The 57,356-nt window shown below is 72.9% G+C and carries 46 protein-coding genes and 6 tRNA genes (2 of these 52 only partly in view); 15 read left to right on the forward strand and 37 right to left on the reverse strand.

The genetic code is table 11. From position 1 onward, the window contains the following. Positions 1-278, reverse strand: the 5' portion of a protein-coding gene (gene rraA, locus Vau01_RS12120; protein ID WP_203990824.1) for a ribonuclease E activity regulator RraA. 202 nt of this gene lie to the left of the window's left edge; the window shows 278 of its 480 coding nt (coding positions 1-278); the start codon lies at positions 276-278; its stop codon lies off the left edge, out of view. Between the two features lie 41 nt (positions 279-319). Between rraA and Vau01_RS12125 the strand changes: the two genes are divergently transcribed. Next, the gene (locus tag Vau01_RS12125) at positions 320-1,285 is read left to right on the forward strand and encodes a helix-turn-helix domain-containing protein (RefSeq protein ID WP_203990827.1); all 966 of its coding nucleotides are present in this window, start codon (positions 320-322) and stop codon (positions 1,283-1,285) included. Here Vau01_RS12125 and Vau01_RS12130 read toward each other — a convergent pair. The 3 genes from Vau01_RS12130 to Vau01_RS12140 form a co-directional block, all read right to left on the reverse strand. Continuing rightward, on the reverse strand, positions 1,282-2,238 hold the full coding sequence (locus Vau01_RS12130; protein ID WP_203990829.1) for a hypothetical protein: 957 nt from the start codon (positions 2,236-2,238) through the stop codon (positions 1,282-1,284). The two genes, Vau01_RS12125 and Vau01_RS12130, sit on opposite strands and share 4 nt — an antisense overlap. 167 nt (positions 2,239-2,405) lie before the next feature. Then, positions 2,406-7,220: a ricin-type beta-trefoil lectin domain protein gene (locus tag Vau01_RS12135; protein ID WP_203990832.1), complete on the reverse strand. Its 4,815-nt coding sequence runs from the start codon at positions 7,218-7,220 to the stop codon at positions 2,406-2,408. 7 nt (positions 7,221-7,227) lie between these two features. After that, on the reverse strand, positions 7,228-16,236 hold the full coding sequence (locus tag Vau01_RS12140) for an RHS repeat-associated core domain-containing protein (RefSeq protein WP_203990835.1): 9,009 nt from the start codon (positions 16,234-16,236) through the stop codon (positions 7,228-7,230). A 165-nt stretch (positions 16,237-16,401) separates the two neighbouring features. Between Vau01_RS12140 and Vau01_RS12145 the strand changes: the two genes are divergently transcribed. Next, positions 16,402-17,058: a DUF6882 domain-containing protein gene (locus tag Vau01_RS12145; RefSeq protein WP_239151513.1), complete on the forward strand. Its 657-nt coding sequence runs from the start codon at positions 16,402-16,404 to the stop codon at positions 17,056-17,058. Positions 17,059-17,079: 21 nt separating this feature from the next. Here the strand turns inward: Vau01_RS12145 and Vau01_RS12150 are convergent, their stop codons facing one another. Next, a complete protein-coding gene (locus Vau01_RS12150; RefSeq protein ID WP_239151514.1) occupies positions 17,080-17,547 on the reverse strand; it encodes a sugar O-acetyltransferase in 468 nt (155 codons plus the stop codon). 158 nt (positions 17,548-17,705) lie between these two features. Between Vau01_RS12150 and Vau01_RS12155 the strand changes: the two genes are divergently transcribed. Then, entirely contained in the window at positions 17,706-18,449 is a 744-nt protein-coding gene (locus tag Vau01_RS12155) for a class I SAM-dependent methyltransferase (protein WP_203990844.1), read from the forward strand. On the opposite strand, the gene Vau01_RS12160 is transcribed toward Vau01_RS12155, so the two are convergent. Beyond that, on the reverse strand, positions 18,405-21,230 hold the full coding sequence (locus tag Vau01_RS12160) for a penicillin acylase family protein (protein WP_203990847.1): 2,826 nt from the start codon (positions 21,228-21,230) through the stop codon (positions 18,405-18,407). The two genes, Vau01_RS12155 and Vau01_RS12160, sit on opposite strands and share 45 nt — an antisense overlap. A gap of 120 nt (positions 21,231-21,350) precedes the next feature. On the opposite strand from Vau01_RS12160, the gene Vau01_RS12165 reads away from it, so the two are divergent. Further along, positions 21,351-21,839: a hypothetical protein gene (locus Vau01_RS12165; RefSeq protein ID WP_203990850.1), complete on the forward strand. Its 489-nt coding sequence runs from the start codon at positions 21,351-21,353 to the stop codon at positions 21,837-21,839. 9 nt (positions 21,840-21,848) lie between these two features. Here Vau01_RS12165 and Vau01_RS12170 read toward each other — a convergent pair whose 3' ends face one another. The 4 genes from Vau01_RS12170 to Vau01_RS12185 all read right to left on the reverse strand — a co-directional run bounded on the left by Vau01_RS12170 (position 21,849) and on the right by Vau01_RS12185 (position 26,729). Beyond that, positions 21,849-23,390 (reverse strand): S8 family serine peptidase, encoded by a 1,542-nt coding sequence (locus Vau01_RS12170; protein WP_203990853.1) that lies wholly within the window; start codon positions 23,388-23,390, stop codon positions 21,849-21,851. Positions 23,391-23,408: 18 nt separating this feature from the next. Continuing rightward, entirely contained in the window at positions 23,409-23,846 is a 438-nt protein-coding gene (locus Vau01_RS12175) for a hypothetical protein (protein ID WP_203990856.1), read from the reverse strand. Positions 23,847-23,880: 34 nt separating this feature from the next. Continuing rightward, positions 23,881-26,487: a CHAT domain-containing protein gene (locus tag Vau01_RS12180; protein WP_203990859.1), complete on the reverse strand. Its 2,607-nt coding sequence runs from the start codon at positions 26,485-26,487 to the stop codon at positions 23,881-23,883. Positions 26,488-26,558: 71 nt separating this feature from the next. Then, entirely contained in the window at positions 26,559-26,729 is a 171-nt protein-coding gene (locus Vau01_RS12185; protein ID WP_203990862.1) for a hypothetical protein, read from the reverse strand. Between the two features lie 82 nt (positions 26,730-26,811). On the opposite strand from Vau01_RS12185, the gene Vau01_RS12190 reads away from it, so the two are divergent. Then, positions 26,812-27,168 (forward strand): VOC family protein, encoded by a 357-nt coding sequence (locus Vau01_RS12190; protein WP_203990865.1) that lies wholly within the window; start codon positions 26,812-26,814, stop codon positions 27,166-27,168. Positions 27,169-27,174: 6 nt separating this feature from the next. Here the strand turns inward: Vau01_RS12190 and Vau01_RS12195 are convergent, their stop codons facing one another. Together Vau01_RS12195 and Vau01_RS12200 are read right to left on the reverse strand one after the other, a co-directional pair. After that, complete coding sequence (locus Vau01_RS12195) at positions 27,175-28,155, reverse strand: NAD(P)-dependent alcohol dehydrogenase (RefSeq protein ID WP_203990868.1); 981 nt, start codon at positions 28,153-28,155, stop codon at positions 27,175-27,177. Positions 28,156-28,187: 32 nt separating this feature from the next. Beyond that, positions 28,188-29,027, reverse strand: coding sequence for an NmrA family NAD(P)-binding protein (locus Vau01_RS12200; protein ID WP_203990871.1), 840 nt, complete (start codon positions 29,025-29,027; stop codon positions 28,188-28,190). Positions 29,028-29,114: 87 nt separating this feature from the next. Here Vau01_RS12200 and Vau01_RS12205 point away from each other — a divergent pair, with 87 nt between their 5' ends. Together Vau01_RS12205 and argG are read left to right on the forward strand one after the other, a co-directional pair. Next, positions 29,115-29,468 carry a winged helix-turn-helix transcriptional regulator gene (locus Vau01_RS12205; RefSeq protein WP_203990873.1) on the forward strand — a complete coding sequence of 118 codons (354 nt, stop codon included), beginning with the start codon at positions 29,115-29,117 and terminating at the stop codon, positions 29,466-29,468. A 30-nt stretch (positions 29,469-29,498) separates the two neighbouring features. Beyond that, on the forward strand, positions 29,499-30,950 hold the full coding sequence (gene argG / locus Vau01_RS12210) for an argininosuccinate synthase (protein ID WP_203990876.1): 1,452 nt from the start codon (positions 29,499-29,501) through the stop codon (positions 30,948-30,950). A 35-nt stretch (positions 30,951-30,985) separates the two neighbouring features. On the opposite strand, the gene Vau01_RS12215 is transcribed toward argG, so the two are convergent. From Vau01_RS12215 to Vau01_RS12225, 3 genes are read right to left on the reverse strand one after another with little or no spacing between them, the layout of a single operon-like run. Continuing rightward, positions 30,986-31,675, reverse strand: coding sequence for a hypothetical protein (locus Vau01_RS12215; RefSeq protein ID WP_203990879.1), 690 nt, complete (start codon positions 31,673-31,675; stop codon positions 30,986-30,988). 31 nt (positions 31,676-31,706) lie between these two features. Next, positions 31,707-32,543 carry an alpha/beta fold hydrolase gene (locus Vau01_RS12220; RefSeq protein ID WP_203990882.1) on the reverse strand — a complete coding sequence of 279 codons (837 nt, stop codon included), beginning with the start codon at positions 32,541-32,543 and terminating at the stop codon, positions 31,707-31,709. 28 nt (positions 32,544-32,571) lie between these two features. Then, positions 32,572-33,993, reverse strand: a complete 1,422-nt coding sequence (locus tag Vau01_RS12225) for an FAD-dependent monooxygenase (RefSeq protein ID WP_203990885.1) — start codon at positions 33,991-33,993, stop codon at positions 32,572-32,574. Between the two features lie 99 nt (positions 33,994-34,092). On the opposite strand from Vau01_RS12225, the gene Vau01_RS12230 reads away from it, so the two are divergent. After that, positions 34,093-34,662, forward strand: coding sequence for a TetR/AcrR family transcriptional regulator (locus Vau01_RS12230; RefSeq protein WP_203990888.1), 570 nt, complete (start codon positions 34,093-34,095; stop codon positions 34,660-34,662). 25 nt (positions 34,663-34,687) lie between these two features. Here the strand turns inward: Vau01_RS12230 and Vau01_RS12235 are convergent. The 6 genes from Vau01_RS12235 to Vau01_RS12260 all read right to left on the reverse strand — a co-directional run bounded on the left by Vau01_RS12235 (position 34,688) and on the right by Vau01_RS12260 (position 35,216). Further along, positions 34,688-34,772, reverse strand: a tRNA-Tyr gene (locus Vau01_RS12235). Between the two features lie 14 nt (positions 34,773-34,786). Next, positions 34,787-34,858: transfer RNA gene (locus Vau01_RS12240), tRNA-His, on the reverse strand. A 2-nt stretch (positions 34,859-34,860) separates the two neighbouring features. After that, positions 34,861-34,933, reverse strand: a tRNA-Val gene (locus tag Vau01_RS12245). Between the two features lie 20 nt (positions 34,934-34,953). After that, positions 34,954-35,037 (reverse strand) — tRNA-Ser (locus Vau01_RS12250). Positions 35,038-35,061: 24 nt separating this feature from the next. Continuing rightward, positions 35,062-35,136, reverse strand: a tRNA-Leu gene (locus Vau01_RS12255). Positions 35,137-35,143: 7 nt separating this feature from the next. Then, positions 35,144-35,216, reverse strand: a tRNA-Thr gene (locus Vau01_RS12260). Positions 35,217-35,442: 226 nt separating this feature from the next. Here Vau01_RS12260 and Vau01_RS12265 point away from each other — a divergent pair. Next, positions 35,443-35,907 carry a hypothetical protein gene (locus Vau01_RS12265; protein WP_203990889.1) on the forward strand — a complete coding sequence of 155 codons (465 nt, stop codon included), beginning with the start codon at positions 35,443-35,445 and terminating at the stop codon, positions 35,905-35,907. An 8-nt stretch (positions 35,908-35,915) separates the two neighbouring features. Here Vau01_RS12265 and Vau01_RS12270 read toward each other — a convergent pair whose 3' ends face one another. Genes Vau01_RS12270 through Vau01_RS12280 form a run of 3 tightly spaced genes read right to left on the reverse strand, consistent with a single transcriptional unit; the run spans position 35,916 to position 38,707 of the window. Next, positions 35,916-37,013, reverse strand: coding sequence for a M24 family metallopeptidase (locus tag Vau01_RS12270; RefSeq protein ID WP_203990892.1), 1,098 nt, complete (start codon positions 37,011-37,013; stop codon positions 35,916-35,918). A 9-nt stretch (positions 37,014-37,022) separates the two neighbouring features. Beyond that, on the reverse strand, positions 37,023-37,982 hold the full coding sequence (locus tag Vau01_RS12275) for an asparaginase (RefSeq protein ID WP_203990895.1): 960 nt from the start codon (positions 37,980-37,982) through the stop codon (positions 37,023-37,025). After that, positions 37,982-38,707: a Clp protease N-terminal domain-containing protein gene (locus Vau01_RS12280; protein ID WP_203990898.1), complete on the reverse strand. Its 726-nt coding sequence runs from the start codon at positions 38,705-38,707 to the stop codon at positions 37,982-37,984. Before Vau01_RS12280 ends, Vau01_RS12275 begins: the two co-directional genes overlap by 1 nt. 74 nt (positions 38,708-38,781) lie before the next feature. On the opposite strand from Vau01_RS12280, the gene Vau01_RS12285 reads away from it, so the two are divergent. Beyond that, positions 38,782-39,690 (forward strand): 5'-3' exonuclease, encoded by a 909-nt coding sequence (locus Vau01_RS12285; protein WP_203990901.1) that lies wholly within the window; start codon positions 38,782-38,784, stop codon positions 39,688-39,690. Here the strand turns inward: Vau01_RS12285 and Vau01_RS12290 are convergent. From Vau01_RS12290 to Vau01_RS12315, 6 genes are all read right to left on the reverse strand, one after another. Continuing rightward, positions 39,673-39,987 carry an STAS domain-containing protein gene (locus Vau01_RS12290; protein WP_203990903.1) on the reverse strand — a complete coding sequence of 105 codons (315 nt, stop codon included), beginning with the start codon at positions 39,985-39,987 and terminating at the stop codon, positions 39,673-39,675. The genes Vau01_RS12285 and Vau01_RS12290 overlap by 18 nt on opposite strands. Before the next feature lie 61 nt (positions 39,988-40,048). Continuing rightward, positions 40,049-41,017, reverse strand: a complete 969-nt coding sequence (locus Vau01_RS12295; RefSeq protein ID WP_203990907.1) for a helix-turn-helix transcriptional regulator — start codon at positions 41,015-41,017, stop codon at positions 40,049-40,051. Positions 41,018-41,022: 5 nt separating this feature from the next. Further along, positions 41,023-41,991 (reverse strand): AraC family transcriptional regulator, encoded by a 969-nt coding sequence (locus Vau01_RS12300; protein ID WP_203990910.1) that lies wholly within the window; start codon positions 41,989-41,991, stop codon positions 41,023-41,025. Positions 41,992-42,049: 58 nt separating this feature from the next. Then, positions 42,050-42,991, reverse strand: coding sequence for a DUF3500 domain-containing protein (locus tag Vau01_RS12305; protein WP_239151515.1), 942 nt, complete (start codon positions 42,989-42,991; stop codon positions 42,050-42,052). A 9-nt stretch (positions 42,992-43,000) separates the two neighbouring features. Beyond that, a complete protein-coding gene (locus Vau01_RS12310; RefSeq protein ID WP_203990913.1) occupies positions 43,001-43,480 on the reverse strand; it encodes a DUF1203 domain-containing protein in 480 nt (159 codons plus the stop codon). A 58-nt stretch (positions 43,481-43,538) separates the two neighbouring features. Further along, positions 43,539-46,331 carry a DEAD/DEAH box helicase gene (locus tag Vau01_RS12315; RefSeq protein WP_203990916.1) on the reverse strand — a complete coding sequence of 931 codons (2,793 nt, stop codon included), beginning with the start codon at positions 46,329-46,331 and terminating at the stop codon, positions 43,539-43,541. 52 nt (positions 46,332-46,383) lie between these two features. Here Vau01_RS12315 and Vau01_RS12320 point away from each other — a divergent pair, with 52 nt between their 5' ends. Beyond that, positions 46,384-47,391 (forward strand): methyltransferase domain-containing protein, encoded by a 1,008-nt coding sequence (locus Vau01_RS12320; protein WP_203990919.1) that lies wholly within the window; start codon positions 46,384-46,386, stop codon positions 47,389-47,391. After that, a complete protein-coding gene (locus tag Vau01_RS12325) occupies positions 47,388-48,086 on the forward strand; it encodes an HAD family hydrolase (RefSeq protein ID WP_203990922.1) in 699 nt (232 codons plus the stop codon). The genes Vau01_RS12320 and Vau01_RS12325 overlap by 4 nt, the downstream gene beginning before the upstream one ends. Here Vau01_RS12325 and Vau01_RS12330 read toward each other — a convergent pair. Next, the gene (locus Vau01_RS12330) at positions 48,074-48,640 is read right to left on the reverse strand and encodes a TetR/AcrR family transcriptional regulator (RefSeq protein ID WP_203990925.1); all 567 of its coding nucleotides are present in this window, start codon (positions 48,638-48,640) and stop codon (positions 48,074-48,076) included. The genes Vau01_RS12325 and Vau01_RS12330 overlap by 13 nt on opposite strands. A 78-nt stretch (positions 48,641-48,718) precedes the next feature. Here Vau01_RS12330 and Vau01_RS12335 point away from each other — a divergent pair, with 78 nt between their 5' ends. Together Vau01_RS12335 and Vau01_RS12340 are read left to right on the forward strand one after the other, a co-directional pair. Next, a complete protein-coding gene (locus tag Vau01_RS12335; protein WP_203990928.1) occupies positions 48,719-49,930 on the forward strand; it encodes an MFS transporter in 1,212 nt (403 codons plus the stop codon). A gap of 261 nt (positions 49,931-50,191) precedes the next feature. Continuing rightward, entirely contained in the window at positions 50,192-51,784 is a 1,593-nt protein-coding gene (locus tag Vau01_RS12340; RefSeq protein WP_203990930.1) for a methyl-accepting chemotaxis protein, read from the forward strand. A gap of 5 nt (positions 51,785-51,789) precedes the next feature. Here Vau01_RS12340 and Vau01_RS12345 read toward each other — a convergent pair whose 3' ends face one another. From Vau01_RS12345 to Vau01_RS12370, 6 genes are all read right to left on the reverse strand, one after another. Beyond that, positions 51,790-52,728 (reverse strand): YegS/Rv2252/BmrU family lipid kinase, encoded by a 939-nt coding sequence (locus Vau01_RS12345; protein ID WP_373320225.1) that lies wholly within the window; start codon positions 52,726-52,728, stop codon positions 51,790-51,792. Between the two features lie 60 nt (positions 52,729-52,788). Further along, positions 52,789-53,775 carry a twin-arginine translocase subunit TatC gene (gene tatC / locus Vau01_RS12350; RefSeq protein ID WP_203991103.1) on the reverse strand — a complete coding sequence of 329 codons (987 nt, stop codon included), beginning with the start codon at positions 53,773-53,775 and terminating at the stop codon, positions 52,789-52,791. A gap of 66 nt (positions 53,776-53,841) precedes the next feature. After that, complete coding sequence (gene tatA, locus Vau01_RS12355) at positions 53,842-54,108, reverse strand: Sec-independent protein translocase subunit TatA (protein WP_203990932.1); 267 nt, start codon at positions 54,106-54,108, stop codon at positions 53,842-53,844. 100 nt (positions 54,109-54,208) lie between these two features. Beyond that, complete coding sequence (locus Vau01_RS12360; protein ID WP_203990934.1) at positions 54,209-54,469, reverse strand: hypothetical protein; 261 nt, start codon at positions 54,467-54,469, stop codon at positions 54,209-54,211. A 69-nt stretch (positions 54,470-54,538) separates the two neighbouring features. Further along, positions 54,539-55,576, reverse strand: coding sequence for a helix-turn-helix transcriptional regulator (locus tag Vau01_RS12365; protein WP_203991106.1), 1,038 nt, complete (start codon positions 55,574-55,576; stop codon positions 54,539-54,541). A 37-nt stretch (positions 55,577-55,613) separates the two neighbouring features. Continuing rightward, positions 55,614-56,636 carry a helix-turn-helix transcriptional regulator gene (locus Vau01_RS12370; RefSeq protein WP_203990936.1) on the reverse strand — a complete coding sequence of 341 codons (1,023 nt, stop codon included), beginning with the start codon at positions 56,634-56,636 and terminating at the stop codon, positions 55,614-55,616. A gap of 64 nt (positions 56,637-56,700) precedes the next feature. Here Vau01_RS12370 and Vau01_RS12375 point away from each other — a divergent pair, with 64 nt between their 5' ends. Next, positions 56,701-57,356, forward strand: partial view of a DUF3866 family protein gene (locus Vau01_RS12375; RefSeq protein WP_203990938.1) — the 5' portion only. It continues 400 nt past the right edge of the window; 656 of the gene's 1,056 nt are visible here — the first part of the coding sequence; it begins with the start codon at positions 56,701-56,703; the stop codon falls past the right edge of the window.

Here is a 57,356-nt window from a genome sequence, read left to right on the forward strand (position 1 = left end):
CCGTTGATGACGACGCCGGCCCATCCGTTGCCGTGCGCGAGCGAGGCGATGACGTCGCCCATGAGCGCGGTGTGCAGCGAGCCACCGCCGTCGACCACCAGCACCCGCCCCTGCCCGGGCTCCGAGAGGACGCTCTTGAGCAACGCATTGTCCTGGTGGCAACGCACGGTGACGAGCCGGCCGTGAAAGGCCGGCCGCTTGCCGTACTGCCGGAACTGCGTGTCGCACGACCCCAGCGCCGCGCCGTGCTCGTCGTAGAGATCCGCGGTGGCCGTCATGCAGCGCAACGCTACCCTGATGGCCGGTTCGAAGGAGGCACATGCGTAAAGGTCTGACCAGCGTGCTATCGGAGTCGGCGGCGAGACTGTACGAGCAGTTGATCGTCAGCGGTGGATTGTCACTCGAGGATCATCCGGACCTCGGCACGACGGCCGAGTGTCGCGAGCTGATCGACAAGGGCTTCGCCCGCGAGCGCCACGTCGGCACGCCGAAACTGATCCCGGTGGAGCCGATCCGCGCGATCGACAACGCGATCCTGGTGCGCCAGCGGGCACTCCTGGACCAGTACCAGTACCTGCTCCGGCTCCGCGACGAGATGCAGGTCCTGCAGCAGACGTACGAGGCGTCGGCGAATCCGTCCGCCGACATCAACGAACTGGTGCGCATCGTCAGCGAGCCCGCCGAGGTGAGCGCGCTGTCGGTGGAGCTGGCCCTGTCGGCGCACAGCGACGTCGCCAGCCTGGAGACCGAGCATTCGAGCCGGCCGCGGAAGCCCGAGAACGCACGGGTGCTGCCGGCCGAACTGGTCGAGCGGGGCGTGCGGTTCCGGAACATCTACAGCCGCGCCGCCCTCGAACTCGACGGCGCGGGCGAGATGCTCCAGGCCTCGATCAGGTCCGGGTGGATCTGCCGGGTCTACCCGGACCTGCCGATGAAGATGGTTCTCGTCGACAAGCGGGCCGCGCTGGTTCCGCTCGGCCCGACCGGCATGGAAGGCGCCCTGCTCGTCCGGGCACCGGTGATCGTCGCCACGCTCAGCCGGTACTTCGAGTTGCTGTGGGCCGGCGCCGTGCCGGTCGACAACGAGTCCGCGAAGATCCCGCCGGAGCAGGATCAGGTGCTGCGGCTCGTCATGACCGGGATGACCGACGGGGCGATCGCCCGGCATCTCGGCGTCAGCGAACGCACGGTGCGGCGTCACGTCAGCGCGTTGCAGGAGGCGCTCAACGTCAACAACCGGGTGACGCTCGCGGTCGCCGCGGTACGCCAGGGCTGGGTCGACTAGACGTCGTACGAGAGCCACTCCCACGGACACACCCCCGTCTTGTGGCAGAGGTTGGTCGGCGGTGCGGACCGCAGCGTCGGTGTCGGAGACCCGGTGTGGTCGACGGGCACCACGACCCGGCTGAACGGGCCGTCGGCGAACGCGGCGGTCGTGGCGGCGAGCTGCCAGGGCGTGATGTAACAGTTCTCGCAGCCGCCAGCGGCTCCGGTGGGCGACTGCCGCAGCAGCACGATCGCGCCGTCTGCGTCGAGGCCGAACAACCACGGGTCGGCACCCGCGATGAACCGTACCGAGGCCGGCAGCCGCCCGCCGCCGATCCCCCGGGCACCGGCGAACACCCGCACGACGGTGGGGGCCTGCGCCGGGCCGACCTTCACCACGGCGTGCGAGCCCCAGCGCACGGCCGCCAACGGCGGCAACATCGTCGAGCCGACGGGCAGCGGCTGTACCTCGACCAGATCCGGGCCGCCGGTGGTCCAGTCGGTGTGCCGGAAGGTGCGCACGGATGCGCCGGTCTGCGTGTGCAGATAACCCGGTTGCGGTACGACCAGCGACCCGATTCCGGCCGGATCGACGTCCGGCAGGGTCAGCGGCGACGGTGGGCCGAACGGCTGGCCGGCCGCCTCCTGCCGACGCCACTCCAGGTGACCGTCGGACGAGACCGAGTACAGCACCGCCGCCTGACCGTCCACTGTGGACGCCATCGGCCGGAGCCTGTGCCAGTCGCCCCCGTCGACCTCGACACCCGACGTGAAGGCCGGCGCGCTCAGGCACACGCCCAGCTCGATCAGGTGCCCGTCGGCCGGCCGGACCCCGAAGACCCGCGTCGACTCCGCGCAGTCCGACGGCTCGGCCGCGACCGCCGACCGGACCGGCACCGGGCCGAACACGGCCGCGAGCACTCCCACCAGGACCGCGACGAACCAGCCGCGCACCACCAACCGCCCCCGCATACATCCACCCCCGTCGACGTCCGGAAAGAACCGCCTACAACCTACGTCCGGCACCGGCGTCGACAACACGACGCCGATGGCCGGATCCGGCCATTGCCCGCTTCCGGCCACACGGGCGCCGCCGGGTACGACCCCGGCGGCGCCCGCGCCCCCTCGGAAACTGGCTGCTATCCGGCCGCCCGGGCGAGGGCGAGGATGTCGGCGTCGGGCAGCACACCCTCGAAGGCGCGCACATCATCGAGCTGGCCGGGGAAGAAGTTCGCCGGGTTGCTCGCCCACATCGTCCGTCCGACCGTCATCGGACCGGTCGCCTGCGGCAACTGCGGCGCCGTCACCGTGGCCTGCAGATGCCCGTCGACGTAGAGCCGCATCTGCTCGTTCGGTTGGTCGTACACCGCGGTGAGATGGACCCACTGGTTGGCGACCACCGGCGACGTCGACTGCGCGACGACGGCGGCGTCGGTGGTGCGGTCGGGCCACGCGATGAACTCCCAGCAACCGGTGCCCGGGCTGGTCTCCAGCGCGAAACCGCTGTGCCGGGTGTCGTCCTGCGCGACCGCGCCGAACCAGCTGTCGGTGCGCGACGGGCGGGCCCACACCGACACCGTGAACGACCGGGTGGTCTGCACGACCGGCGAACCGGTGGCGGCGGACGCGGTCGTCCCGTTCAACGACAGCGCATTGCCGACCCTGCCGGGGCCCCAGGTGGCGCCACCGGTCAGCGTGGCCGGGTGACCCGTTCCCGAGGCGTCGACCGCCGTGTCTCCCGTCGTCTCGTTCATCGGCAACCACGCCACCTGCCGCGCCGGCGCGTTGCCGCGCAGTGCGCCGTCCGGCGCGATCGACGGCAGGCTGAACCGCTGGTTCGCCCCACCGTTGCAGGCGTGCAGGTACAGCTTCGCGCCGAGATCCCCCGACGGTGCGTCCAGGCACCGGTTGGTGAGCGGGTAGTAGAGCGTGCCGTCGGCACGCGCGACGAACTGTTGGAACGGCTCGCCGTTGCAGTCCCACAGCTTCACCCGACGGTCGCCGGGGTCACCCGCGGCGGCTCCGTCACCGTCGAGGCATTTGCCGCCGACGCGCAGCGTGCCGTCGCCGGGGACGGTCAGCGCCTGGTTCCACTCGTCGTGGCAGTCCCACAGTTGAACCGCGGTTCCGTTCGCCCGCCCGTAGCCGTCGAGGTCGATGCAGCGGGCGTTGATGCCGAGGACCGGGCCCCAGGCGGCCTGCGCCGTCGGCAGGCTCCACTGCTGGTTCACGGCACCGTGGCAGTCGTAGACGTGCAGCCGCGCCGCAGCGTCGGTCTGCGCGTCGAGGCAGCGTTTGGTCGCCGGGTTGAGCAGCAGCCCGCCGGGCTGGACGACCCACTGCTGGGCGGCCAGACCGTGACACGTCCACAGGTGCGCGTCGTGGACACCGAAGCTGTTGATGGGTCCGAGCGCGTCGACGCACTTGCCCAGGACGCGGATCGTCCCGTCGCCCGGCAGCGTCACCGTCTGGTTGGCGTTGCCGTGGCAGGCGTACAGCACGAGCCGGGCGCCGTCGGCGGTGTCGGACCGTTCGACGTCGAGGCAGCGCTTGTCGCCGTTGGTGAGCAGGCCCGTGCGCACCGCGGGACGGTCGACCCGCACCCGGACGTTGCGGAACGTCACGGCGCCGCCCGCCGGAGCGCCCTGCACGCCGATGTGGCCCGGGCCCACCAGCCGACCCTCCGGAACGACGCTGTCGTTGACCAGCACTCCGTTGAGCCGCACCGTGACCCGCTTGCCGGCGACGGTGATCTCGTAGGCGTTCCACTCCCCGACCGGCCGTTCGGCGAACGCGGTGGCCGGGGAGATCTCGATCAGCGACCCGGTCGCGCCGCCGCCGGCACCGCTCGGCCGGATCTGCACCTCGACGCCGCGCACGCCCGGCCGGGACGGGTCGGTGCCGGGGTTGGGGAACCCGAGGAACACGCCGGAGTCGGCGGACTGGCCGGTGGCCCGGAAGTCCAGCCGCAGCGTGTAGTCCGCCGGCAGGTGTTCGGCCGCGTACCAACGCACCGCCGGCTGGCCGGTTGTGGTGAACTCGCAGCCGGCATCGTCCACTGTGGCCGTTCCGGTGGTCTGCCAGGACCGGCTCTGCCGGGAGCGGCCGTCGTAGAGCGGGGTGAACCCGGCCTCGGCGTCGACGGCGCAGGACCCGGTGCCGTCGGCCAGTTCCGGACCGCCGGTGAAGTAGCCGGCCACCGTCGCCGCCACCTGGGTGGTTCCGGCGTCGTTGCGGACGCGCAGTTGGCCGGTGCGGCCGAGGCGGACCACGGCCGTGCCGGTCTGGGTCGCGCCGCTGCGCAGACCGTCGACGGTGGGCAGGCCGGACCAGCCGAGTTCGGCCGGCCCGGCCGACAGCGAGGTCCAGCCGTCGCCGGTGCCGGTGAGCGAGACGACGACGGCGCCGGCGCCGCGCGGAATCCCGGCGACATCGGTCACCTGGGTTCGTACGGCACCGCCCGATCCGAGCGGCTGCTGCGGCACGCCCGTGCCGGTGCCGGTGTCGAGAACCTTGACGGCGCGGGGAAGCGGCACGTACCTCGCCCCGCTGCCGGGCGCGAACCAGCCGACCAGGTCCACCGCGACCTGCACGGTGCCGCGGTCGTTGCGGATCCGCACGGCGCCGTCCTCACCGATCGCCGTGACCACGAGGTTGTTGCGGACCCGGTACGGCGCCGACTCCACGGTGGTGTACGGAACCGGCCGGTCCTGTGCGTACACGGCGACGCCGCTCGCGTCGGTGCCGTCCCGGGTGGTGACGTTGAGCTGGACGGCCGTCGCGTTCGCCGGTATCCCGGCGACGCCGCGCACGGGCAGCGTGTGGACGTCACCGGCGCCGAGCCCCGTGGTGCGTCCACCGAGACCCGACCGGGTGTCCATGATCGGTCGCGGCTGGTCGGTCGGCGTGTAGAGGCCGGCAGCCGCCGGGCTGAACTGGCCCAGCAGGTCCACGGTGGCGTTCGCGGTGCCGCCGGTGTTGCGCAACCGGACGGCGCGGTCGGAGCCGAGGGCCACCACGGCCGTCACCGACCGCTTCTCACCGGGCATGAGGTCCACAGTGGACAGACCGGCGAGACCGTCGGAGTCACGGGCGAGCGCGAGGCGCGTACGGCTGTCCGACCACGCGGTCACCGTGACCACCACGGCGGTGGTGTCACCGCGGACGCCGTCGACGGGCAGGGTGAACGTCTCGCCGTCGGTGAACGCCCGGTTGTGGCCGCCGACGGCGGTGGTGGAGTCGAGCAGCCGGCTCGGCATCACGAACGGCTGGTAGCCGCTGCCGGACTCCGGTTGCGGTACGGTCGGCGCTCCGAGGGCGAGGGTCCCGTGCCCCCATACGTTGTCCGATGTGGACGGTGCGGTGCGGCTCTCCAGCAGCGTCTGTACGGCCGCGGCGTCCAGCGCCGGGTTCGCGCCCTTGAACAGCGCGGCGGCGCCCGCGACGTGTGCGGCGGCGAACGACGTTCCCACGCCCGCGGGGGCCGGACCGTAGGTGGACGTGCTGATCGCGTCGAACCCGGTGATGTCGGGCTTGCGCCGGCCGTCGACGGTCGGACCCTGCGAGCTGTACGCGGCGACCCGGCCGCTACCGGGTGCGGTGGCACCGACGGCGACCGCGTACGGGGAGGTGGCCGGCTCGAGCACGCTGCCGCCCGGCGCGGGGAACTGGATGCTGTCGGCGTCACCCTGCACGAACAGATCGGCCCGGGTGCCGGGGTACGAGGCGAGGGCCGGTACGAACGTCCAGAACTGCTGCACCGACCCGCTGGAGTTGACCACCGTCACCGACTCGGTCGGCGACAGGCCCGCCGGGTTACCGGCCTGGGCACGGGTGGACAGCGCGGCGATCAGGGGGTCGCCCGGCCCGGTGGGCCGCTGCGGCCGGCTCATGACGATCAGGTCGAGGTCCTGACGGGTGGTGGGCCAGCCGTCCCACCGCAGGGACACCTCCGCGACGCCGCCCGGCGGCAACGAGAACCCGTTCGACTCGGCGGTTCCGCTCATCTCGATGAATCCGTCGGTGTCCGCGTCGACCGCGGGGCCGGTCCAGTGCTGCTGTGCGGCGTTGCCGGCGGCGTTCACCCACAGCACGCCGGCCTGCCGGGCGGCCCGCACGACGTCGGCGGGGGTGCCGGCGTCGCCGGTGCCGTCCCCGCGGCCGGTCACCGGGAAGCCGATCGCCGACAGGATGATCGCCACGCCCTGCTGCCGCAGCCACTCCGCCGCGGCGGCGAACGTCATCGAGTCCGGCGCGCAGGCCAGGTAGAGGACCGCACCGGGTGCGACGTCGTGGACGGTCTCGGCCACGGCGGTTCCGTGCGAACTCTGGTCCGCCGGGCAGTCGGTGTCGTGGAGGGTCAGGGCGGCGCCCGCCGGCAGTTCTCCGGCGGCCTGAGCGCCGGCCAGATCGGCGAACCCGACGTCGACGATGCCGACCTTCACGCCGGCGCCGGTCTTTCCGTCGCGGATCCACCTGTCCGCGCCGGAGGCGGCGACACCCTCCGACGTCACCGCCAGCGGGACGGCGCGGTCGGGCCGCCGGACCTCGGTGACCGCCGGGTCCCGTGCCAGCCCGATCAGCGCGGTCGCCGGTACGGCGGCGCGCACCGTCGATCCACGCACGGCGGCGACGGCGCCGCCGGCACGCACGACCGCCGCCCGGACGGCCGCCGGATCCGGACCGTCCACATAGGACCAGATCCGCCCGGTCCGGTCGGCGGCCGGTGGCGCGGTACGGGACGCCGCCGGGCCGCGTCCCGCGACCGGCAACAGGCCGGCGTCGAGCCCCCGCGGCACTCCCGGCACGACGTAGGCGGCCGGACCGTCCGGCTGCGGCCGCGGTTCGGCACCGGCGACGGACGGAAGCAGTACGCCGCCGACCAGCGCGCCGGCCGACGCGGCGACGACGGATGCGGCAACCGCCGCGACGACGGCGCGCCAGGAGATTCTCACAGGGTCCTCATTTCTTGTTCTCGATGATGAAGACGAGCGTTCCCTCGTTGGTGGCGACGACGATCTTCAGCAGCCGGGGGAACGGGTTCGGGCCGTCGTAGACGGGCTCGACCCGGTAGTAGACCGTCTCGCCGCTGACGACCTTGTCGTGGACCTGCTTCTCCACACCGTGGTACATCGAGCTGGAGTTGACCTGGTTCTGCCAGAGCGGAACGAGGTTCCGCGGATCCGACCCATTCCCCCCGAGTTCCCTGCCGATGAGGTGACCACGGGCTATGCCTTTACTGCCGACGAAGCCGGGCGGGTCGTACGAACCCGCCTTCGTCCCGGTGGGCGGGATCGCTCCCTGGTAGCAGGCCTCGGCACCGGTGGCGCGTCCCGGTCCACCGGCGATCGACCTCTCCAGCGGCATGTAGCGGATCGGATCCCCCGACCAGGTGCCGTTCAGGCACCCCGACCGCCGGCCGGCGTAGACGCTCTGTTCCGGGTCGGACGAGCCGTCGTAGACGCTCAGCCGCCAGTTCCTCCCCGCCTTGCCGGCCTCGACGATCCACAGCACGCCCAGCATCGACAGCGTCCCCACCGGGGTGGTGGCCGTGTCCTCGTCGTCGTCCGCCGGGGCGACGGTGGTGTTGAGGGCGTCGATGGTCTGCTGCGGGCCGGGATCGACCACGTTCGTCGAGCCGGTCAGGATCCGGACGGCGGGTTCCCGCGGCGTGATGGTGTCGGCCGGCGCCGGCGGGAGTACCGGCTTGACCAGAGGCGGGAGCCAGCCGGGCAGCGGCCGGGCTTCCGGACGCGTCTCGAACCGGTTCCGCGAACCGGCCCCGCCGCCCTGGTTCAGGCTGTCGCCGCCGCCGACGCCGCTGAAGCTGTTCCCGCCGCCCTCACCGGAGAAGCTGTTGGACGCGGACGGCCCGATCCGGCGCGCGTAGCCGCTGTCCGCGTCGACGTCGGTGTCGCGGGACGGACCGATCCACGGCCACCACCCCCACCTGCTCGCCTCCCTCCCGGCGTTGCCGGCGCGGTTGGAGGTGCCCGGCTTGGATCCACTGCCGCCGCTTTGCGGACCGGCAGGCTTGCCGCCCGGCATGGGCTGGCGGGGGCCGCCCTTCGGCTTGACCACGCAGGGCCGGCGAACGCCGCACGGGCGGTGCCCGTCGGGATCGGTGGCACCGACCGGATCGCCGGCACCGTAGGCGTACCGGTTGCCGTCGCCCGTCGGCGCCGGCTCCAGGGTCCACGTGTCCCGGCTCAGGAACCCGCCGGTGGCCGGGCTGTACCACCGGGCGGCCATGTTGACCGAGCCGGTGTCGGGATCGGTCCAGCCGCTCTGGTACCCGAGGGAGCTGGTCTCCCCCGACGAGCCGGTGGGTGTGCCGAACGGGTCGAAGGTGCGCGTGCCGGTGACCGACGCGGACAGGTAGCGACCGGTGACGTCGCCGTGCTCGTCGGCGTAGAGCAGGTGACCGCTCGCGGCACCCGTGGCGCGGTCGGCGAACGGGGCGCCGTCGACGTCACGGCTGATGACCCGGCGGCCGTCGCTGACGACGCTGTTGCCCTGGCCGTCGTAGCGGAACGCGTCGCCGCCGCGGGTGGCCTGCCGGTCGAGGCCGTCATAGGTGTATTCGGTCGGCCCGTCGGCCACGAGCCGCTCGAACGCGTCGAACCGGGTCACGCGGCTGTCGGCACCCACGGCCGGACCCGTGCCCGCCGGCCCGACGCGGCCGAGCGTCCCGCGCGCCGAGTAGGTGTACCGGTTGACGCCGTCGCCCAGCAGCCGGTCGCGCTCGTCGTAGGTGAACGTCGTCGGCCCGGCCCGCGTCCGGTTGCCGGCGTCGTCCCACCCGTACGCCGTCACCCGCGCGTCCGGGGCGGTCCACGAGGTCAGCCGGCCGGCGCCGTCGTAGCCGTACGCCTGTGTCGCGCTCGTCCCCTGCTGGGTCTGCGTACGGGTCGTGACGTGACCGTCGAGGTCGTAGCCGTAGGTGGTGCCGTGCAGCACGCGGGCCGGCACGCCGGAGTCGATGCGCTGTTCGACCGTGTCGCTGCTGACCCGGCCGAGATCGTCGTGCCCGATCACGCGGCGCACCCTGGTCGAGGACCGGTCGGTGACCGTGCCGAGCAGGCCGCCGGTCGTGTACCCGTAGTCGACCGTGCGGCCGGTCACCGGGTCGCTCATCGACGCGGGACGGCCGACGGGGTCGTACGTGAAGGTGGTCGTTCCGGCCGCGTCGCGGCGCCACTCCAGGTTGCCCTCGCCGGTGTACCCGTAGGTGGCGGCCCCGCCCGCGCCGGTCGACTCGACGAGCTGGCCCCGGTCGTCGAAGCGGTAGGTGGTGTCGCCGGCGGGTCCACCGACCGTGGTGAGCCGCCCGTCCGGGTCGTAGCCGAGCCGGCGGTCGGCGGTGCCGGCCTCCGCACCGGTGCCACGTTCGAGGGTCGGCCGCCCCTGCGCGTCGAACTGACGGGTCCGGCGCACACCGCCGGGCAGCAGCTCCTCCACCGCCTGGCCGGCGGCGTCGTAGCCGGTGGTCCACGTCCGCTCGGCGGCCCCCGGATGCGCGGCCGTCGCGGGCTCCACAGTGGACTCCGGTAGGCCCCAGGCGGTGTACGTGTAGTCGGTGGCGTGACCGTTGCCGTCGACGTACCGGGTCCGGTTGCCGGCCGCGTCGTAGCCGAGCCCGATCGTGATCGTGTGCGACGCGTCGACGGTCGCGGTGCGGCTCGTCATCCGCCCGGCGGCGTCGTAACCGGAGGTGGTCCGGCGGCCCTGCGGGCTCGTCTCCGCGATCGGCCGGCCGCCGGCGTCGTACTCGACGGTTGACGACCGCAGCAGGGTGTCGCCCTTGCGGTCGGCGATCTCGACGGGCCGGCCGAGCGGGTCGTACGCGATGACGGTCTCCAGGCCGCCGGGGTCACGCATCGATCTCGTCCGGCCGGCGATGTCGTACCCGAAGGTCGCGGTCCGGCCGGTCGCGTCGGTGACGCCGGTCTGTTCGCCGAGGCCGTTGTAGGTGGACGCGGTGACGTTGCCCAGCGGGCTGATGACCCGGACGGGCTGCCCGCCGTCCTCGTACTCGATCCGGGTGATGTAGTAGGCGAGCACGGGCACCCGCTCGACCTGCGTACGGGTCACCTCCCGACCCAACTGGTCGTACGTCGATCGGACCTGTGCGCCGCCCGGTGTGGTGGTCGACAGCGGCTCGCCGGTGCGCGTCCAGGTGAAACGCGTCGTCGACGGTGCGCCGTCGACGGCCGGCAGCGTGCGGGTCAGCAGGTTGCCGTGCGGGTCGTAGGTCGACGTCGTGACCCGGCCCAGCGGGTCGGTGACCCGTTCGGGCCGGCCGAGCGCGTCGTACCCGATCCGGGTGGTGGCCGTCAGCGGCGCGCCGCCCGGCGGGGTGTACGTGGGCGGGGTGAACGTCTCCGGCCGGCCCATGGTGTCGAAGCCGTTGACGGTGACGCCGCCGTTCGGGTCCCGTTCGTGCGTCGGTTCGCCGAACGTGTTGCGTCCGGTGACCGCCGTGGGCCGCACACCGGTCGTGCGGACGCCGCCCTGCCACACGTCGACGGCGGGCCCGGTGGCCGAGACCACCGCGCCGGTCGGGTCGTAGGCGAACGTCGTCGTCTGCCCGCTCCGGTCGCGGACGCCGACCGGCAGGCCGCGTTCGTCGTACGTCGTCACGGTCGACACCTGCACGCCCGCGCCCAGGACGGCGTCCTCGCGGGTCCGCTGATCGTCCGGGCCGTACCCGAGGTAGGTGATCTCCTCACGGTCCGGTTGCGCCGCACCGGTCCGCCGGATCCGGGTCGGGTTGCCGTCGGCGTCGCGCAGGAACCCGGTGACGCGGTTGACGCCGCTCGGATCGAGCGTTTCGGTCAGCGGCAGGCCGGCCGGGTCGTAGGTGTAGGTCGCGGTGCGGCCACCGGCCTCCACCACCTCGGTGGGGTTGCCGGCGGGGTCGTACGAGACCCGGCGCAGCGGCACGGCGCGCACCGTGCCGTCGGGTGCCTGGTAGTTCTCCCGGGTGACGGTCGCCGGCAACCCGTCGTCGTAGTAGGTGTACCGGGTGAGCCGGCCCATGGCGTCGGTGACCGTGGCGAGCTGCCCGGCCGGGTCGTAGCTGCGGTACTCCAGCGCCAGGATCGTGGCGGCCGGGTTCAGCGGATCGACACCGGCTCCCTCGACGGTGCGCGTCAGCAACCGTCGCCCGTCGTCGTACCGGTCGTGCCAGACGATGCCCGCCGGATCCGTGGTGTCGACCTGCAGACCGTCGGCGCTGTAGGCACGGGTCTCGCTCCGGCCGTCCGGATAGGTCGTACGGGCGAGCCGGTCGTGCGCGTCGTACCCGAACGTCGTGGTGCGCGGCGGGTCGCCGCCGTCGGCCGCCGGCGTGGTGTCGGAGACCGTGACGCCGGTGCTGTTGCCGTTGCCGTCGTAGCTGTAGCGGGTGACCCGCTGGTGACGCGTGCCGGTCACCGGGTTGGTCACCGCCGGTTCGGTCACACTGTCCACCTGGGACCGTTCGGTCCAGGTGGTGACGGTGCTGCCGAACACCGCTCCGCCGCTGTTCGCGGTGGTGACCTCGCGGACCCTGCCGAGCCCGTCGTAGGCGTAGCGGGTCCGTAGCCCGGTCGGTGACACGGAGCCGGCCAGGTCGCCGGTGCGCGTGTAGGTGTGCTCGGTGGTCTGGCCGCGCCGGCCGGTCGCGGTCAGCAGCAGCCCGGCCGGCACCGTGCCGCCGCCCTCGGCCGCCTCCGTACCGGTGGCGTACCGCCACGTCTCCGTCGGCGGGGCGGCCACCCCGGCCGGAACGGGGTACGTGGTCCGCGCCGGCCGGCCGGCCGGATCGTAGTCGTAGCCGATGCGGTACCGGGTGTCGTCGGGTCCGCTGGAGCGGGCGTCGGACCGGCTGGTGACCCTGTCGTTGCGGGGATCGAGCGGGTCCGCCGCGTTGTGGAAGTAGGTGGCGTACGCGGTGTTGCAGGAGCCTGCCGTGCGACACGTCGTCGTCGACAGCGTATTGCCGCGCTCGTCGGTGGTGAACCGGGCCTCGCGACCGTTGGCGTCCACGACGGACGACAGGTAGCCGGCGGCGTTGTATCCGTACCGCTGCACCGCGCCGTCGTGCGCCTGGCTCACGATCCGGCCGCCCCGGTCGGCGTCGAAGGTGTACGTCCAGTCGGGATACGGGCCGTGCATCACGACGGTCCGGGTCGCCTGGTCCCGGGTCGGCGGGTCGAGGCGCCAGGTCCGGTTCCAGTTGTCGGTCAGGGAACGGACGCGGTCCAGGCCGTCGTCGTAGGTGAGCGTGGCGTACCTGCGATCGTCCTGGGGAAGCGTGATGCCGGTGAGGCGGTCGATGGAGCGCGCGGCGTCGAAGTGCTGGCGCACGGCGAGCGGCCCGAGGCCGTGCTCGTACAGCGCCAGCTCGTCGATGCTGCCGGCGAAGTGGAACCGGTCGCCGTCGGTGGCCGGCCAGTCCTTCGCATGTCCGGCGCCGACGGTGACGTGGAGCTGGCCGCGGTGGTCGATCAGGCCGGACGCCGTCACCCGCTGCGGCTCGCCGTCGACGTAGAGGGTCTGCGTGTCGACCGCGGCGGACAGGACGGCGTGGTGCCAGGCGCCGTCGTCGACCGTCCCGTTGCTGACCGCCTGGCGCGGGCCGGTCGGGTTCGGCACCGGGAAGCCGCCGTAGAGATAGCCGTCGGTGCCGACGTAGAGCACGGGGCTCCACGCCGTGGCCGCCGCCGGGAACGGCCCCCCGTTCTGCGTGCTGATCAGCACACCGGCGCCCGTCGTCTTGAACCACAGCTCGGCCGTCAGCGACATCGACTGTGTGGTGAGCTTGTCGGGCAGGCTGACCCGGCTGCTCACGCCGTCGAACACGGCGGCCCTGTCGGTGGTGCCGGCGATCGCCCCGTCGCCGCCGAGCACGACGCCGTCGTAGCGTCCGGCGTCGGCACCCGCGGCACGGGCGACGACGCTGGCGGCGGTCGTGCCGGACGTCTCCCCGAACCGCCAGTACGCCCGCGGACCGTCGTCGACGACCGAGCTGCGGTAGTGCGACCCGGTGCCGTACGTGTACCTGGTGCAGTTGGGAGCGGGGCCGGGGGCGCAGACGGAGGTCAGCCGCGAGCCCTCGTACCCGTACGTCCACAGTGGACCATCGTTGGCCTGCACCGTGGCGACGCGTCCGCCGTCCCACGTCAGGGTGAGCCGGCGACCGCTGGTGTCGTTGCGGATCTCCACGACGTGGTCGTCGGCGTCGTGGCGCAGCGTCTCGGTCAGCCCGTACGGATCGACGACCGTGACGAGCCGGCCGAGGACGTCGAAGACCCAGCGACTGCCGCTGGCGTCGCGCTGGGTCCACCGGCCGGTCGCCGAGTCGTAGGTGAGCGTGAGCGCCTGCCCCGGCGGCGCGGCGTACGTGCCGTCGGGGTTACGGCCGTAGCGCACCTGCCGTCCGGTCGCGAGCGTCACCACGACGCTGCCGGACGTGTCGATGTCACGCGACAGGCGCGTGTCCACCCGCGACGCCCAGCCGATGCCGAACGCGCTGTCCCGGCGCGGGTCGAGGCTGTTGTACGTACGCACGATCGTGAGATCCGGGCCCACCGTCGGCACCGACGCGTCGGTCACCGTGGTGGAGTAGTTGCCGATGTTCGGGTCGAGTCCGGGCGCCTGCACGGAGTCGGGGCTGCCGGCCAGGCGGGCGGTGATCTCCGGCTGCGGCACCTGGGTGCGCAACTGCAGCGGCCCTGTGTAGGGACCCGGATCGCCGCCGTCGTGCGCCCGCACCCACCAGTGGTACGTCGTCGACCAGCGCAGTGACCCGGCCGGCGGCGTCCAGGTCTGCCCGGTCCAACCGGACTCGTGGCAGTCGACCGGCGCCTCGGCGCTGCCCGCACAGAGCTTGAAGTCGTACTTGAGCGTGGCGTTCGCCGGCCAGTTGTCGGGGTTGACGCCCTCGGCGTAGAGCGTCGGTGCGATCGACGCCACCGCGGCTCCGGTGCCGGGCTGCTCGTAGTTCACCGCCGGTGCGACGTTCGTGACCTTCATGGGCGCGGTGCCCTTGGGCACGCCGTACGTGGTGTTGAAGTCGCGGCCCTGCGGGTCGACCATCGTCAGTTCGAGGCTGTACTCGTCGGGCGGCAGCGGCGGGATCGGCACGTCGATGGTGCCGGTGCCCATCGGTGCGATGGCGGTCGGCGGGGCGATCCACGCGGACGTGGCCACCACCTGGCCGGCGCGCTTGACGGTGAGGCCGAGCCGGTATCCCCCGCCGGCCGGCCACGGCGACGACCCGAGGTTGGTGGTGCGGACCCGGACGCGCCCCGGTGTGTTGTTCGTCGGTTGCAGCAACTCGTCGGCCTCGTACGACGCGCCCTCCGGCGCGTACGTCACGTCGAGGTGCGGCGGGTTGGCCGATCCGGCGGCGGCGAACCGCTTGTAGCCGGCCGCGTCCCGCTCGTTCGACGCGCGAAGGCTCAGCCCGTGGAACGGCGCGCCGTGCGTCCACCGGGTCGCGTCGTCGGCGTTGACGCTGAACGGCTCCCAGCCGGCCGGGCACGACCCGCCGCTGCCGCGGTGCGCGAAGGACCGGGTGTCGTACGCCTTGTTCACCGGCGCGCCGGGCCACAGCATCGACCTGCCGGCCCAGGGCGCCGCGACCTCGAACAGCGTTGCGGGCGCCGGCACGCACGACGCCGCCCACGAGTTGAACACCACCAGCGAGGCACCGTTGACGTACTGGTTCTGCAGCCGGGTGGCCAACTGTCCGAAGTGGAAGTAGGCCCGCCCGGCGGCCCCGCTGCCGTCGAGCGACCCGACCTGCAGGTCCAGCGCACTGGACTGTTCGCCGTATCCGGGCATGACGAACGTGTCGTCGCTGTCGACGCCGATCGTGGTGGCGCCGGCCTGGATCACCATCTCGGCCGCCACCGGGAAGGCCCGGGCCGGGTCCTGGAGCCACGCCGGGTCGGCCACGACGCGCAGCACCACCGCCCCGGTCGGGCCGACGTCGATCCGTTGCCCCGCCCCGGGTGCGACGGCGCCGGCGGCGTCCACAATGGACAGTGGTGGGACGACCATCCGCACCGTGCCGTCGGCGCCGACCAGGTTGATGCCGCCGTCCGGCGTCGCCTCGGCCGCCACCCCGCGCAACGAGAGCGGCAGCGCCAGAGCGCCACCGGCCGACGCCGACCGCAGGAGTACCTGCTGCCGGGCACCGGACCGGGTCGCCGTCACCCGCAGGTCGGTTCCCGGCCGGATGCCGGCGAACGTCGCCGTGTCACCGTCCACAGTGGACCGGACAGCGGCACCACCGTCGACACCGATGCCGACGGACTGGTCGGCACCGGTGCCCATCTCGACCAGCGGGGCACCCGCCGACCCGCGGGCGATCGCGAGCCGGTACGGCACGCGGACCGGTCGCAGCACGTCCCCGTCCGGCTCCAGGCGCGTCTCGATCGGTTGCCAGGTGCCGTCGGGCAGTTCGACGTTGACGGGGTCGGTGTACATCCGCAGCGTGCGGGTGCCGTCGGGGTTGGCGAACACCGTGGTCCGCGCGTCGCGTTGATCCGCCAGTTCCCGGCTGTGCCGTTCGTCGAAGCTCGCGGGCATGGGCTGGCGCGTGACCGCGGTCGGAACCGTCCGTGCCGCCTGCGGGTCGCCGACGACGCGGGCCGGCACCGCCACCTCGTCGGCGACGGCGCCCGCGGGCCGCGCGGTGCGGCGCGCCGATGCCGCGACCGGTGCCCGGGTGTCCGCCGCCCCGGTACGGTGGCCGGATCCGGTCGCCGAACCGGTGGCCTGCCGCGGCGCCTGGTCGGCGGCTCCCGCCGGCCGGCTCCGCGGGTTCCCCGGCGGCAGCAGGGCGAGCGGCTCGCCGGTAAGGACGAGCAGCAGGGCGAACAGAACGATCAGACCGCGGTGACGTGCACGCGATGAGCGTCCCCGATGTCGTCGTTGCGGTGCCGGCACGCCGTCGTGCACCGTTTGCCCACGCATTGCTTGTCTCCGATCGGTCGATACCGGAGACCGACGCTAAGGGCCGCCGGAGCGCCGTGGCCGGTTCGCGGGCGGCCTGAATCGGCCAACGGCCGGATCCGGCCAACGGGACCGCTTCCGCGGATGGCGTAGCCTGCGAGAGGTCGTCGAGTGGAAGGTGCTTACGTGCAAGGGTTTCAGGATGTGTTCGCCCGACACGTCGCCACCGCGTTGGCCCGCCAGCTCGCACTCGGCGACCTGCTCGGCGACCGGGGCTGGTCGCTCGACATCGGTACGGGCACAGCGACGTTCGGCACCGACCTCAGGTTCCGGGTCCAGTTGCTGGGCACCGAGAGCGAGGACGACGGCACCTGGTTGTGGGCCTGGGCGAACACCGGGAGCGCTCTGCCGCCGGCGCTGCTCCATGCCGCCGACGGGCTCCGGGAACACGGACGGCAAACCGGTCCGGCGGAGCTGACGGAGCCGACGTTCCGGCTCGACCGGGCCGACGGCCACCAACTCTCACTGCTGGCCTCCGGCCTGACCGGACGCTGCTACTACCGCGGGCCGTATCCCGGTGGCGCGTTGTTCTTCCAGCTCGAGGACGTCCCGGCACAGGTGCTCGCGCCGGCGCGGCCGGAACGGGTGCTGTCGGTGCTGGGGCAGGTCATCCAGGCGTACGACGTCGACCATCGCACGGTCGTCGAGAGCTTTCTCGCGCAGCAGGGATGGCAGGTCGACGCCGCAGCCGGATCCGTGACCGGCCGGCACCCCGACGGGTCGACCGTGCTGGTGAACCTCGACGGTTACGGACGGATCCGCGACATCGGCGGCCAACTATGACGGAGACCCCGCAACTGCTCGTCAGCCGGGCACCGGGATCTCGCGCACGACGCGGGCCGGGTTCCCGACCGCGACCACGTTCGCGGGCAGGTCCCGGGTGACCACGGCGCCCGCGCCGACCACCGTGTTCGCGCCGATCGTCACGCCGGCCAGCACGATCGCGCCGCTGCCCAGCCACACGTTGTCGCCGATGACGATGGGCCGGGCGGCCTCCCACTTCGCCCGCCGGAGCTCGGGATCCACCGGGTGGGTCGGCGTGAGCAGCTGGACGTTCGTGCCGATCTGCACGTCGTCGCCGATGGTGATCGGGGCGACGTCGAGCGCGACCAGGCCGTAGTTCGCGAACGTGCGGGCGCCGACGCGGAGGTGGCCGCCGTAGTCGACGTACAGCGGCGGGCGGATGACCGTGTCCGGGCCCCCGCGCCCAGCAGCTCGGCCAGCACCCGGTTCCGCTCGTCGTGCTGCCGCGGCGGCCCCGGCAGCGTGCACACCACCACGATGCGCACCGCGCAACCGGTGCCCCCGTGGGACACGGTGCCGGTGACGCTGATGGGCGACGCCATCCACACCGGCCGTCGTTCTCCATGCGTACGAGCGTACATATAAATTGGATCGACGCGCGGCCGCCGCTCGGGAAGGCTGCCCCGATGAGACAGGACGAGATCTGGGACGAGCGCGCGGCGCGGCGGTACGACACCCCCGGCACCGGGATGTTCGCGCCGGAGGTGCTCGGCCCCGCCGTCGACCGGCTCGCCGCGCTCGCCGAGGGCGGGCGGGCACTGGAGTTCGCGATCGGAACCGGGCGGGTCGCGGTTCCGCTCGCCGAGCGGGGCGTGCCGGTCACCGGCATCGAGCTGTCGGAGGCGATGCTCGCCCAGCTCCGCACCAAGGCCGACGAGAGCACGATCCCGGTGGTAGCCGGCGACATGGCCACCGCCACCGCACCCGGGCGGTACACGCTGGTGTACCTCGTCTTCAACACGATCTCCAACCTGCTCACCCAGCGCGAGCAGGTCGCGTGCTTCCGCAACGCGGCCCGGCACCTCCTCCCCGGCGGCAGGTTCGTCGTCGAGTTGGAGGTGCCGGAACTCCGGAAGCTCACGCCCGGGCAGAGCGCCGTGGTGGTCGGGTCGCGGCCCGGCTACATCGGGCTCGACACCTACGACGTGCTGCGCCAGCACCTCGTGTCGCACCACTTCCGGTTCGACGACACGGGGACTGCCGAACTGTTCCGCTCGCCGCACCGCTACGTCTGGCCGGCCGAACTGGACCTGATGGGCCAACTGGCCGGGTTCGACCTGGAGACCCGGCACGCCGACTGGTCCGGGTCCGAGTTCGGGGCAGAGTCACCGTCGCACGTCTCGGTGTACCGGCTCCCACGTGAGAACTGACGTCGGCGGCAGCCGCACGGGATAGGTGTCGTTGGTCAGGTAGCGGCCCAGCAGGTTGCCGGACCACCGGTCACCGATTTCCTCGCTGACGCCGCCCGGCAGCGACGACTCCGCCCGCATGCCGACCGCCGCCGGCTGGGCCACGAACCGGCGGGCCGGTGCGAACCGCATGACGAACCCGTCGGCGTTGTCGGCGCGCGAGTTGAAGTTCGCGACGTCGACCGTGTACAGGCCGCCGTCGACCGGCAGCCCGGCCAACCCGGGCAGCGGTGACCGCACCGGGTTGCCGACCGAGGGCACCGAGTACGGGGCACCGAGCGGCGACGCGAACGTCACGCGGTGCAGCCGGCCCCACCGGTACGCGTCCTGGTCGGTCGCGCGGCCGAACGCGGTGGCGAACCGGTCTCCGGCGAGCAGGTCGAGCGACTCCGCCATGCCGCGCAGCAGCAGCACGTCGCGGCGGTCGGCGGGGTCCGCGACGCCGGGGAGCGCGAAGAAGTCGATGCCCGAGGCGCCGACGCCCTGGCGCTTGTCGAAGTCGGCCAGGAGCTTCTTCAGGGTCTTGAACGAGTCCCGGTCGTTGGGGACGGGCAGGTCCGGCGAGATCCGGTTCAGCGGCGCGTCGATGACGGTCCGGAACGTCCGGCCCCGCCACAGGGTGTAGAGCGTGGCGGCGATGCTCTCGTCGACCTCCTGCCGCGTCGGCGGGTCGAGCCGGCCGTCCCGGTCGGCGGCGTCGTACCCCTCCGGGATGCCGGTCGGCGTCGTGTACCGCCACCGGGCCAGCCGGCCGACCGCCTCGATGACGCGCCGGTCGGCCGCGAGCGCGGCGAGTTCCGGCGTCCTGCTGGCGCGGGCAGGGTCGCGGGCACCGTCGAGGGCCGCGGTGAGGTACGGCGTGAAGAACTGCGCGTCGAGCAGGGTCGTGTCGGCCTGCTGGTTCTTCACGTCCTCGACGGTGACCCGGCCGGCGCCGTGCGCGGTGGCCGTCCGGAGCAGGTCGGTGACCCGGCCGGCCCGCTGGCCGTCGTAGACGACACCGAGGTAGAAGATGCCGCCGCCGGGCCGGAACTGGTTCAGCAGGTCGTTGTCCAGCGTGTTGCCGGCCGGATCGTTGTTCGCGGTCACGATGACGCCGGTGGGCGGGTCGACCACCTGCGGCATCTCGGTGAACGGCAGCACCTGGAACGGCACCGCCTGGTCCGCCGGCCGCCGGTTGGTGAGCGGCAGCCATTCGTTGCCGCCGGTGCCGTCGCGCAGCTGGAACGGCGGGTTTCCGCGCACGGCGCCGGCCTGCAGGTCCTCCCGCAACGGCTGCTCGCCGCTGGTGAAATGGGCGATGTGGCCGCGCGCGTCGGCGTAGGTGAAGTTCTGCGAGCCGACGTCGAAGAAGCGCAACGCGTTACGGAAGTCGTCGACGTCGCGGGCGGTGTCGATGAGCCGGAACGCGTCCAGTTCGCGGGTGGCCGAGAACCCGGTGTACTGCACCGACAACGCGGTTCCGGCCGCCGGGTCCATCGTCAGCAGCGGGCCGTTGTTGCGGCGGGGCACCACGAGCGTCCGCGCGGGGATCGCGCCGCCCGGCGGAACGACGGCGACCGCGCCGGTGCGGGTGTTGACGCGGAACGTCTCGTCGATCGCCTGCACGTGCTCCAGCCGCCCCTGGTACACGGTGGACAGTCCGCTGGGCGACGCGGGATCGGTGCGGAGCTGCTCGACGAACGTGTCCGTGACGTCCATCGGGTTCATCGTGGCGCCCCAGACGACGTCGCGGTTGTGGCCGAGGACGACGAACGGGCTGCCCGGGAACCCGTCGCCCGCGGTCTCGAAACCGGCGCCGTGCAACCCGATCGGGTACGCGACCGACGGCGCCTCCGCCGCCAGGTGCGGGTCGCTGGCCAGGATCGGCCGTCCGGTCGCCGTGTGCCGGCCGCCGACGACCCACGAGTTCGAACCGTGGTGGACCTCGCGGTCGAGCGCGTCGGCGATCACCGGCACCTGCTCGACGCGGCGCTGGTAGTCGGCCGCGAGCGCCAACGCCGACGCGGGAATCTCCGTGGGAGCGGCAGCGGCGGCGGTTCCGGCGGACGTGGCGTTCCGGGGGTGCCGGCCGATGGCGTCGGGAACGGTGGCCGCCGGGGTGAACGGCTCGACGCGGAACAGGTCCTCGCGCACCGCTGCCGCGCCGTCGAATCCGGCCTTCGCGCCCGCCGTCCGGTAGGCCTGTGCGATGAGCGTGCGGTCGATGTCGAGGTCGAACGACAGCCCGAACGCGATCAGCTTGATGACCGCCAGGCTGTCGACCGGCGTCCACGGGTCCACTGTGGACAGTTTCAGCGACCGGTACTGCCCGGGCAGGTCGTGCCGGGCGACGAACGCGTTCACCCCGTCGGCGTACGCCCGCAGCGCGCCCTGCGTCTCGGGCGACTGGGCCGGCAGGCCGCGTTCGGCGGCGCGGCGCAGGCCGATCGTGCGCATCTGGACGTCACCGGGCAGGGCCGACTCGCCGAGCAGTTCGGCCAGCGTGCCGGACGCGGTGCGGCGACTCACGTCCATCTGGAACAGCCGGTCGTCGGCGTGCACCCAGCCCTGGAGGTAGAACAGGTCGTACGGGTCGGTCGCCCGGAGGTGCGGCACCCCGTCGACGTCCCGGACGATCGACCCGGCCCCGCGCAGGCCGGGAACCTCGACCGTATCCTCGGCGGACGCCCTGTCGGGAACAGCCGCCACAGCCGCCGCCAGCAGGCCGACCGAGAACAACGCGACGCGCGATCTGCGCATCAGACACTCCTCACCTCGAAGTCGTATGAGGTTCGGTCGGCTGGGAGCGCCGGATCGTTGCGTAGGCAAAATTATTTCGCTGACACGATCTGTCAGGGGTCCGGCCGTAGCGTCCGGCCCATGCTCACGAACGCCACGGTCAACAACAACTTCGACTTCTTCGTCGGCACCTGGACCTCGACCCAGCGCCGCCGGCGGAAGATCCTCGCCGGCAGCCCCGCCGGCCCGGACGAGTGGTACGAGTTCCCCGGCCACACGAGGTGCTGGAGCCTGCTCGACCGCGCCGGAAACATCGACGAGGTCACCTTTCCGACACAGGGCTTCAGCGGCGTGACGCTGCGGCTGTACGACGCGACGAGCGACACCTGGTCGCTGTACTGGGTCAACAGCCGCACCGGAATCTCGCTGCCGCCGGTGGTCGGCCGGTTCGGCGACGACGGCCGCGGCGTCTTCGGGTGCGACGACGTCCACGAGGGCACGCCGATCCGGGTCCACTACATCTGGTCGGGGATCACCGACTCGTCGTGCCGCTGGGAGCAGGAGTTCTCCGCCGACAGCGGCACGACGTGGGAGACCAACTGGGTCGCCGACTTCACCCGGGTGGAGTGAGACCGGACCTCAGCACATCGGCGGCAGCCCGGGATCCGGTGGGGTGTTCGGTTTCGCGTCGAGGGTCGTCAGCGTGACCGCCACACCCCCGCCGACCGCCGACGAGCATTTCGCGCCGGCGGCGGCGATGTCGGGCCAGGCCCGGTAGGCGGGCGTTCCCGGGTTCGCCGCCAGGTACTGGGCGAACAGGGCGGCGACGTACGGGCCCGCGTACGACGTGCCGTCGACCAGGGCCTGGCCCATCACGGGATCGGTGTCCACCGCGAAACTGACGCCGATCAGGTGCCGGGTCGACAGGTCGACGCCCGGCGCCCAGGCCTCGACCCAGGTGCCGAAGTTCGAGAAGTCGGCCCGCCGACCGGAGCGCGACCGCGACGTCCAGCCGCCGTTCTCGGCCCCCTCGGTGGTGTCGAGCGCGCCGACCGACAGCACCGACTCGTGGCCGAACGCGGCCGGGTAGTAGCGGCGGGACGTGTTGCGGTTGCCGGCCGACGCCACGATCAGCGTCTCCCGGTAGTGGTCCACCGCGTCGGCGACCATCTGCAGGCCCAGCGGCACCAGGTCGCCCCGCGTCGGGTTCAGCGGGTCGATGGCGCAGCCCGGGGTGCCGAACGCGGCCACGGCCAGGTCCGGCGACCGGGTGAGGTCGTGGGCGCGGCTCAGCGTCGACGCCATCCGGCGGGTCGCGGACTCCTCGGTCGGCACGCCGCTGGGCTCGGTGATCCGGACCGCCTCGACCGACGCGCCCGGCGCCACGGTGTTGAGGACGTCGGCGATCGCCACGCTGTGCCCGTTCCAGATCCGGTCGGCCACCAGCGCCGGCGCCTCGGCGTCGACGATCTCCACGTCGGAGCCGTCGAGGCGGGTGACGTTGGGCGGCCAGTTGCCGCGCTCGCGCACCGGCATGCCCATGTCGTAGACGGCGATCGTGGTCCCCGCGCCGATCGCGTCCGCGCGGTCCGGCGGCAGCACGGTCGTGGGCTCGGGCGGACCGTTCGGCCAGCTTTCCAGCGGGCCGCCGTCGGTGTCGCCGCCGTTGGGCGCCATCAGGTAGACGGGCGCGGCCGTCATGAGCGGCGGGGTCCACAGGGCGCGCGCGGTCCTGATGAGCGCCGCCGGCGCGGCGTGTTCCAGTTCGGCGTACCAGACCGGCTGCACCGTGTGGTCCGCGGTGAGGTCCGGGAACTCGACCTTCCCGATCGTGTCGATGCCGATGCCCGCGCCACCGTTGGCGTCGAGCGCCGACCGCAGCCGGGTGCGGACGTCGGGTTCGTCGAGCCAGGTGCGGATCGCGATCCGGTCCAGCCGGTACGCGACCGCCTGCGGCGGCTCCCCGCTGACGGGATCGGTGACCGCGCACGCCGTCACCGCGCTCTTGTCGACGTAGGCCGGCCCCTCGGCGAAGTGCGCGACCAGCGACTCCGCGGTGTCGGTTCCGCGTACCGGCGGCGGGTCGGCGTGCGCGGCCGTCGGGGTCAGCGGGTCTGCGGTCAGCAGGCCCGCGGTCAGCACAATGACACTGGCGAGTGTCTGTCTTCTTCGAAGCTTCATGTGGTGTCGTCCATGTCGTCAGAGGAGAAGAAACCAGTCGGTGGTGACGGGTCCGAGGCGGAGCCGGGCGGGGCCGGAGCCCGGCCGGGCGAACGTGAACCGGCCGAGGTCGTCGACCGGTCGGGCCCGCGCCGGCCCGCGCACCCGCTCCAGGACGACCTCGACCGGGCCGCCCACCAGCACCTGACCGTCCAGCCGGCCGTGGGCGGCGACCACCTCGACGGCGAGCGACCCGTCGCCGACCTCGAACACCAGCACGCCGCCGGGGTGCGCGGGTCCGCGCAGGCCGACCGGTTCGGCGACCGGTGGGTCGAGCAGTTCCGCGCGGACGGCGCCGGCGCCGGCGAACGAGGCGAAGGACAGGAGACCCTCGAAGCGGCCCGCCGGTGGACCGGCGCACCCGTCGAGGGCCATGCGCAGCTCGTCGAGCAGCCGCGCGTCCGGTCCTTCGGTCACGGTGCCAGGACCCACCAACGGCCCGCTGGATACATCAGGTCGTACCGAACGCGGCGAGACACGCCGCTGTCAGGTGGGCGTCCGCGTCGGGGGCGAGGTCGGCCAGCGCCGCCGCCGGTGACACCCCGGCCGCGATCCGCGCGTGCAGCGCGGTCATCACGTCGCGGGTCGTGGCGGTGTCGGGCAGCGCGCAGACGGCGGCGACCAGGCTGCGGGTCCCGTGCGTGAGCAGCGTCGCCGACAGGCCGAGCAGCCCGTCGCCGGCGTGGATCCCGACACCGGTGTGGCAGCCGGAGAGCACGACGATCGCCGGCAGGCGCGGCACCCGCTCCAGGTCGAAGACGTACAGCGGACCGTCGGCCAGCTCCAGCGACGACCACAGCGGGTTGTCGGGCCGCACGCGGGCGTGGCAGGCGAGGTGCGCGACCGGGGCGCCGTCGAGCGCGGTGGTCACGGCGGCGGCGGTCGCCGCCGGTCCGGTGAGCAGGGACGCGCCGGGGTAGTGCGCCGCGACCGCGACGGCCTCGGGCGCGGCCTCCAGCAGTCGCGGACCGGACACCACGACCGGCGGCCGGACCGGCGACCCGGTCGGCGCTGCCGGTGCGGTCGTCTCGGCCGCGTGCCACCAGGTCGCCGACGGTGCGACCGCGACCGGACGGCGGGCCAGGCACGGCAGCAGATGCCAGGGGACCGCGTGCAGCGCGGCCGGCACGACAAGGACCACCGGCCCCTCGCCCCGGAACAGGTTCAGGACGACGTGATCGAGCCGCCCGAGCGCGCGTCTCATCAAATCCACGCGATCGCCGCGACCGGCGCGGAAGCCCCGCGGTGTGATCAGCGACCGCAGCGCGGACAGTGCCGTGGCCGCGGCGTCGACCACCGCGGCGGCCGGCCCGAGCGCGAAGAGCCGGGCCCGGCCGGCGGCGAGCCGCACGCCGACGAGGTGGCCGTCGACCTCCGCGAGCGCCACCAGCGTGCGCCCGGCGAGCGCCTCGCGCAGCGCGGGCAGGTCGGGAATCCGGCAGCCGCCGTCGCCGCCCGCCGCGAGCCGCAACTGTCTACTGTGGACGGTGCGTTCCAGGTCGCGCTGTCGACGCAGTAGATCAGTCGTGTCGTCGCCGGCGACCTCGCGCTCGCGCACCAGCGTGCCGACCTCGCGCAGTTCGGCCAGGTCGGCGGCGAGATCCGGCCGGTCGGGCGGGCGGGCCGGCAGCCAGGTCGTGGAGCCGGCACGGACCCGCTCCATCCAGTCGAGCGCGCCGGCCGCCGACCGGTTCCGCAACGCGGCGCGCAGGCCGAGACGCGCCAGGTCGGCCGCGTGCACGGCGACCGCGGCCCGGGCGTCGGCCGCCGCGAGCGAGGACCGGTGCCGGCGCAGGTCGGCGAGCCCGGCACGGATCCGCCGGGTGGCGACCGACCGGTTGCCGGCGGCGAGAGCGCACCGGGCGCCGGCGTACGTCGCGAGCATGCGGATCTCGAAGATCCCGAGCCGATCGGACCGGCGGGCGCACTCCCGCGCGAGCCTGGCGGCCGTGTCCCGGTCGCCGTCGCCGGCGGCCGTTTCCGTTTCCTCCTTCTCCACCTTCTCGGCGGCGGCGATGGCGGCGAGCGCGAAGGCTGCCGCCGCACCCCGCGCGTTGCCGGCGGCGTCGAGTTCGGCGGCGAGCGTCGTCAGTTCGTCCGGATCGTTGCCGTCGCGGCAGCGGAACACCTCGAGCCGGGCAGTGCGTTCCCAGCCGGCGAGGCCCTGCGCGGCGAAGAACGACCGGGCCCGTTCGGCGAGTCCGGCCGCCGACTCGCGGTCGCCGTCGAGCATCCGGGCGCGGGCGCACAGCAGCCACGTCTCGGCCGCCTGCATGTGGTTGCCGGCGGCGGCGAGGCGGTCGGCGGTGGTCAGCGCGAGGTCCGTCGCCTCGGCGTTGAGACCGGCGGCGAGCAGCACCTCGACCCGGTCGATCGCGACCTCCGGCGCGGAGTGGCCGAGCGCGTCGAACTGCTCGGCGGCGAGGTCGAGGTAGGTGAGCGCGCGGGGCAGGTCGCCGCGGCGGGCGTGCGCCCAGCCGAGCCCGTGATAACTCTCGGCGACGCCGAACGGGTGGCCCTCGCGCTCGAAGATCGCGCCGGCCTCGGTGTAGTCGGCGACCGCGCCGTCGCAGTCGCCCAGGTGGATCCGGATGACGCCGCGGTTGACGAGCACCTTGGCGACGTCCATGCACTGATCGAGGACCGGCAGCGCCAACTCGTACGCGGCGAGCGCGGCCTTCTGGTCGCCGGTGCACTGGTGGATCACCGCGCGTTGCAGCGCGGCGTGGGTCTTCGCACGCGGCGGACCGGTCCGGTCGACCTCGTCGAGGTGGGCCATCGCCGCCTGCGGCCGGCCGGCGATCGCGACGACGACGGCGAGGCCCAGGCGGGCGTCCGCTTCGAGGTCCGGGTCGCCGCCCGCGCCGGCCAGGGCCCGGGTGAGGTCGTGCTCGGCCAGGTCGATCTCGCCGAGATGGCGACGGGCGCGGCCCCGGATCGAGAGGACGCGGCTGAGCCGGGCCGGATCCGTTTCGCCCGCGGCCAACCGGGTCGTCGCCGCGACGACCGCACGTGGATCGCGACTGGTGTCGGCTCGAAGCCGGTCGATGTCGTCCACGGGCGGATGGTATGTGGCGCGCGCTGTCGCTTTCCTTCCACATGTGTCCGGGGTGCCTCGGGCGGGTCCGGTCAGGCCGCCAATCCGAGTCCCAGTGCGACGGCCACCACCCCGGTCGCCAGCGCGAGTACGAGCGCGCAGAACACCGTGATCTGCTGGCGGCGGGTCATCACCCATTCCTCCCGCAGCGCGATCCCGGGCGGAAGCGGGTGATCGATCGGGTGATCGACATCGTCGGCCATCATTGTCCGACGATAAACCTCTCGCCGCGGGATCCGGGGATTCCGGACGCCGATCGTCCGGAACCGGCGGTAGCGTGCCGCCATGGCTATCGCACGCTTCCCCAGCTTCGTCATCGACTGCGCCGACCCCGGTCGGCTCGCCACGTTCTACGGCACGCTGCTGGGCTGGAACGTCAAGATCTCCGACGACTGGGGCGAGATCCGGTCGGACGACGGGCAGTGCATCTGCTTCCAGCCGGTGGAGAACTACAACCCACCGGTGTGGCCGACCCAGTCGGTGCCGCAGCAGATGCACCTCGACGTCATGGTCGAAGACTTCGAGACGGCCGAGCCAGCGGTGCTCGAACTCGGCGCGACCAAGCACGAGCACCAGCCCGGCGAGACGTTCCGGGTCTACCTCGACCCGGCCGGCCACCCGTTCTGCCTCTGCATCTCGTAGAGATTTTCAGGGTTCGCCGATGGTGATCACGACGGCGCCCAGCCGCTGCTCGGTCTCGACCCGGCGGTGGGCGTCGGCCGCTTCCGACATCGGGTAGACCCGGTCGACGATTGACCGGATCTTGTCGGCTTCGATCAGCTCGGTGAGAGTCGCCAGGGCCTCCGTTGTTTCGGGGGCGAAGGCCACGGTGACGGTCTTGTCGGTGAAACGGGTGGTCAGCACCGAGCGGACGAGCACCGACAGGCGGGGATTGCCGTTGAGATAGCGCCCGCCCGGGTTGAGCATGCCGATGAGACGGCGGTACGGGCTCGCCGGGACCATGTCGAAGATGACGTCGAACCTGCGACCCGCGGTCGTGACGTCGTCGGTGGTGTAGTCGATGAAGTCGCCGGCTCCGAGGCGTCGGACGAGGCTCTCCTTGATCCCGTGGTCGACGGCGGTGACCTGCGCACCCATCGAGTTGGCGAGCTGGACGGCATGGGCGCCGATGCTGCCACCGGCCCCGAGGATCAGCACCTGCTCCCCGGGCCGGATAGCCGCGCGCCGCATGAAGTGCAGCGCGTTGAGGCCGCCGAGCGGGACGGCGGCGGCCTCGTCGAACGTCATGTTCCGTGGCTTGGGTGCGATGGCGGCGCGCTCGGAAAGGGCGACGTACTCGCCGTAGCCGCCCAGACGCAGGCCGGCGGAGCCGTAGACCTGGTCGCCCGGTGCGAAGCGGGTGACCCGCGCGCCCACCGACACCACCTCACCCGCGAAGTAGCCGCCCAGGATGCGCCGTCTCGGCCTGCTGACCCCGACCGCGATCCGCAGCGGCAACCAGAACCACTTCACCGAGTACCGGAAGCTCCTGAACTCGCAGTCGGACTTGGTCGCCTCGGCCGCCCGCACCCTGATCAGGACCTCCCGGTCGCCCGGGACCGGGGTGGGCACGTCCGCCAGGCGCAGAACGTCGGGCTCTCCGTAGCGGGTGTAGATGACGGCCTTCACGACGTCATCGGATCGGCTCGTGGGCCGTGCTGTCAAACGCGGAACGCCTCGACGTTGCGGGCCAGCCAGTCGGCGAAGGTGCGGGCGGGTCGGCCGAGGACGCGCTCGACGTCCGGGCTGATCCGCTGCTCCCGCGGAGTCGGCGCGCCGAGGATCGCCAACGTGCCGTCGGCGACGGGCTCCGGCATGAACGTGACCATCTGGGCGCGGGCCTCCGCCGCCGACTGCTCCACGAACCGCACCGGCTCCCCCAGCGCCGCCGCGATCGCCGCCGCCCGCTGGCGGGGCGTGCTCACCTCCGGCCCGGTGAGTTCGTAGACCTGGCCGGCATGCCGGCCGTCGCGCATCGCCGCCGCCACCACGTCGGCGATGTCGGCCGGGTCGACCACGGGGACGCCCACGTCGCCGAACGGTGCCGCGACCGTGCGCGCCGTCCGCACCGACTCCGCCCACGCGAACGCGTTGGACGCGAACCCACCCGGCCGCAGCAGCACCCAATCCAGACCCGAACCGCGCACGGTGTCCTCCAGGACGCGCAGCGGGGCGTGCGACACCGAGTCCGGCCGGGTGCCGGCGGCCTGCGAGGAGAGCAGGACCACCCGCCGCACCCCGCCGGCCTTCACGACGTCGAGGATCGCCGGCCCGTCGAGGTGCGCCCCGGCGCCGGAGACCAGCAGGAAGAACGCCTCGGCACCGGACACCACCGGGCGCAGGCTCTCCGGGTCGGCCAGGTCGGCCCGATGGTGCGTGACGCCCGCCGGCATTTCCGCCGGTGCGTTGCGCGAGACCGCGCGCACGTCCGCGCCGGACTCAGCCAGCGCCCGCACGAGCGACCGTCCCACGTTGCCCGTCGCTCCCGTGACCACGAACATGTTCCACCTCTTGGCTAGATGACCATCGTCCCGGGCGACGCTACTATCCTCGGTATATTAGGTACCTAGAGGAAAGTGGCTATCCGGATGGATCCCGAGCAGGCCTGCCCCATCGCACCCGTGGTCGACATCGTGTTCAGCCGGTGGACCACACCGATCCTGTGGGCGCTCCACGAGTTCGGGCGGCAACGCTTCGTCGAACTGGAGCGGCGGCTCACCACGATCACGCCGAAGGTGCTCACCCAGCGGCTGCGCCAGTTGGAGCGCGACGGCCTGATCACCCGCACCTACCACGCGGAGATGCCGCCGCGGGTCGAGTACGAGATCAGCGACCTCGGCCGCAGCCTCGGCCCGCTGTTCCACCACCTGGCGACCTGGAGCACCGAGCACCTGCCGCACGTCGACAAGGCACGGGAGACATACGACAGCCGGGTTGCATGATTATGCGCTCAGTCGTATATAGTTCCAGCTGTGTCCAAGGTGCTGACTTCCCTGCCCGTCGCCCAGCGTGTCGGTATCGCCTTCTCCGGAGGGCTCGATACCTCGGTAGCGGTCGCGTGGATGCGCGCGAAGGGCGCGGTGCCCTGCACCTACACCGCCGACATCGGCCAGTACGACGAGCCCGACATCGCCTCGGTGCCGGAGCGCGCCACCGCCTACGGCGCGGAGATCGCCCGGCTGGTCGACTGCCGGGAACTGCTCGTCGAGGAGGGGCTGGCGGCGCTCGCCTGCGGCGCGTTCCACATCCGGTCGGGCGGCAAGGCGTACTTCAACACCACGCCGCTCGGGCGTGCCGTGGCCGGCACGCTCCTCGTCCGGGCAATGCTCGAGGACGACGTGCAGATCTGGGGCGACGGGTCCACCTTCAAGGGCAACGACATCGAGCGCTTCTACCGGTACGGCCTGCTCGCCAATCCGTCCCTGCGCATCTACAAGCCGTGGCTCGACGCCGACTTCGTCACCGAACTCGGCGGGCGCAAGGAGATGTCGGAGTGGCTGCTCGCGCACGGGCTGCCGTACCGCGACAGCACCGAGAAGGCCTACTCCACCGACGCCAACATCTGGGGCGCCACCCACGAGGCCAAGCGGCTGGAGCACCTCGACGCCGGCATCGAGCTGGTCGACCCGATCATGGGCGTGCGGTTCTGGGACCAGTCCGTGGAGATCCCGACCGAGGACGTCACCGTCACGTTCGAACGGGGCCGGCCGGTCGCGATCAACGGCAAGGAGTTCGCGTCACCGGTCGACCTGGTGCTGGAGGCGAACGCCATCGGCGGCCGGCACGGCCTGGGCATGTCCGACCAGATCGAGAACCGGATCATCGAGGCCAAGAGCCGCGGCGTCTACGAGGCGCCCGGCATGGCGCTGCTGCACATCACGTACGAGCGGCTGGTCAACGCGATCCACAACGAGGACACCGTCGCCAACTACCACGGCGACGGCCGCCGGCTCGGCCGCCTGCTGTACGAGGGCCGCTGGCTCGACCCGCAGGCCCTGATGGTGCGGGAGTCGTTGCAGCGCTGGGTCGGCACCACGGTCTCCGGAACGGTCGCCCTGCGGCTGCGCCGCGGCGACGACTACTCGATCCTCGACACCACCGGGCCGTCGCTGAGCTACCACCCCGACAAGCTGTCGATGGAGCGCACCGAGGACGCCGCTTTCGGCCCGGTCGACCGGATCGGCCAGCTGACGATGCGCAACCTCGACATCGCCGACTCGCGCTCCAAGCTGGAGCAGTACGCGGGCCTGGCGATGGTGGGCGGCCCCGACCCGATGCTGATCGGCGCCGCGCAGATCGCGTCGACCGGCCTGATCGGCGCGATGTCGGCGGGCGGCGCCGAGGCGATCGCGTCGCGCGGCGCCACCACCGGCGAGGACGACACCCTGCTCGACCAGGCCGCGATGGAGGCCGGCACCGACTGAGGCCGGCACCGACTGAGGCCGGCACTGGCGCGGCCTCAGGGCGGGTCCGGGCTTCGGCCCGGCACCGCCAGCGCGACGTTGGTCATGCCCACCAGGGCCAGGCCCCCGGTCGCCAGCCAGAACCCGATTCCGAACCGGAAGAGATCGCGGACGCCCGGGTAGTACTCCCAGCTCCGGATCGGCTCGCCCGCCGCCGACGGGTCGGAGCCGGTGACGCCCCGCCGGAGCACCTCGGCCACCAGTTCGGTGGCCTGTTCCCGGGCGAGCAGCGTGGCCGCGAGCAGGGCCAGGCCGCCCGTCAGCGCCAGCCCGGCGGTGATCGCCGCGCGCCGCCGGGTCACCCCGGATGCCGCCACCGCGAGCGCGGCCACCACCAGAACCAGCGCGGCCCACCCGAACGGTTGCGGGCGCAGCGGCGACGGCCGGTCGCCGAGCAGGTCGACCACCTCGGCGTCGCTGAGCCGCCGGGGCGGGCTCGTCGCGTCGTCGGCCCACGCCACGTCCGGCCGGCCGCCGGTGAGGATGTCGGTGCCGGTCCAGGTGACCCGCCACGTTTTACGCAGCTCCGCCGCGTCGGCGCCGGTGGCCTCGTCGCCCGAGCACGACGCGCTCAGGAACGGCAGGAGCACGCAGAGCAGGACACCGGCCAGCCCGACCGGGCTGCCGAAGCGGCGCACCCCGTCGCGGCCACGGCGTCGTCTGGAAGCGATCGCGTCGGACTCCATCGACCCGATGCTATGGCACGCGGAGCCGGCCTCAGCCGCGGAGGAACGTCAGGAGCGCCTCGTTGAACTCGTCCGAGTGGCTGATGTTGCACCCGTGCGGTGCGCCGCGCAGCGCGACGAGTTGGCTGCCGGGGATCGCGGCGTGGGTGCGTGCCGCGGAGCCGTCGAAGGGGACGGTGCTGTCGCCGTCGCCGTGCAGGACCAGCGTCGGCAGGGTGGCCCGCACCAGGTCGTCGCGGAAGTCGGTGTTGCCGAACGCGGCCAGGCACTCCAGGGCGGGGAGCCGGCCCGCCTCGCGGCACATGTCCAGCGCCTCCATGCGCTGCGAGTCGGTGACCTTCAGCCGGCCGTCCACCGAGAAGACGTCGGTGACGAACCGGTCGTAGAAGGCTTCCCGGTTCGCGGTCAGCGACGCGGTCATCTTCGCCGCCGTCGCCATGCGCATCGGGCCCTCCCGGTTGTTCGGCGTCCGCATCAGGTACGGGGTGACCGATGCCGCGAACACCACGCTGCGCAGCCGCAGCCGGCCGTAGTCCCCGAGGTAGCGGGCGACCTCGCCGCCGCCCATCGAGAAGCCGACCAGGGTGGTGTCGTGGAGGTCCAGCTCGGTGAGGATGGCGTGCAGGTCCTCGGCCAGCGTGTCGTACGAGTAACCGGTCAGGGGCTTGTCGCTGCGGCCGAACCCCCGCCGGTCGTAGGTGACGGCCCGGTACCCGGCCTTCCGCAGTGCCGGCACCTGGTACATCCACGACCGGCCGGTGAGCGGCCAGCCGTGGATGAGAACGACGGGGCGGCCGGTGCCGCCGGTGTCGTCGACGTGAACGGTGGTGTTCCTGAGCACGCCGCGGTGCACGACGATCTCCCCCATGATCCAGGTATGCCCTGGTGACGCCGCCCTACACCCCGGCGCGGGCGGGCTGTCCGACCAGTGCGGCGAGCGCGGTCCGCACCTCGGCCGGCTCTGCTGTGCGTCCGAAAATCTTTGCCACGTACCCGTCGGGCCGGACCAGGACGATCTCGCCAGCTGAGGCCACCGCGCGCACCCGGTCGCCCCAGCCCTCGGGGGCGGTGCCACCGACGAGCACGAACCGGCCGCCCCGCAGGTGCTCGTAGAGCCGCGTGCCGTCGGCCAGGTCGAGGTCCGGCATGCGGCTGCCGACCCGCGGGTCCTCGCCGCGCGGCGCCGCGTACCGGAACCCGATGGCCGAGATCCGGCCGGTGAGCCGGCGCCGGATCGCCGGCACGCGCAGCGCGAGACCGCCGACGACGCCGCGGACCGCGCGGCCGACGCGCGAGCGCAGCATCGCCATCCGGATCATCGTGCCGCTGATCCGCAGCACCTCCGCGCCGACCGGGTGCCGCTCGGCCTGGTACGTGTCGAGCAGCGTCTCCGGGGCACCCCGGAGCACGGCGGCCAGTTTCCAGCTCAGGTTCGCGGCGTCCTGGAGGCCGGTGTTCATGCCCATCCCGCCCGCCGGCGAGTGGACGTGCGCGGCGTCGCCGGCCAGGAACACCCGGCCGACGCGGTACTCGGCGACCTGCCGCTCGTCGCTGTGGAAGCGCGACAGCCAGCGCGCCTCGGAGATGCCGAAGTCGGTGCCCAGCGCCCGCCGGGTGATGGCCCGGACCTCGTCCAGTTCCAGCGGGGTGTCGTCGGAGACGTCGCTGCGGCGGTCCCAGGCGAAGATCCGGTACCAGCCGTCGCCGAACGGGGCGAGGAACACGAACTCGGAGCCGTTGCCGTCGACCGTCAGCGTGTCCGGCGGGGTCTCCCGCAGCCGCACGTCCGCCAACATGATCGACTTCAGCACCGACCTGCCGGGGAAGGCCTGGCCGAGCGACCGGCGCACCGCGCTGTGGAAGCCGTCGGCGCCGACCAGGTAGTCCGCCCGGTACGTGCGGTCCTCGGTGATCACCGAGACGCCGGTGGCGTCCTGGTGGACGTCGACGACCGTCGTGCCGTACTCGATCGTGACGCCGGCCGCGACCGCGCGGGCCAGCAGCACCCGCTCCACGTTGTACTGCGCGGTGACCAGCATGTACGGGAACCGGCCGGGCAGGCGACCGAGGTCGACGTGCACCCGCTCGAAGAGCCGGATGTCGGAGACGTGGCCGGCGCCGGTCCGGTCGAGCTCCTCGACCAGGCCGCGGGCGTCGAGCACCTCCAGCGTGCGGGCGTGCACGGCGAACGCGCGGGACAGGTTCGAGACCCGTCCGTCGCGCCGCTCCAGCAGGGTGACGGCGACGCCCGCCTCGGCGAGGTCGCCGGCGAGGAGCAGTCCGGTGGGGCCCGCGCCCACCACGATCACGTGCGACATGTCGGCCTCCTGGGTCAACAAGTGTTTGCCAACGTCTGTTGGCATAACGTACAGCGGGCCTCATGGCGTGTCAACACTTGTTGGCCTACAGTCGTTGGCATGACTTCGGAGACAACGCCGCGCCGGTCCGACGCCACCCGGGCGGCGATCCTGACGGCCGCGCGGGAACGGTTCGCGGCCGACGGGTACGAGCGGGCGACGATCCGCGCGATCGCCGCCGACGCGCGCATCGACCCGTCGATGGTCATGCGCTACTACGGCAACAAGGAGAAACTGTTCGCCGCCGCGGCCGAGTTCGACCTCCGCCTCCCCGACCTCGCGGCCGCGCCGCGCGACACGGTCGGCGCCCGGCTCGCCGGCCACCTGGTCGACCGCTGGGAGAACGACGAGACGCTCATGGCCCTGCTCCGCGCCGGCGTCACCAACCCGGCCGCGGCCGAGCGCATGCGGCAACTGTTCACCGCGCAACTGGGCCCGGCGGTGGCGGCCCTGGCCACGAACCCGGCCGAGGTCCCGCTGCGGGCCGGCCTGCTCGCGACGCAGGCGCTCGGGTTCGCCCTCACCCGGTACGTGCTCCGGTTCCCGCCCGTCATCGCCATGGACCGCGCGACGGTCGTCGCCTGGCTCGGCCCGACGCTCCAGCGCTACCTGACCGGCAGCCCGGAATAGTTCCCGACCTCTCAGCGATCCACGATGGTGCGGGCGGAGGGAATCGAACCCCCTGAGCCGAAGCAGCCGGGTTACAGCCGACCTCACCTCTCCAACGGTGACGCGCCCGCGTGTGATGCATCAGGGTGACCGGGGGGAGTCGAACCCGCCGCCGCTGGATCCACAGTCCAGCGCTCTACCGTTGAGCTACGGTCACAGTGCCCGCACCTGGACTCGAACCAGGGACCTTCGGTATGTCGAACCGGTGCTCTCGCCACTGAGCTACGCGGGCGGTGTTGTTTCTCTGGTGCGCGGAGGAGGTGGGATTCGAACCCACGACGGGCGTTTGCCCGTACGCCGCTTCCAACGGCGTCTCCGTAGCCGGCCGGCTCCTCCAACGTGCTTGACGACAAACATGCGTGCCCTCGGCGCGACTCGAACGCGCACATGACCAGCATCTCGGGCTGGCGCCTCTCCCAATTGGGCTACGAGGGCGGAAAAGAGCCATCGGTCAGACTCGAACTGACCACCTCGGTCGTACCAGGACCGCGCTCTCCCAGATGAGCTACGACGGCATGAATACAACAAAAACGCCGCCCGAACCCCGATGCGGGTGGGCGGCGTGAGCGCGTTCCGGTGCGCTTACGTGTGCCACCCGGTGGTGGTGTGTGCGACAAGTGAATAGGCGAACATGCTCACCACCGTAGACTCCCCCACCCCCGCCGCCAACCGAATATCCGCTCCGCTCCCTGGCATGAATAGGGGGTTTCCGCGGCGGCGCCGGCCGCGAGGATCATGGCCATGTCTGTTGTTCTCGCCCCGCCGATGCTCGTGGTCGCACCGCGGCGCACCGCCCCGCCCAGCGTCCACGTGATCGCCGTCCTGCAGTACCTGGGCGGTGTCGCCGCGCTCGCCGCCGGCGCGCTGTTCGGGTACCTGGCGGTCGTCGCGGGCCGTGACGTCCAGACCGAGGAGGACTTCTTCGACCCCACCACGATCGCGATCGCGTTCGGTGTCCTGGCCGGCGTGCTGGCGCTGTCGGGTCTGGTCGCGATCCTGCTCGGCCGCAAGGTTCAGCGGGGACGCCAGTGGGCGCGCGTCGTGGTGCTGATGCTGAGCCTCATCAGCGCGATCAGCATCGTCGGCTGCATCGTCCTCTACCAGGCGGGCGTGTGGACCGCGATCGGCGTCGCCTACCCGGCGCTGTGCGCGGGGCTGCTCAACACCCGCGCCGCCCGGTCCTGGTTCCACCTCGGCGACTGGTGATCCCGGGGTCAGAGGACGACCAGCTCGGTCGGCAGCGTGTTCATCCGGTCGGCGCCGTCCTCCGTGCACACCACGATGTCCTCGATGCGGGCACCGTGCCGGCCCGCCCGGTACACGCCGGGCTCGATCGAGAATGCCATCCCGGGCTCCAGCGGCCGGTCGTTGCCGGCCACGAGGTACGGGTCCTCGTGGCCGTCGAGGCCGATGCCGTGGCCGGTGCGGTGCAGGAACTCCGGGCCGTAGCCGGCCTTCGTGAGGAGGTCGCGGCAGGCCGCGTCGACGTCCTGCGCCGCGACACCCGGCCGCACCGCGACCAGCCCGGCCAGTTGGGCCTCGTGCAGGGCGGCGTAGTACTCCGCGAAGTCGGCCGGTGGCCGCCCGCCGGCGACGTAGGTGCGGGTGCAGTCGGAGCAGTAGCCGTCGGGCATCGTGCCGCCGATGTCGACGACCACCGGGTCGCCCGCCTCGATCACGCGGTCGGACGTGTGATGGTGCGGGCTGGCACCGTTCGGCCCGCTGGCGACGATCGTGAAGTCCACCTTTTCGTGCCCGGCGGCCCGGATCGCGGCCGCGATGTCGGCGGCCACCTCGGCCTCGGTGCGCCCGGGCCGCAGCCACTCCCCCATCCGGGCGTGCACCGAGTCGATGGCCGCACCGGCCCGGCGCAACGCCTCGACCTCCTCCGGCGACTTGCGCAGCCGCAGTTCGCGCAGCACGTCACCGGCCAGGGCCTGCGCCACGCCCGGCAGCGCGGACCGCAGCGCGAGGACCTGCTCGGCCCACATCCGGTTCGCCAGGCCCACCGAGGACGCACCGGGAAGCGCGGACGCCACCAACGGATACGGGTCGGTGCCGTCGAGATGATCGGTGATCGTCACGCCGAGGCCGCCCGCCGGTGCGGCCTCCGCGTCGGGACGTTCGAGACGCGGGACGATCAGCGTGGCCGGCCCGTCGACGGGCAGCACCAGCAGGGTGAGCCGCTCGGTCGGCTTCGCCGCGTACCCGGTGAGGTACCGGAGGTCGGAGCCGGGGCTGAGCAGCAGCGCGTCGAGGCCGGCGGCCGCGGTGGCGGCCCGGGCGGCGTCGAGCCGGTCGATCGTGTACATCAAGCAACCCTAAAGCGCCTCGAACCAGCGGCGCACCCCGGCGGGACTGCCGGATCCGAGCGCCACCATCAGCGCCAGGCGGGCCTTCGACGCGGCCAGCCCCCGGGCGCCGATCGCACCCACGGTGGCCGCCAGGAAGTGGCTCTCGGGCGGGTCGGTGGTGACGCCGGCGCGGCAGCGGGAGGCGACCACCACCGGGATACCCCAGTCGGTGAGGTCGCTGATCGCGGCGAGCAGCGACGTCGGGACGTTGCCGTTGCCCGTCCCCTCGATGACGACGCCGGCCGCGCCGCCGTCGACCACGGCCGTGAGCACCGACGCCTCCATGCCCGGGTAGGTCCGGATCAGCGCGACGTCGGTCGCCGGCTCGCCGGCCGCCCGGGGTGGGCGCGGCGGCGGCGCGCCGAGCGGTTCCACACCGGCACCGGCCCCGCCGCCGACGACGCGGCCCACCGGCGGGTACGGCGCCGACGAGAACCCGGCGACGGCGGTCGCGTCGACCTGCGTGACCCAGCGCGCGGCGTGCAGGTCGTCGTCGACGCACACCACCGCACCGGCCAGCCGTAGCGCCGGATCGCGGGCGGCGACCAGCGCGGCGGCGAGGTTGCGCGGGCCGTCGGCGCCGAGTTCGTCGGGCCGGCGCGCGGCACCGGTGAACACGATCCCGGCGCGGGCGGCGGCCGGCCCGACGAGCAAATCGGTGAGGAACGCGGTCTCCTCGATCGTGTCGAGCCCGTGCGTCACCACGACGCCGTCGTACCCGTCGTCGAGGACGGCCGTGCGCACCGTCCGGGCCAGCATGAGCATCGTCGACGACGTCATGTCCCAGGCCGGCTCGGTGAGCACGTCCATCGGCTCCACGGTCCCCTTCCCCGGCGGCAGGTCCGCGAGGAGCTCGGCCGCCGAGCGCAGACCGGATCGGCCGTACGCGATGACGTCGCCGGTCGCGATCAGGAGCACCCGCGGCATCAGCGCTGTCCCGCCGCCATGATCTTCGTGAGGGCGTCGACGATGAACTCCTCGGCGCGGGCCTTGTCGATTCCGAGCCGGTGCAGCGGGCCGTCGCCGTCCTCCTGTTCCAGAACGGCGAGCAGGATGTGCTCGGTGCCGATGTAGTTGTGGCCCAGCCGCAGCGCCTCCCGGAACGTCAGTTCGAGCGCCTTCCGGGCCGGCGGGTCGAACGGGATGTGCCCCGACCGCGCCGGACCCGGCGGCGGCAGCGTCGCCACCACGGCCTCGCGGGCCGCCTCCAGCGTGACGCCCTGCGCCTCGACCGCCTTCGCGGCAAGCCCTTCCGGGACGTTCAGCAGGCCGAGGATCAGGTGGCCGGACTGGATGGTGGGGCTGCCGTTCGTCCCCGCCTCGTGCTGGGAGTCGACGACCACCTTGCGGGCCCGGTCGGTGAACCGGGCGAAGTTCATCGAGGTGGCCGCCTCCTCGGACTTGGGCACGAAGCGCTTCTGCGCGGCCTGCTTGGAGACGCCCATGCTGCGGCCGATGTCGGTCCAGGACGCGCCGGAGCGGCGGGCCTGGTCGACGAAGTGGCCGATGAGGTGGTCGGCGAGTTCGCCGAGGTGGTCGGCCACCAGGACGGCGTCGGTCAACTGGTCGAGGGCGTCGGTGTGCACCTGCTTGATGGTCAGGATCACGTCGTCCAGCCGCACCGGCGGCGGGATCGGCATCGGGTTCGTCATGTCGTCAACCTTAGGTTGACGGTGCCGGATCGTCAACCCGAGGTTGACGATCGAATCCATGGCACGCTGTACCGGTGACGCTGCTCCTGGTCGATGCCGCCAGCCTCTACTTCCGGGCCTACTTCGGCATTCCCGAGAAGGCCGCCCTGGCCCCCGACGGATCGCCGGTCAACGCGGTGCGCGGGTTCATGGACATGGTCGCCCAGCTGGTCCGCACGAGACGGCCCGACCGGTTGGTGTGCTGCCTCGACGCCGACTGGCGACCGGCGTGGCGGGTCAAACTGCTGCCCGCGTACAAGGCGCAGCGCCTCACCGGCGCCGGCGGCGAACTGGTCCCCGACGGGCTGGTGCCGCAGGTGCCGATCATCGAGGAGGTGCTCGACGCCGTCGGGATCCGCGCGGTGGGCGTCAAGAACTACGAGGCCGACGACGTGATCGGCGCGCTCGCCGCCCGCGAGCCCGGTCCGGTCGAGGTGGCCACCGGCGACCGCGACCTGTTCCAGGTCATCGACGACGCCCGCGGTGTGCGGGTCCTCTACTGCGGCCGCGGCGTGGCCAAGCTCGAGGTGCTGGACGACGCCGCACTGCAGGCCAAGTACGGCGTGCCGGCCAGCGGCTACGCCGACTTCGCGGCGTTGCGCGGCGACCCGAGCGACGGCCTGCCCGGCGTCGCCGGCGTCGGCGAGAAGACCGCCGCCCGGCTGATCACCCGGCACGGCGACCTCGACGGCCTGCTCGCCGCGCTCGACGACCCGGCCGCCGGGTTCGCCCCCGGCCTCAAGGGCAAGCTGGTCGCCGGGCGCGAGTACCTGGTGAAGGCGCAGAAGGTGGTCAAGGTGGCCGTCGACGCGCCGGTGCCGGCGATCGACTGCACGATGCCCCGGGTCCCCGCCGACGCGGAGCGGTTGTTCGCCCTCGCCGAGAAGTGGGGCCTGGCCAGCCCGGCGCGGCGGCTCGTCGACGCGCTAGCCCACGCCGAGTAGCTCGCGTAGGCCGGCCAGCCGCAGCACCAGCAACGGAACCGGGCTCGCGACGACCACCCGCACGTCGGCGTCGTGCGCGGACGCCTCGACGCGGTAACGCTCCAGCGTGCGGGCCACCGAGGTGTCGAAGTAGCCGACGCCGCCCAGGTCGATCTCCACCTGCGGCACCGATCCCGGCGCCCGGGTCCACATCGTCTCGGCCAACCGGTCGAGCACCGACAGGTCCAGGTCGCCGCGCACGACGAGCCGGAGCACGCCGTCACCCGCGGCTTCCCACCGGGCAAGGTCGGTCGACATGCCGCCAGCATCGGTCGACACGGGTGGATGAATCTAGTGCGCGGAACGCACGCGGTTGTCCTCAGGACGAACCCCTCAGCGTGGCGCTGGGCAACACGCCGTACGTGGCGCGGTAGATCGCGGTGAACCGGCTGTGGTTGGCGAAGCCCCACCGGGCGGCGACCGCCGCCACCGTCGTCTTCTCCGGATCGGCGGCGATCAGGGCGCGGTGGGCGTGGTCGAGCCGGACCCGGCGCAGGTACGCCATCGGCGTCGTGTCGAGGTGCCGGCGGAACGCCAGTTGCACCGCGCGGACGCTGACGTGCGCGGCCTCGGCGATTCCGGCCAGCGAGACGTCCTCGGCGGCGTGGTCGTCGATGTACGCGAGGGCGCGCCGCAGCGTGGTGTCGGACGCGTCGTGCCGGTCCTCGATCGTCGGATCGACGAGCGCCGTGTTCGGGAAGGTGGCCAACGTCGCCGCCGCGAGCAGTTGCGCGGCGCTGTCGACGAGCAGCGGGACGGCGGCGGTCTCCCGGTCGTCGAGCAGGCCGGCGACGTAGCGGCGGGTGTTCCACCAGTGCGCCGCGGCGGCCGGCGAACACGGGTCGAGGCCGGTGAACCGGATCGGTTCGGGCCGCCGGCCGGGCGCCGGCGAGGCCACCCGGGCCAGCAGCCCGGGATCCATGACGCAGCAGGTGATGGCGCCGGGCAACCACCGCAGGGTGTACGGCAGATCGGGATCGGCCACCAGGAAGAGATCGTCGGCGGCGTACCGTCCGTCGACCCGGCCGCAGCACCGCTCCATCCGCGCCGTCGACACGCGGGCGATCACGAGCAGGCGCAACGGATCGACCGCGAAGTCGAGGTGGTTGAACTGCTCGACGGACTCCAGCGCGAAGGGGCCGGCATCGGTGCGCCGGTGGTGGAACCGGTACCGCTCGTCGGTGCAGGTCATCCGCATCGCGGTGCCGTACATGGTCACCAGGTAGTCGTGGATGGCGTCCGCGTCGGTCAGCTCCCGTGTCGTGATGCGCCGTTCGGGCGCCGCCATGGTCGTCAGGCTCCGAGCGTCTCGCCGGGCGACCGTCCGAAGACCTTGCGGTACTCGACCGCGAACCGGCCCGGCGCGGCGAAGCCCCACCGGCGGGCGATCCCGGCCACGGTGTCGCCCCGGGCCCGGTCACCGGCGAGCAGGTCGCGGTGGGCGCGTTCCATCCGGACCCGGCGCAGGTACCCCATCGGGGTCGTGTCACCGTGCCGGGCGAACGCCGCCTGCAGCCCCCGGACCCGCACTCCCGCGGCCGCCGCGACGTCCTCCAGCGTGATCGGCCCGTCGGCGTGGGCGTCGATGTAGGCGACCGCCTGCCGCACCGCGATCGGAGGAACCCGGCCCGCCCCTGGCGTGTAGTCGACGGTCATCGTGCTGTTGGGGAACGCCGCGAGCACGGCCGCCGCCGCGGCCTCGACCACGCTGGACAGGATCAGCGGATTGGACACCGCCGGGTCCGGACCGGCGAAGCTGTCGAACAGGTAGGCCGCGGTCGCCAACCAGTGCCGGGTCAGGGCCGGCGACACCGGTTGCACCCCGGCGAGCCGGAAGTCCCCGGAGTCGACGCCGAGCCGGCCGGCGAGCCGGGTCACCGCCGCCGCCGGCATCTGGACGATGTCGCACGTCACCTGCTCCATCAACACCGCGAGCGGGATGCCCGGCGGGTACAGCAGCACACCGCCCTCGCCGGCCCGGCCGACGTAGCGTCCTGCGGTCAGGTCGAAGCGGCCGCCGGTCACGTCGACCACCACGATCGTCTCGAACGCCTCGGTGCTGACCGCCACCGTCGCCCCGTAGATCATGCGGTCGACGGTGACGCCGCCGGCCCAGGCCGCCCGTGACCGGAACCTGAGCGGGCTGGACCGGCCGAGCAGGCGCGGACGGTTCCTGACGTACCGGCTGCTGATCAGGTGCTCGACCTCGCCGAGATCGCGCGACTCGACCTCGATCCGCCCGACCTCCACCCGGGTGTCCATGCTCCGGGTGTACTCCAGGCGGAAAGCGGACGCCGTCACCCGTGCGGGTGAATGCCGCTCAGGAGTGCGCGGCGGCGCGGTGCTCCCGCAGGATGTGGTCGCCGAAGTCGCAGCCGGGACGGCGCAGCACCGTGTGGGCGTGGTTCCCGCCGTCGTCCTGGTTGTCGTACTCGATCAGCAGCTCACCGGACTGCACGCGGTAGTAGTGGCGGCCGCCCGGGTCGGTGGAGCCCTCCCACGCGAAATGGAGCCGGCCCAGGTCGATGCGCGCGGTCTCGGCGCCGGCCAGGTCCGCGGGCAGCCGGCCCAGGTAGACGTGCAACAGGCGCCACAGCAGTTCGCGCGCCTTCGGGTTCAGCGCCCGCGCGGCCACGCCGGCCGGCTCCAGACCGTCGTCGAGGTCGGCCCGGGAGCCGCTCCGGATGTCGAGCGGCGGTTCGTCGGCCACGATCGCGGCCGACCGCTGCTTCGGCCCCATCTCGGCCAGCAGCGCCCGGGCCACGTCCTCTTCCGGAGCGAGCGGACGCAGCACCACCGCGCCCGCGTGCCCCATGCGCGCCGGGTGCGCGCCGAGGAACACCGGCGTCGGCGCCACGCGGTTGCCTTCGAGCGTCATAGAGACGGACAGGTGGTGACCCTCGAACCGCCAGCCCCACAGGTCGCCCTCGCTCGGGCTGCCGAACACCACCACCGAGTAGTTGTCGCTGCGGCGGCCGTTGCGCCAGTTCTCGGCCCGGTCGAGCACCTCTTCCAGCGCCATCACGGCCATCGCCTGGGCGTAGGCGGCCGGGCTGAGCGCGGCGGCGAGCAGGCGGTGCATGCTCTTGCGTCCGTCGGAACCGAGTTCGCAGAGCGTGGCACCCGGACGCGGTATCGGCGTGTACTCGATCCACCGCCGCTGACCGTCGTCGAACGAAAGGTGGACCTTCTCGCGCGCCTCCGCCGGAATGCCGGCGAGCAGCGCCGACGCCGCCGCGCGCATCGCCCGTGCCGTAGCCATGTCCTCACATTACGGTGAACCGGCAGGTCGCGCCTCGAACATGAGGCAGCCCGCCGCCGCGCTGCGCACGTGGACGAACGCCACCGACGGCTGGGCGAGCACGGCCCGGACGGCCGCCTCCTGGTCCTCACCACCCGGCACGAACGTGATGTGGTCGTAGGCGCGGGCGCCGTCGTGGGTGAACGGGTTGATCATCCGCCGGTCGCGGGACAGCTCCACCGGGTACACCCCGGTGGTCCCGTACCCCGCGCACGCCTCGCTGTGGACGAACACCGGGCCGGCCTCCATCCACGGCGACGGCGCCGTCCACGGCGAATAGGTGATCAACGCGATCCGCTCGTCGGCGTCGGCCGGGCGCAGGCAGCACCGGAGCGGCTCCCAGCCCTCGGCGGCGAACGGCGTCCACGGGTTGCCGAACTCGTCCTCGCCCGCCGCGCGCATCGCCGCGAGCCGGTCGGGGTCGATCGGAAGGAACAACACGTCACTCATGCCAACAAGCCTGGCGCGAACCGGGCCCGGGGTCTGGCGGGATTAGGACCTCGCGTTCTCACCCCACCGCGGAGTACGCGAGGACGCCGCGCCGGACCTCGCCCATCGCCGACCGGGCGGTCTTGCGCATCTGCGCGTCGCCGGCCTCGGACAGTTGACCGAGCAGGTCGAGCACCTGCCGCGCCCAGCGGACGAAGTCACCCGCCGGCATGTCGCCGTCGAGGCCGTGGGCGCTGGTCAGGACCTTGGCCAACGACTCGCCGCGGGCCCAGCGGTACATCGGCCAGACGAAGCCGAGGTCGGGCTCCTTCGTCAGGGCGAGGCCGCGGTCGCCCTCGTCGGCGCTGAGCTTCGCCCAGATCGAGAGCGTCGCGTCGATCGCGTCGAGCACCGGGCCGCGCGGGACCTGGGCACGCTCGTCGGTCTCGCGGCGGGACTCGTACAGGACGACCGACACGGCCGCCGCCAGTTCGGCAGGGCCCAGGCCCGTCCACACGCCGGACCGCAGGCACTCCGCCACGAGCAGGTCGGCCTCCGTCCAGATGCGCGAGAGCGTCCGGCCGGCGTCGGTGACCGCCTCGTCGGCGCTCAGGTAGCCGCGGTCGGCGAGCAGTCCGCAGACCTGGTCGAACGTGCGGGCCAGCGACCCGGTGCGGGCGGCCACCTTGTTGCGCAGCCCTTCCGTCTCGCGCCGGAGGCGCCAGCGGCGCTCGGCCCAGCGGGCGTGCTCCTCGCGCTCGGGGCAGCCGTGGCACGGGTGACCGCGCAGGTCGGCGCGCAGCTCGGCCAGCCGCGCGTCGTCGGCCGCTCCGCCGCGTCCCGCCGCACCCCGTCCCCGCTCGCGCCGCCGTCCCTTCGCCGGTTCCGCCTTGGCCGGGTCGTAACCACGCCCGGAGCCGCGCCGGTCGATCGCGCCGGCGGCACCGGCGGCGTTGCGCAGCGACGCCGCCAGGTCGCGGCGCTCCTGCGGTGACCGCGGGTTGAAATGCTTCGGGACGCGCACCCGCGCCAGCGGTTCCACCGCCGCCGAGAAGTCCGTGGCGGCGATCCGGCCCGCCCACCGGTCCTCGGTGAGCACCATCGGGCGCGGCTCGCCGAACCCGCCCGTGCCCGGGTCGAGGATCACCACGAGCCCGGCCCGGCGACCGGCCGGCACCCGGATCACGTCGCCGACCCGCAGCCGTTCCAGCGACTCGACCGCGGCGGCCCGCTTCTGCGCCGCGCCCTCGCGGGCGAGCGTGCGCTCCCGCTCGGCGATCGCGATGCGCAGGTTGAAGTACTCGTCGAAGTCGCCGAGGTGGCAGGCCATCGACGCGGCGTACTGGTCCATCGCCTCGGTGTGCTTCTGCACCTGGCGGGCGATGCCGACCACCGACCGGTCGGCCTGGAACTGCGCGAACGAGCTCTCCAGCAGCTCGCGCGCGGGGGCGGCGCCGACGTTGCCGACCAGGTTGACCGCCATGTTGTACGACGGCCGGAAGCTCGACCGCAGCGGGTACGTGCGCGTCGACGCGAGCCCGGCGACGTGCTGCGGGTCGACCTCGGGCGCCCACACCACGACGGCGTGCCCCTCGATGTCGATGCCGCGCCGCCCGGCCCGCCCGGTGAGCTGGGTGTACTCGCCCGGCGTGAGGTCGACGTGCTGCTCGCCGTTGAACTTCACCAGCCGTTCCAGCACCACGCACCGGGCCGGCATGTTGATGCCGAGCGCCAGCGTCTCGGTGGCGAACACGGCCTTCACCAGGCCACGGACGAACAGGTCCTCGACGACCTCCTTGAACACCGGCAGCATCCCGGCGTGGTGGGCGGCGAGACCGCGTTCCAGCCCGTCGAGCCATTCCCAGTAGCCGAGCACGTTGAGGTCCTCGGCCGGGATGTCGCGGATGCGGTCCTCGACCAGCGCGCGGATCTCGGCCTTCTCGTCGGGACCGTTGAGCCGCAGCCCGGCGGCGACACACTGCTGCACCGCGGCCGCGCACCCGGCCCGGCTGAAGATGAACAGGATCGCCGGCAGCAGGCCCTCCCGGTCGAGCCGCTCGACGATCTCGTACCGCAGCGGGGTCGCCTTGCGCCGCGACCGGTAGCCGCGCCGGTCGTCGACCCAGTCGAGGCGGCGCAGCTGCTCGCGCGTGTACCGGAGCAGTTCGGGGTGGACCTCGTGGTGCTCGGCCGCCGCCTGGTCGTGGAACAGGTCGAACATCCGCCGGCCGACGAGCATGTGCTGCCAGAGCGGCACCGGCCGGTGCTCGCTGACCACCACCTGGGTCTCGCCGCGGACGGTGACCAGCCAGTCGGCGAACTCCTCGGCGTTGGACACCGTGGCGGACAGCGAGACCAGCGTGACCGACTCCGGCAGGTGGATGATCACCTCTTCCCACACCGCGCCGCGGAACCGGTCGGCGAGGTAGTGGACCTCGTCCATCACCACGTAGCTCAGCCCGTCGAGCGCGGTCGATCCCGCGTAGAGCATGTTGCGCAGCACCTCGGTGGTCATCACCACCACGGGCGCGTCGCCGTTGATCGCGTTGTCGCCGGTGAGCAGGCCGACCTTGGCCGCGCCGTGCACCTCGACCAGGTCGTGGTACTTCTGGTTCGACAGCGCCTTGATCGGCGTCGTGTAGAAGCACTTCCGCCCCTGCCGCAGGGCCAGGAACACCGCGAACTCGCCGACGACGGTCTTGCCGGCGCCGGTGGGCGCGCAGACGAGCACGCCCGAGCCCTTCTCCAGGGCCCGGCAGGCGTCGCGCTGGAAGGGATCGGGCTCGAACGGAAGGCCCGCGGTGAACTCGGTGTAGGCCGGGTGCTCCGCCCTGGCACGGGCGTCGGCATACCGCTGGGCCGGGGTGGTCATGCCCCAAGGCTACGGAAGCGATCGACGCAACGCCTGCGGGTATCCTCGCGGGGTGCGCCGGCGGTTCGAGGTTACGTTCCTGCCCGGCCTCGGCGCCGAGGTCACGGCCGAGGTCGCGGAGCTGTCGAAGAACGCGGCCGCGCGGCCCGTTTCGGGCCGCGACGACGCCCTCGAGGTGACGCTGGAGAGCGCGGCCCGGCTGCTGTCGATGCGCACGGCGGTGGCGGTGTCCGAGGTGCTGGCGTTTACCGTCCCCCGGCCCCGGTCCCTGCTCAGCGGCGAGTACCTGCCGCTGATCGCGGCCGCCGTGCGGCGGGTGAACGGGGCGCGCTCGTTCCGCATCGAGGCCGCCGGCTCCGACTCGGCGGTCTTCGCGAGGCTGGCGTCCGCCCTCTCCGACGCCACCGGCCTCGTCGCCGACCAGGCCGACGGTGACGCCGTCCTCCGGTTCCGCCGCTCCCCCGACGGGTGGGACGTGCTCGTCCGGCTGACCGGCCGCCCGCTGTCGCACCGGCCGTGGCGGGTCCGCAACGTGCCGGGCGCGGTGAACGCCACGATCGCGGCGGCGGTCGCCCGCCAGGTCGGCGTCCGCCGCGCCGACCGCGTGGTCAACCTGATGTGCGGATCCGGGACGCTGCTGATCGAGCGCCTGCTCGCCGGCCCCGCCCGGCGCGCCGTCGGCGTCGACCACGATCCCGACATGCTCGCCGCGTGCGCGGAGAACCTCGCCGCCGCCGGCGTACACGCCGACCTGGTCAAGGCCGACGTCACCGCCACCGACTGGCAGGACGCCGGCCCGTTCGACGTCCTCCTCGCCGATCCCCCGTGGGGCACGCTCGTCGGCGACCATGCCGGCAACGAGGACCTGCACCTCGACCTGCTGCGGCGCGCCGCCGAGGCGGCCGCACCCCGGGCCCGGCTGGCGGTGCTCACCCACGAGATCAAGCGGATGGAGCGCTGCCTGCGCCGCACCGAGAACCTGTGGCAGGTGGCAACCGTGACCCGCGTGTTCCAGAAGGGCCACCACCCCCGCGTCTACGTGCTGAACCGCGTTTCATGACGGCCGCGCTCGTCGACTTCCAGGGGACGATCGCCCAGGTGGAGGAGCCGCTCCGGCGGGTGATCGGTGCGGCGGCCGCGTGCGGCGTCGACCTCGCCGGCGACACGGCGACGAGGCTCGCGTCGGCGCTGGTCGAGGCCGGGCTGGCGGGCGGGCCGCTGCCGACCCGGGTACCACCGGGGATCCTGACCGCGTGGGAGCGCCGGGACCTGACCGCCGCCGACCACCGCGCCGCCTACACGGGCCTGGCCGCCGGGGTCGAGTCCGGCATCGACGGGTTGCCGACCGCCCTGTACGACCGCCTGCTGACCGCCGACGGCTGGCAGGCCTACGCCGACACCCTGCCGGTGCTGGCGGCCCTGCGGTCGGCCGGCGTGCCGATCGTGGTGGTCAGCAACATCGGTTTCGACGTCCGCCCGGTGACCCGTGCCCTCGGCATCGACGCCCTCGTCGACGCGTACGCCCTGTCGTACGAGATCGGCCACTGCAAGCCCGCGCCGGAGATCTTCCGGGCCGCGTGCGCGCTGGTCGGCGCCGACCCCCGGGACGCCGTGATGGTCGGCGACACCCCGGCCGACGCGGCTGCGGTGACGGTCGGCTGCCGCTGCCTGATCCTGCCGGCCAGCCCGCCGGGGGCCGAACACGGCCTGCGCGCCGTCCTCCCGATGCTCGGTGTCGAGGCTCAGCGGAGGTAGCGCTCGATCGCGTGCCGGATCTGGTCGGGCGTCATCGGGTCGGTGGACAGGGCGCTGTGCAGCACCAGCCCCTCGATGAGGGCGTCGAGTTCGCGGGCCGTCGTCGGGTCGAAGTGCTGCTCCAGCGCCCGGCGGCTGCGGGCCATCCACGCCTGCGTCACCGCCTTCAGCGCCGGGTTGCGGGCCGCCGCCACGTACAGCTCCACGCTCAGCACCAGGTCGCGGCCGGCGGACGCGCCGAGCAGGTCCTCGGCGACCAGCGTGACCACGGCGTCGATCGCCGCCCGGCGGTCTGGCGCGGCACCCATCCGCTGGTCGAAGACCCGGGCGACCGAGTCGGCGTGCCGGGTGAACGCCTCGGCCAGCACCTCGTCGAGCGATGCGAAGTGGTAGGTCATCGACCCCAGCGGGACGTCGGCGACGCGGGCGATCTCGCGGTGCGTCGTGCCGGCGACGCCGCGTTCGGCGATCACCGCGATCGCGGCGTCGATGAGCCGGTCGCGCCGGCCGGGGTCGTGCCGGCGCGGTCGCCGGACCGTCGCGGAAGCACCCATGCGTACGAGCGTACATAGTGAGGGGCGTTACACCGAACGATATGTACCCGTGTACACACGATGTGTACCGTCGTACATATGACCGCAGCACCACCGTCCCCGAGTGCCGTTCGCGCCGCGACCGCCGCGACGTACGCGGCCTTCATCGGCTCGGGCTTCGCGTTCGCCAGTTGGGCGTCGCGGATCCCGCAGGTCCGCGACCGCCTCGACCTCGACTCGGCCGCGCTGGGGCTGGTGCTGCTCGCGATCGCCGCCGGGTCGCTGCTCGCGCTCCCGCTGTCCGGCCCGGTGGTCAGCCGGATCGGTTCGGCCCGCACGGTGACGGCGATGGCCGCGCTCCTCGGGGTCGGCCTGACCACCGCGGCGCTCGGGTCGCTGGCCGGCGTGGTTCCGGTGGTGATCGGGCTGTTCCTGCTCGGCTTCGCCAACGGCGCGTGGGACGTCGCCATGAACGTGCAGGGCACGGTGGTGGAGCGGCACCTCAAGCGGTCGATCATGTCGCGGTTCCACGCCGGCTTCAGCCTCGGCACCGTGGCCGGCGCGCTGCTCGGCGCGGGTGCGATCGCCCTGGACGTCCCGGTCGCCGCGCACCTGGTGGTCGTCGCGGTCGTCGTGGTGGTCGCGGTGGTCTGGTACACCCGCCGCTTCATCGCCGACACCGACGCGCCCGGCGACGAGTCCCCGGTGGACGCGCCGAGGAGCAGCGCCCTGAGCGCCTGGCGCGAGCCCCGCACGCTGCTGATCGGCGTCTTCGTGCTGGCTTTCGCGTTCGCCGAGGGCGTCGGCAACGACTGGATCAGCGTCGCCGCGATCGACGGCCACGGCGTCTCCGCCGCGCTCGGCACGCTGGCGTTCGCCGCGTTCCTCACCGCGATGACCGTCGGCCGCTGGTTCGGCCCCGGGCTGCTCGACCGCTACGGCCGGGTGCCGGTGGTGCGGGCCCTGGCGGCGATCGGCATCGTCGGGGTGGCGATGTTCGTCTTCGCGCCGTCGCCGATCGTCGCGTTCGCCGGCACCCTGCTCTGGGGCCTGGGCTCGTCGCTGGGGTTCCCGGTCGGGATGAGCGCCGGCGGCGACGACCCGCGCCGGGCGGCCGGCCGGGTGAGCGTCATCGCGTCGATCGGGTACTGCGCGTTCCTGGCCGGCCCGCCCGCCATCGGCTTCCTGGGGCACGAGATCACGGTGCTGCGCGCGCTGACCGCCGTCGCGGTGCTGCTGGGCGTCGCGGCGGCGATCGCCACCACCGTCCGTCCGCTGGCACCGACGGAGCACGACGCGCTCGTCAGCTAGAACCGCCGTTGGCCGCGGGCACCTCGGCGTCGATCTTGCAATTGTGCTCGCCCTTTCGCCGGAATTCGCCCGTTTTTCGGCGAGCACAACTGCAAGATCAGCGTCGTTGGGGCGGCCCCGCACTGGCGGACTGAAAGTGAGAAACCGCCTCAAGTTCGGGCGATGCGGGCACAATGGGCGACAGGCGGCCCCCAGGCCGCGAGGTGCTGAGAGGGGGCCGGAATGGTCGGCGCACCGGTGAACGGCGGTTCCGCGCGGCGAATGACCGGATGGTTCGCCGACCTGAAGGTCGGCGCCAAGATCGCGACGGCGCTCGGCGTGGCGATGGTCGCGTGCGGCGCGGTGGCGCTCTTCGGTGGGCTGGGGCTGCGTGACGTCGACGCCCGCTCCACCGAGATCTACGAGGAGAACCTCAAGCCGATCCAGCAACTGGCCGACGCCCAGGACGCGTTCGAGGACGGACTCCTCACTCTGACGCTGATGAACATCGCGACGACGCCGTCGGCGACCGCGCAGCACAAACAGGATCTGTCGAAGGTCGGCGGCATCGTCGACACGCTGTTGCAGGAGTACCAGGACCTCGGATTGACCGCCGAGCAGCAGAAGCTGATGAACGACCTGCGCACCGCGCTCACCTCGTACCGGAAGGTCCGCACCGAACTGTTGATCCCCGCGGCGGAAGCCAGCAACGACGTGGCGTTCGAGTCCGCTTTCGATTCCCAGGCCGCGCCGCTGATCGAACAGATCAAGAACGCCTTCGACGCGCTCGCGGCGTTCGAGGCGGCCAGCGCCGCCAAAGCGTCCGCCGAGGGCACCGCGACCTACAAGGGCAGCCTCACCCTCATGATCATCGTGTTCCTGGTCGGGGTGATCGCCGCCAGCCTGCTCGGGTACGTCACGATCCGCAAGATCACCAAGCCGCTGGCGGAGGTCGCCGACAACCTCGGCAAGATGGCCGAGGGCGACCTGCGCGGCTCGGTCCCGGTGCACTCGCGCGACGAGGTCGGCATCATGGGCGCGGCCCTCAACCGCGCCTCCGGCAGCATGCGCACCACGGTCTCCGCCCTCGGCGACGCGGCACAGTCGCTGTCCGCCGCCGCCGAGCAGCTCTCGGCCACCAGCGCGCAGATCGCCGGCAACGCCGACACCGCGAGCCGGCAGGCCGGCGTCGTCGCGACGGCCGCCGACGAGGTCAACCGCAACGTGCAGGTGATCTCGGCCGGGTCGGAGGAGATGGGCGCGGCCATCCGGGAGATCTCCAACAACGCCGCACAGGCCGCCCGGGTCGCCGCGCAGGCGGTGCACGCGGCCGAGAGCACCAACCAGACCGTCAGCGAGCTCGGCACCTCGTCGGCCGAGATCGGCAACGTGATCAAGCTGATCACCTCGATCGCCGAGCAGACCAACCTGCTGGCGCTCAACGCCACCATCGAGGCCGCCCGCGCCGGTGCCGCCGGCAAGGGCTTCGCCGTGGTCGCGAGCGAGGTCAAGGAACTGGCACAGGAGACGGCGCGGGCCACCGAGGACATCAGCACCCGCGTCAACGCCATCCAGGCCGACACCCAGACCGCGATCGGCGCGATCGGCGAGATCAGCAACGTGATCAACGAGATCAGCGACTACCAGACGACCATCGCGAGCGCGGTCGAGGAGCAGACGGCCACCACCAACGAGATGAACCGGAACGTCAGCGCGGCCGCGCTCGGGGTCGGCGAGATCACCGGCGGCATCGACGCCCTGGCGACCGCGGCCCACCACACCACCGAGAGCGTCGGCGAGGCCGAACGGTCCAGCACCGACCTGGCGCGCATGGCCAGCGACCTGCAGACGCTCGTCGGCACGTTCCGGGTCTGACGCGATCAGCCGACCAGCGTCAGCGCACCCGGCACCGCCGTCACCGTCACCGGCAACGGCAGGGCCCGCTCGCCGTCGGCGTAGGTGGTGATGCCGTCGGCGGCCAGCTCCACCGTGCGCGCCCGGTGCTGCACCACCAGCGGGTGGTCGACGTGCGTGCCGGAGTAGAGGCGCGGCTTGAGCCGGGTCAGCGTGAACCGGGACATCGGCCGGCCGATCACCACGTCGAGCAGCCCGTCGGTGGGGTCGGCGTCCGGGCAGACCCGCAGGCCACCGCCGTAGCTGCCGGTGTTGCCGATCGCGACGATGACCGCCGGCTCGGCGCTGGTGACGCCGTCGAGGGTCAGCGTGTAGGTGCGGGCGCGCAGCCGGGCCAGCTCCGCCATGATCGCGACGTCGTAGCGGCGCGGGCCGCGCGGCCACCGCATCCGGTTGGCCCGCTCGTTGACGATCGCGTCGAACCCGGCGCCGAGCACCGCCCCGAACCAGGTCGGGTCCGGCGAGTCGGGCCCGGTCATGCGGGCCAGGTCGAACGTCCGGCCCTGGCCGGCGGCGAGGCCGCGGGCGATCGCGGCGGCCGCGGCGAGCGGATCGGCCGGAATGCCCACCTCGGTGGCGAAGTCGTTGCCGGTGCCCGCGGGCACCACGCCGAGCGGGGTCGCGGTGCCGGCGACCGCTTGCAGGGCCAGGTGCATCGTGCCGTCACCGCCGACCGCGACCAGGGCCGCGACGCCGTCGCGCACGGCCTCGCGGGCGGCGGTCAGGGCCGCGGCACGATCAGGGGCATCGAGGACGCGCACCGCGTGGCCCGCCGCGCGAAGGCGCGTCAGGACCTCGGCGAGGGCACCGGCGTGCCGCCCCCGCCCGGCCGACGGATTCGCCAGCACCACGACCGACTGTTCCAGGGTGACCGCGAGCGGCGTCACCGCTTCGGGAGTAGTCACGGCCGCAGCGTAGCGCCGTCGGGCCGCGGGGATGATCCCCCGACCCGGCGGCGAACGATGTCAGGTCACGTCGTCGTAGCGGCGGTCGATCGGCCGGGGTGCGGCGATCGTGTCCGTTCCGACCGCGCCGGACGCCGTCACCGGCTCCGGCGCCTCGACCGCACCCGATGCGGTGACCGGGCCGGACGCGGCGATCGGCTCGGACGCGGCGACCGGATCGAGCTCGTCGACCGGCGTGTTGTCGTACGCCAGCGGCGAGATCTCGTCGTCGTCGAGGTCGCCGTACTCGGCCCGGTGCTTACGGGCGCGCCGCTTGTCGTTGAGGAACGCCAGACCCACCGCGGCGAAGTACAGCCCCGACAGGCAGATCGCCAGCGCCGACATGCCGAACGGGTCGCCGGTGGGCGTCGCCACGGCCGCGAACAGGAAGAACGCGAACACGACGATGCGCCACCACTTGAGCATCCGGCGCGCGCTGAGCACCCCGGCCACGTTGAGCAGCAGGGTCGCCAGCGGGAATTCGAACGCCACCCCGAAGATCAACATCATGCCGGTGACGAACGAGATGTACCGGGTGATCTCCAGCGTGGTGGTGACGTCTTCGTTGGCGAAGTCGAGCAGGAACTCCAGGCCGAACGCGATCACGTAGTAGGCCAGCACCGCACCGAGCGCGAACAGCGGCGCGGCGGCGGCGGCGAACGCGTACGTCCAGCGCCGCTCGTGCCGGTGCAGGCCCGGCGCGACGAACGCCCACAACTGGTACATCCAGAACGGCGCGGCCACGATGAGGCCGCACCACATCGCCACCTTGAGCCGCAGGAGCAGCAGGTCGGCGACGCCGAGCTGGACGAACCCGCACTTCCAGGTCTCGGTGTCGGGGTCGTGCGTCTTCAACCACACGGACTGGTCGAAGTCGCAATAGGGCTGCTGCAGGATTTCGAGGACGGGCTTGGCCAGGAACCAGCCGACGACCATCCCGAGCACGATGGCCACACTCGCCTTGAACAGCCGGTCGCGCAGCTCGTACAGGTGCTCCATGAGGGTCATGGAGCCGTCGGCGGCCCGTTCGAACTGCCTCTTGCCGCGCCGGCCGAAGATCGCCAGGCGCACCGGCTACCGCTCGCGTGCGCGCTCGACCGGGTCGTTCACCGGCGGCGGCGGAGCGGGACGCTCCTCGGTGGGCGACAGCGGTGCGCGGCTGGTCTGCTGAGCATCGGCCTTCGCCTGGACGTCGTCGTCGGCCAGGCCACGGGTCTCGGCCTTGATGATGCGCAGTGACCGGCCGAGGCCACGCGCCGCGTCGGGCAGCCGCTTCGCTCCGAAGAGGAGGATCAGCACGACCACCAGGACAATGATGTGCCAGGGCTTGAGTGCGCCCATGGATCCCACCTCACATCGTCGGGGTACTGCAGGTCAGGTTTCCGAACCATCCTACGGCCGGTGCGGCGTTGCGCCACCACCGCGGTTGTCGAACACGAGGTCAACTCGCCTCGACGGCCGCCTTACGCGCGGCCCGGGCCTCCACCTGCTCCTGAATGCGCAGAACCGTCTCCTGCATCTCCTCGGCCCGCTTCTGCAACGCCAGGACCGGCTCCTCCAGCGTCCTGGCCTGATCGAGGCGCACCATGAGCGAACGCTGGACGCGGCGCAGCCGCTTGAGCCGGCCGAGCAGCATGCCCACGGCCACGAACAGCACCAGCAGGCCCAGCAGCGCAATCGCGCCCGAGATCCACCACGTCACGACAGAAGACCCTAATGCACCGCGGCGTTGGTCGCGCGGAGCGCGGCCGACGCTGCGTCAGACGCGATTCTATGTCGACAGCGCGTCGGTTGCCGGAATCGCCGCGTCGTCGGCCACTTCGCCCGCCGGCCAGGCCGCGGCGTACGCGTCCAGTGCCGCCCTGGCCTCGCCACCGACCACCGCGACCAGTTCCGGCGGCGCGACGACCGCGACCTCCGGCCCGAGCCCCAGCACGAGCCGCCGTGCCCAGCCCAGGTCGGCCGCCCGCAGCGACACCAGCCAGTGGTCGTGCTCGCGGCGGACCTCCTCGCACGGGTAGTACTCGGTGATCCACCGGGCCGACCGCCCCACCCGGAGCTGCACCAGCGGCAGGTCGGGCGTCGGTTGGAACACGCCGTCGCGGATGTCGTGCGGCACGGCCTGCGGCGGCGGCGCGGACGTCTCCTCGGTCTCGGTGTAGGCGTCGATGCGGTCGATGCGGAACATCCGCACCGCCTCGGCCCGCCGGCACCACGCCTCCATGTACGCCTTGCCGCCGACCACGAGCACCCGCATCGGGTCGACGACCCGTTCGGTGGTCTCGTCGCGGGTCGCGGTGTAGTAGGTGATCCGCAGCGCGCGGCCCCGCTGGACGACGCGGCGGAACTCCTCCAGCCGGTCGGCGTTGCCGGCCAGCCGCACCGCCACCGGCGCCTCGGCGAACTCCCCCGCCGCGCTCTCCAGCTTGGCCAGTGCCCGCTCGATCGCCTCCCGGTGGCCGACGCCCGGCGTCTCGGTGAGCATCCGCAGCGCCACGATCAGCGCCAGCGCCTCGTCCTGGTTGAGCCGCAGCGGCCGGTTGATGCCGGCGTCGTAGGTGATCGTGACGCGGTCGCCGTCGAGGGCCATGTCGATCAGGTCGCCGGGGCCGTAACCGGGCAGCCCGCACATCCACAGCAGTTCCAGGTCGTCGCGCAGTTGCTTGTCGCTGACGCCCAGGTCGTCGGCGGCCTCGTCGACCGGGATGCCGGGCCGGGCCAGCAGGTACGGCACCAGGTTCAGCAGCCGCCCGACGCGATCGGTGCTGCTCACGCGATCGCCCCGCTTCGCGGTGCGATGCGTTCGCAGGGCACTGAGCTGATGGTTCGCTCGCACAAGTGCTCGCTCACGCGCGTCCCCCCGTCGTTGACGGGACGCGGCGCTGCGCCGGCGCGATCGCCGGATGCCCGGCGGACACCTGCTCCAGCCGGGCGATCACCCTGTCGCGCAGCGCGGGCGGTTCGAGGACGAGCACGTCGGCGCCGTAGCCGACCAGCCAGCCGGCGAACCCGTCGGCGTCGGCGAACGGCAGGGTGACGCGGTCGCCGGTGGGGCCGGGCACGATCTCGGTGGCCCACCGTCGCACGCCGGCCGCCCGGTCGGGACGCACGAGCAGCGTGGCCCGGTGGGTGCGCTCGACCGGGCCGGAGAACCGCGCGACGTAGCTGATCAGGTCGAGGTCGGCGGGTGGCTCGTAGGTGCCGGCCCGGCCCGACCGACGGATCCCGCCGACGACGCGGCTGAGCCGGAAGCAGCGGGCGGCGGCCCGGTCGAGGTCGTGCCCGACCACGTACCACTTGCCCCGCCAGCACACCACGCCCCACGGCTGCAGGCGGCGCGTCGAGGTGGTGTCGTGCTCGGGCGGGTGGTAGTCGAAGGTGACCGGCTGGCGCGCCCGCACCGCCGCCGTGAGCGGCTCGAACGCGGGGTCGACGTTGACCACCGGCTCGACGCCCAGCGTGGTGGTCGGATCGACGTCGACGCCCGCCGCGCGCAGCTTCGTGAGCCCCGAGCTCGCCGCCGCGGCCAGGCCCGCGTGCCGCCACAGCCGGGCCGCGATGCCGACGGCGGCCGCCTCCTCGGGTTCGAGGTGGATGTCGGGCAGGGCGTACTCGCGACGCGCGATGCGGTAGCCGGGTTCGGTGTCGAAGACGCTGGCGTTGCCGATCTCCAGCGGAACGCCGAGGTCACGCAGTTCGGACTTGTCGCGCTCGAACTTGCGCTGGAAGGCGTCGTGTTCGCGTGGATCGTCCGGATCGTGCTCGTAGCCCGGCACCGTTGCCGCGATTTGCGCGGCGGTCAGGAACCGGCGGGTCGACAACAGGCAGATCACCAGGTTGACGAGGCGCTCGGTACGGCCACGGGACACCCCACGACGCTAGCAGCGCGGGCGCCCAAATACCTTCGCCCACGCGTGCCTTAGCGTGACCATCGTGATTCATTGGCGGTCGGGGACGGTTCTTTCGGTCGGGCGCTCCTGGGACGGCGCCCTCGAGGTCGATGTACGTGTCGACTCCGATACCGTGCGTGCTCTCGCGTACCCGTTGCTGGTCGGCACGCCGATCGTCGGCGACCGGGTGCTGCTGAACGTGAACGCGCTGTCGCTCGGCCTCGGGACCGGCGGATACGCGATGGTGGTGGCGCTGCCCGACCGGCTGCCGCCCGACGCGTCCTTCGCCGGCCACGCGGTCAAGGCCCGGTACACGCCGTTACAGCCCGTGGTGCTGGCGGCCGACGAGGAGGCTTCTCCCCTGCGGTCCGTCCTGTCCGCGGCCGACGACCTCGGCGGCGCCCCCGTGGTGATCGCCGACCTGCACTCCGCGTTACCGGCCGTGCTCGCCGGGGTGATCGCCACCCGCCCCGCCACCCGCGTCGCCTATGTCATGACCGACGGCGGCGCGCTGCCCGCCTGGTTCTCCCGCACGCTGTCGGCGCTGCGCCCGCTGCTGGTCGGCACGGTGACCACCGGCCAGGCCTTCGGCGGCGACCTCGAGGCCACGAACCTGCACGCCGGCCTGCTGGCAGCGGTGGTCGGGCTGGGCGCGGAGGTCACCGTGGTCGCGCAGGGCCCCGGCAATCTGGGGACGGG

Origin of the sequence: Virgisporangium aurantiacum (genome assembly GCF_016863635.1) — a bacterium.
Classification (GTDB): domain Bacteria; phylum Actinomycetota; class Actinomycetes; order Mycobacteriales; family Micromonosporaceae; genus Virgisporangium; species Virgisporangium aurantiacum.

What these genes read in the sequence shown, in the direction of transcription:
- Vau01_RS12125 (WP_203990827.1), top strand. Translation starts at nt 320, where the DNA reads ATGCGTAAAGGTCTGACCAGCGTGCTATCGGAGTCGGCGGCGAGACTG.
- Vau01_RS12130 (WP_203990829.1), bottom strand. Translation starts at nt 2,238, where the DNA reads ATGCGGGGGCGGTTGGTGGTGCGCGGCTGGTTCGTCGCGGTCCTGGTG.
- Vau01_RS12140 (WP_203990835.1), bottom strand. Translation starts at nt 16,236, where the DNA reads ATGCGTGGGCAAACGGTGCACGACGGCGTGCCGGCACCGCAACGACGA.
- Vau01_RS12155 (WP_203990844.1), top strand. Translation starts at nt 17,706, where the DNA reads ATGAGACAGGACGAGATCTGGGACGAGCGCGCGGCGCGGCGGTACGAC.
- Vau01_RS12160 (WP_203990847.1), bottom strand. Translation starts at nt 21,230, where the DNA reads ATGCGCAGATCGCGCGTCGCGTTGTTCTCGGTCGGCCTGCTGGCGGCG.
- Vau01_RS12165 (WP_203990850.1), top strand. Translation starts at nt 21,351, where the DNA reads ATGCTCACGAACGCCACGGTCAACAACAACTTCGACTTCTTCGTCGGC.
- Vau01_RS12170 (WP_203990853.1), bottom strand. Translation starts at nt 23,390, where the DNA reads ATGAAGCTTCGAAGAAGACAGACACTCGCCAGTGTCATTGTGCTGACC.
- Vau01_RS12185 (WP_203990862.1), bottom strand. Translation starts at nt 26,729, where the DNA reads ATGGCCGACGATGTCGATCACCCGATCGATCACCCGCTTCCGCCCGGG.
- Vau01_RS12190 (WP_203990865.1), top strand. Translation starts at nt 26,812, where the DNA reads ATGGCTATCGCACGCTTCCCCAGCTTCGTCATCGACTGCGCCGACCCC.
- Vau01_RS12200 (WP_203990871.1), bottom strand. Translation starts at nt 29,027, where the DNA reads ATGTTCGTGGTCACGGGAGCGACGGGCAACGTGGGACGGTCGCTCGTG.
- Vau01_RS12205 (WP_203990873.1), top strand. Translation starts at nt 29,115, where the DNA reads ATGGATCCCGAGCAGGCCTGCCCCATCGCACCCGTGGTCGACATCGTG.
- Vau01_RS12215 (WP_203990879.1), bottom strand. Translation starts at nt 31,675, where the DNA reads ATGGAGTCCGACGCGATCGCTTCCAGACGACGCCGTGGCCGCGACGGG.
- Vau01_RS12220 (WP_203990882.1), bottom strand. Translation starts at nt 32,543, where the DNA reads ATGGGGGAGATCGTCGTGCACCGCGGCGTGCTCAGGAACACCACCGTT.
- Vau01_RS12225 (WP_203990885.1), bottom strand. Translation starts at nt 33,993, where the DNA reads ATGTCGCACGTGATCGTGGTGGGCGCGGGCCCCACCGGACTGCTCCTC.
- Vau01_RS12230 (WP_203990888.1), top strand. Translation starts at nt 34,093, where the DNA reads ATGACTTCGGAGACAACGCCGCGCCGGTCCGACGCCACCCGGGCGGCG.
- Vau01_RS12265 (WP_203990889.1), top strand. Translation starts at nt 35,443, where the DNA reads ATGTCTGTTGTTCTCGCCCCGCCGATGCTCGTGGTCGCACCGCGGCGC.
- Vau01_RS12270 (WP_203990892.1), bottom strand. Translation starts at nt 37,013, where the DNA reads ATGTACACGATCGACCGGCTCGACGCCGCCCGGGCCGCCACCGCGGCC.
- Vau01_RS12275 (WP_203990895.1), bottom strand. Translation starts at nt 37,982, where the DNA reads ATGCCGCGGGTGCTCCTGATCGCGACCGGCGACGTCATCGCGTACGGC.
- Vau01_RS12280 (WP_203990898.1), bottom strand. Translation starts at nt 38,707, where the DNA reads ATGACGAACCCGATGCCGATCCCGCCGCCGGTGCGGCTGGACGACGTG.
- Vau01_RS12290 (WP_203990903.1), bottom strand. Translation starts at nt 39,987, where the DNA reads ATGTCGACCGACCTTGCCCGGTGGGAAGCCGCGGGTGACGGCGTGCTC.
- Vau01_RS12295 (WP_203990907.1), bottom strand. Translation starts at nt 41,017, where the DNA reads ATGGCGGCGCCCGAACGGCGCATCACGACACGGGAGCTGACCGACGCG.
- Vau01_RS12300 (WP_203990910.1), bottom strand. Translation starts at nt 41,991, where the DNA reads ATGGACACCCGGGTGGAGGTCGGGCGGATCGAGGTCGAGTCGCGCGAT.
- Vau01_RS12305 (WP_239151515.1), bottom strand. Translation starts at nt 42,991, where the DNA reads ATGGCTACGGCACGGGCGATGCGCGCGGCGGCGTCGGCGCTGCTCGCC.
- Vau01_RS12310 (WP_203990913.1), bottom strand. Translation starts at nt 43,480, where the DNA reads ATGAGTGACGTGTTGTTCCTTCCGATCGACCCCGACCGGCTCGCGGCG.
- Vau01_RS12315 (WP_203990916.1), bottom strand. Translation starts at nt 46,331, where the DNA reads ATGACCACCCCGGCCCAGCGGTATGCCGACGCCCGTGCCAGGGCGGAG.
- Vau01_RS12325 (WP_203990922.1), top strand. Translation starts at nt 47,388, where the DNA reads ATGACGGCCGCGCTCGTCGACTTCCAGGGGACGATCGCCCAGGTGGAG.
- Vau01_RS12330 (WP_203990925.1), bottom strand. Translation starts at nt 48,640, where the DNA reads ATGGGTGCTTCCGCGACGGTCCGGCGACCGCGCCGGCACGACCCCGGC.
- Vau01_RS12335 (WP_203990928.1), top strand. Translation starts at nt 48,719, where the DNA reads ATGACCGCAGCACCACCGTCCCCGAGTGCCGTTCGCGCCGCGACCGCC.
- Vau01_RS12340 (WP_203990930.1), top strand. Translation starts at nt 50,192, where the DNA reads ATGACCGGATGGTTCGCCGACCTGAAGGTCGGCGCCAAGATCGCGACG.
- tatC (WP_203991103.1), bottom strand. Translation starts at nt 53,775, where the DNA reads ATGACCCTCATGGAGCACCTGTACGAGCTGCGCGACCGGCTGTTCAAG.
- tatA (WP_203990932.1), bottom strand. Translation starts at nt 54,108, where the DNA reads ATGGGCGCACTCAAGCCCTGGCACATCATTGTCCTGGTGGTCGTGCTG.